Source organism: Megasphaera sp. UBA4382, assembly GCF_002391155.1.
Lineage (GTDB): Bacteria > Bacillota > Negativicutes > Veillonellales > Megasphaeraceae > Megasphaera > Megasphaera hexanoica.
Genome location: NZ_DGRS01000061.1, coordinates 1 through 47,294 on the forward strand (window position 1 = coordinate 1; position 47,294 = coordinate 47,294).

39 protein-coding genes and 1 riboswitch are annotated in these 47,294 nt (G+C 47.8%); of the genes, 7 read left to right on the forward strand and 32 right to left on the reverse strand.

The genetic code is table 11. The features are described from left to right. From rpoB to uxaC, 7 genes are all read right to left on the reverse strand, one after another. On the reverse strand, window positions 1-3,234 hold a 3,234-nt coding region (rpoB, locus tag B4H10_RS07125), incomplete at its 3' end, for a DNA-directed RNA polymerase subunit beta (protein ID WP_292018535.1). A 231-nt stretch (window positions 3,235-3,465) separates the two neighbouring features. Further along, window positions 3,466-4,722 (reverse strand): tyrosine--tRNA ligase, encoded by a 1,257-nt coding sequence (gene tyrS, locus B4H10_RS07130; RefSeq protein ID WP_059075687.1) that lies wholly within the window; start codon window positions 4,720-4,722, stop codon window positions 3,466-3,468. 157 nt (window positions 4,723-4,879) lie between these two features. After that, window positions 4,880-5,860 (reverse strand): bifunctional 4-hydroxy-2-oxoglutarate aldolase/2-dehydro-3-deoxy-phosphogluconate aldolase, encoded by a 981-nt coding sequence (eda, locus tag B4H10_RS07135; RefSeq protein ID WP_236699625.1) that lies wholly within the window; start codon window positions 5,858-5,860, stop codon window positions 4,880-4,882. 12 nt (window positions 5,861-5,872) lie between these two features. After that, a complete protein-coding gene (locus B4H10_RS07140) occupies window positions 5,873-6,817 on the reverse strand; it encodes a sugar kinase (RefSeq protein ID WP_059075686.1) in 945 nt (314 codons plus the stop codon). A 164-nt stretch (window positions 6,818-6,981) separates the two neighbouring features. After that, window positions 6,982-8,448, reverse strand: a complete 1,467-nt coding sequence (locus B4H10_RS07145; RefSeq protein WP_292018536.1) for a tagaturonate reductase — start codon at window positions 8,446-8,448, stop codon at window positions 6,982-6,984. A gap of 73 nt (window positions 8,449-8,521) precedes the next feature. Next, window positions 8,522-9,856 carry a gluconate:H+ symporter gene (locus tag B4H10_RS07150; protein ID WP_059075685.1) on the reverse strand — a complete coding sequence of 445 codons (1,335 nt, stop codon included), beginning with the start codon at window positions 9,854-9,856 and terminating at the stop codon, window positions 8,522-8,524. Between the two features lie 108 nt (window positions 9,857-9,964). Next, the gene (uxaC, locus tag B4H10_RS07155; protein ID WP_113856263.1) at window positions 9,965-11,377 is read right to left on the reverse strand and encodes a glucuronate isomerase; all 1,413 of its coding nucleotides are present in this window, start codon (window positions 11,375-11,377) and stop codon (window positions 9,965-9,967) included. Between the two features lie 355 nt (window positions 11,378-11,732). Here uxaC and B4H10_RS07160 point away from each other — a divergent pair, with 355 nt between their 5' ends. Then, the gene (locus tag B4H10_RS07160) at window positions 11,733-12,746 is read left to right on the forward strand and encodes a LacI family DNA-binding transcriptional regulator (protein ID WP_234995333.1); all 1,014 of its coding nucleotides are present in this window, start codon (window positions 11,733-11,735) and stop codon (window positions 12,744-12,746) included. A gap of 113 nt (window positions 12,747-12,859) precedes the next feature. Here B4H10_RS07160 and B4H10_RS07165 read toward each other — a convergent pair whose 3' ends face one another. The 5 genes from B4H10_RS07165 to B4H10_RS07185 form a co-directional block, all read right to left on the reverse strand. Next, window positions 12,860-13,660, reverse strand: coding sequence for a gluconate 5-dehydrogenase (locus B4H10_RS07165; RefSeq protein ID WP_075581507.1), 801 nt, complete (start codon window positions 13,658-13,660; stop codon window positions 12,860-12,862). Window positions 13,661-13,673: 13 nt separating this feature from the next. Then, window positions 13,674-14,315 carry a bifunctional 4-hydroxy-2-oxoglutarate aldolase/2-dehydro-3-deoxy-phosphogluconate aldolase gene (locus tag B4H10_RS07170; protein ID WP_059075682.1) on the reverse strand — a complete coding sequence of 214 codons (642 nt, stop codon included), beginning with the start codon at window positions 14,313-14,315 and terminating at the stop codon, window positions 13,674-13,676. Between the two features lie 17 nt (window positions 14,316-14,332). After that, the gene (locus B4H10_RS07175) at window positions 14,333-15,322 is read right to left on the reverse strand and encodes a 2-dehydro-3-deoxygalactonokinase (RefSeq protein ID WP_059075681.1); all 990 of its coding nucleotides are present in this window, start codon (window positions 15,320-15,322) and stop codon (window positions 14,333-14,335) included. A gap of 142 nt (window positions 15,323-15,464) precedes the next feature. After that, entirely contained in the window at window positions 15,465-16,685 is a 1,221-nt protein-coding gene (locus B4H10_RS07180) for a dicarboxylate/amino acid:cation symporter (protein ID WP_059075680.1), read from the reverse strand. Next, window positions 16,682-17,848, reverse strand: a complete 1,167-nt coding sequence (locus B4H10_RS07185) for a pyridoxal phosphate-dependent aminotransferase (RefSeq protein ID WP_292018537.1) — start codon at window positions 17,846-17,848, stop codon at window positions 16,682-16,684. The genes B4H10_RS07180 and B4H10_RS07185 overlap by 4 nt, the downstream gene beginning before the upstream one ends. 238 nt (window positions 17,849-18,086) lie before the next feature. Here B4H10_RS07185 and B4H10_RS07190 point away from each other — a divergent pair, with 238 nt between their 5' ends. Further along, entirely contained in the window at window positions 18,087-19,271 is a 1,185-nt protein-coding gene (locus B4H10_RS07190; protein ID WP_059075678.1) for a PucR family transcriptional regulator, read from the forward strand. 96 nt (window positions 19,272-19,367) lie between these two features. On the opposite strand, the gene B4H10_RS07195 is transcribed toward B4H10_RS07190, so the two are convergent. The 4 genes from B4H10_RS07195 to B4H10_RS07210 are packed head-to-tail and all read right to left on the reverse strand — an operon-like array spanning window position 19,368 to window position 22,926. After that, a complete protein-coding gene (locus B4H10_RS07195; protein ID WP_292018538.1) occupies window positions 19,368-19,997 on the reverse strand; it encodes a GDSL-type esterase/lipase family protein in 630 nt (209 codons plus the stop codon). Further along, the gene (locus B4H10_RS07200) at window positions 19,928-21,418 is read right to left on the reverse strand and encodes a tryptophan transporter (protein WP_292018539.1); all 1,491 of its coding nucleotides are present in this window, start codon (window positions 21,416-21,418) and stop codon (window positions 19,928-19,930) included. The genes B4H10_RS07195 and B4H10_RS07200 overlap by 70 nt, the downstream gene beginning before the upstream one ends. A gap of 13 nt (window positions 21,419-21,431) precedes the next feature. After that, window positions 21,432-22,115, reverse strand: a complete 684-nt coding sequence (locus B4H10_RS07205) for an energy-coupling factor transporter transmembrane component T (protein WP_075581510.1) — start codon at window positions 22,113-22,115, stop codon at window positions 21,432-21,434. 1 nt (window position 22,116) lies between these two features. Further along, complete coding sequence (locus tag B4H10_RS07210) at window positions 22,117-22,926, reverse strand: energy-coupling factor ABC transporter ATP-binding protein (protein WP_059075674.1); 810 nt, start codon at window positions 22,924-22,926, stop codon at window positions 22,117-22,119. 447 nt (window positions 22,927-23,373) lie between these two features. Further along, window positions 23,374-23,468, forward strand: a riboswitch (SAM riboswitch). 78 nt (window positions 23,469-23,546) lie between these two features. Between B4H10_RS07210 and B4H10_RS07215 the strand changes: the two genes are divergently transcribed. The 3 genes from B4H10_RS07215 (at window position 23,547) to B4H10_RS07225 (ending at window position 25,645) form a co-directional block, all read left to right on the forward strand. Next, window positions 23,547-24,380 carry a MetQ/NlpA family ABC transporter substrate-binding protein gene (locus B4H10_RS07215; protein ID WP_292018540.1) on the forward strand — a complete coding sequence of 278 codons (834 nt, stop codon included), beginning with the start codon at window positions 23,547-23,549 and terminating at the stop codon, window positions 24,378-24,380. Between the two features lie 30 nt (window positions 24,381-24,410). Beyond that, complete coding sequence (metF, locus tag B4H10_RS07220) at window positions 24,411-25,268, forward strand: methylenetetrahydrofolate reductase [NAD(P)H] (protein ID WP_075581513.1); 858 nt, start codon at window positions 24,411-24,413, stop codon at window positions 25,266-25,268. Between the two features lie 113 nt (window positions 25,269-25,381). After that, the gene (locus B4H10_RS07225) at window positions 25,382-25,645 is read left to right on the forward strand and encodes a heavy-metal-associated domain-containing protein (RefSeq protein ID WP_059075671.1); all 264 of its coding nucleotides are present in this window, start codon (window positions 25,382-25,384) and stop codon (window positions 25,643-25,645) included. Between the two features lie 137 nt (window positions 25,646-25,782). On the opposite strand, the gene B4H10_RS07230 is transcribed toward B4H10_RS07225, so the two are convergent. From B4H10_RS07230 to argC, 6 genes are all read right to left on the reverse strand, one after another. Beyond that, complete coding sequence (locus B4H10_RS07230) at window positions 25,783-28,434, reverse strand: YadA C-terminal domain-containing protein (RefSeq protein WP_292018541.1); 2,652 nt, start codon at window positions 28,432-28,434, stop codon at window positions 25,783-25,785. 584 nt (window positions 28,435-29,018) lie between these two features. Beyond that, the gene (gene speC, locus B4H10_RS07235) at window positions 29,019-31,175 is read right to left on the reverse strand and encodes an ornithine decarboxylase (protein ID WP_059075669.1); all 2,157 of its coding nucleotides are present in this window, start codon (window positions 31,173-31,175) and stop codon (window positions 29,019-29,021) included. Window positions 31,176-31,281: 106 nt separating this feature from the next. Next, on the reverse strand, window positions 31,282-32,520 hold the full coding sequence (locus B4H10_RS07240; protein WP_170087950.1) for a Zn-dependent hydrolase: 1,239 nt from the start codon (window positions 32,518-32,520) through the stop codon (window positions 31,282-31,284). Window positions 32,521-32,650: 130 nt separating this feature from the next. Then, window positions 32,651-33,835, reverse strand: a complete 1,185-nt coding sequence (locus B4H10_RS07245; protein WP_292018542.1) for an aspartate aminotransferase family protein — start codon at window positions 33,833-33,835, stop codon at window positions 32,651-32,653. A gap of 98 nt (window positions 33,836-33,933) precedes the next feature. Then, window positions 33,934-34,794 carry an acetylglutamate kinase gene (argB, locus tag B4H10_RS07250; protein ID WP_113856578.1) on the reverse strand — a complete coding sequence of 287 codons (861 nt, stop codon included), beginning with the start codon at window positions 34,792-34,794 and terminating at the stop codon, window positions 33,934-33,936. A 46-nt stretch (window positions 34,795-34,840) separates the two neighbouring features. Then, on the reverse strand, window positions 34,841-35,785 hold the full coding sequence (argC, locus tag B4H10_RS07255; protein WP_150824466.1) for an N-acetyl-gamma-glutamyl-phosphate reductase: 945 nt from the start codon (window positions 35,783-35,785) through the stop codon (window positions 34,841-34,843). A 244-nt stretch (window positions 35,786-36,029) separates the two neighbouring features. Here argC and aroD point away from each other — a divergent pair, with 244 nt between their 5' ends. Then, window positions 36,030-36,779 carry a type I 3-dehydroquinate dehydratase gene (gene aroD / locus B4H10_RS07260; RefSeq protein ID WP_292018543.1) on the forward strand — a complete coding sequence of 250 codons (750 nt, stop codon included), beginning with the start codon at window positions 36,030-36,032 and terminating at the stop codon, window positions 36,777-36,779. Window positions 36,780-36,871: 92 nt separating this feature from the next. Here aroD and B4H10_RS07265 read toward each other — a convergent pair whose 3' ends face one another. From B4H10_RS07265 to B4H10_RS07310, 10 genes are all read right to left on the reverse strand, one after another. Then, window positions 36,872-37,378: a shikimate kinase gene (locus B4H10_RS07265; protein WP_292018544.1), complete on the reverse strand. Its 507-nt coding sequence runs from the start codon at window positions 37,376-37,378 to the stop codon at window positions 36,872-36,874. After that, on the reverse strand, window positions 37,371-38,195 hold the full coding sequence (gene aroE / locus B4H10_RS07270) for a shikimate dehydrogenase (protein ID WP_059075663.1): 825 nt from the start codon (window positions 38,193-38,195) through the stop codon (window positions 37,371-37,373). Before aroE ends, B4H10_RS07265 begins: the two co-directional genes overlap by 8 nt. Beyond that, a complete protein-coding gene (gene pheA, locus B4H10_RS07275) occupies window positions 38,192-39,043 on the reverse strand; it encodes a prephenate dehydratase (RefSeq protein ID WP_059075662.1) in 852 nt (283 codons plus the stop codon). The genes aroE and pheA overlap by 4 nt, the downstream gene beginning before the upstream one ends. After that, entirely contained in the window at window positions 39,036-40,139 is a 1,104-nt protein-coding gene (aroC, locus tag B4H10_RS07280) for a chorismate synthase (protein WP_059075661.1), read from the reverse strand. Before aroC ends, pheA begins: the two co-directional genes overlap by 8 nt. After that, window positions 40,132-41,433: a 3-phosphoshikimate 1-carboxyvinyltransferase gene (gene aroA, locus B4H10_RS07285; RefSeq protein WP_113856276.1), complete on the reverse strand. Its 1,302-nt coding sequence runs from the start codon at window positions 41,431-41,433 to the stop codon at window positions 40,132-40,134. Before aroA ends, aroC begins: the two co-directional genes overlap by 8 nt. Next, window positions 41,430-42,503, reverse strand: coding sequence for a 3-dehydroquinate synthase (gene aroB / locus B4H10_RS07290; RefSeq protein ID WP_292018545.1), 1,074 nt, complete (start codon window positions 42,501-42,503; stop codon window positions 41,430-41,432). The genes aroA and aroB overlap by 4 nt, the downstream gene beginning before the upstream one ends. Next, window positions 42,484-43,371, reverse strand: a complete 888-nt coding sequence (locus tag B4H10_RS07295; RefSeq protein WP_113856278.1) for a prephenate dehydrogenase — start codon at window positions 43,369-43,371, stop codon at window positions 42,484-42,486. The genes aroB and B4H10_RS07295 overlap by 20 nt, the downstream gene beginning before the upstream one ends. 443 nt (window positions 43,372-43,814) lie before the next feature. Then, window positions 43,815-44,693, reverse strand: coding sequence for a polysaccharide deacetylase family protein (locus B4H10_RS07300; RefSeq protein WP_292018546.1), 879 nt, complete (start codon window positions 44,691-44,693; stop codon window positions 43,815-43,817). A gap of 32 nt (window positions 44,694-44,725) precedes the next feature. After that, complete coding sequence (locus tag B4H10_RS07305) at window positions 44,726-45,556, reverse strand: FAD binding domain-containing protein (RefSeq protein WP_059075656.1); 831 nt, start codon at window positions 45,554-45,556, stop codon at window positions 44,726-44,728. Window positions 45,557-45,590: 34 nt separating this feature from the next. Continuing rightward, window positions 45,591-46,319, reverse strand: a complete 729-nt coding sequence (locus tag B4H10_RS07310) for a suppressor of fused domain protein (RefSeq protein WP_159897750.1) — start codon at window positions 46,317-46,319, stop codon at window positions 45,591-45,593. 520 nt (window positions 46,320-46,839) lie between these two features. On the opposite strand from B4H10_RS07310, the gene B4H10_RS07315 reads away from it, so the two are divergent. Beyond that, on the forward strand, window positions 46,840-47,294 hold a 455-nt coding region (locus B4H10_RS07315), incomplete at its 3' end, for a Glu/Leu/Phe/Val dehydrogenase dimerization domain-containing protein (RefSeq protein WP_292018547.1).

Sequence of the window (47,294 nt, forward strand, 5' to 3'; positions counted from 1 at the left end):
CTGGCCGCCGAACTGGGCTTTACCACCGAGCGGCTGCTGTGTAACCAGAGAGTACGGGCCGGTCGAACGGGCATGGATTTTATCATCGACGAGGTGATGCAGTTTGAGGAAGTATGTGTACCCGACCGTGACACGGCGGTCCATCGGTTCCCCTGTACGGCCATCATAGAGGATGGATTTCCCATCTTCCGGAAGACCGGTCAATTTCAGAGCTTCAAAGACATCTTCTGCATGGGCACCATCAAATACCGGCGTAGCAATGTGGATACCGGCTTTATCCGGTTTCGGCATGCCATATTTATCATAATCATATCCAACAGCCCGGAGTTTGCTTTCCAGTGTCGGATCCATTGCTTTAATCTGTAATCCCAGTTCATGCATAGCCCAGCCCAGATGAGTTTCCAATACCTGACCGATATTCATTCGGGACGGTACGCCCAACGGATTCAACACAATCTGTACCGGCGTACCATCCGGCAGGAACGGCATATCTTCCTGGCGCATAACGCGGGAAACGACACCTTTATTACCATGACGGCCGGACATCTTATCCCCTTCATGGATTTTACGTTTCTGGGCAATGTATACACGGACGAGACGGTTGACGCCCGGCGGCAGTTCATCATTATTTTCACGGGAGAAAATACGGACATCGACAATTTTACCGGATTCACCATGAGGCACACGCAGCGATGTATCACGGACTTCCCGTTCTTTATCACCGAAAATAGCGCGCAGGAGCCGTTCTTCCGGAGTCAGTTCCGTTTCTCCCTTTGGCGTGACCTTGCCTACCAGGACATCCCCGGGGAATACGTCGGCACCGACCATGATGATGCCGTCTTCGTCAAGGTTCTTCGTGCTGTCTTCGCTGACATTCGGTATTTCGCGGGTAATTTCTTCAGATCCCAGTTTCGTATCGCGGGCATCGCATTCGTATTCTTCGATGTGGATGGATGTATATAAATCGTTTTTCGGTAAATCTTCACTCAATAGGACAGCATCTTCGTAGTTATAGCCTTCCCAAGGCATGTATGCGACGAGGATGTTATAGCCGAGGGCCAGTTCGCCACCATCGGTAGCCATGCCATCAGCCAGCACCTGGCCTTCTTCCACATGTTCGCCTTTATACACAAGAGGACGCTGGTTGATACATGTACTCTGGTTGGAACGGACAAACTTGATCAGGCGGTATGTATCTTCTGTACCGCTGTCAGTGCTGACGATAATTTCATCACCTGTAACACGTTTGATGACGCCGGCATGTTTAGCCAGGATGCAGACGCCGGAGTCGCAGGCCGCCTTATATTCCATGCCGGTGCCGACAAGCGGAGCCTGGGTTCGGAGAAGAGGCACAGCCTGACGCTGCATGTTAGCACCCATGAGGGCACGGTTGGCATCGTCGTTTTCCAGGAATGGAATCATAGAGGTACCGACAGATACGACTTCCTTAGGTGATACGTCCATGAAATCGACCCGTTCAGCACGGAATTCACGGGTATCTTCCCCATGACGGCAGGCGACACGTTCGTGTACGAAATGACCGTCTTCTGTCAGCGGTTCGTTAGCCTGGGCAATGATATATTGTTCTTCTTCATCAGCCGTGATGTAGTGTACATCGTTGGTAACGACGTGGGTTTCCTTATCCACGCGGCGGTACGGTGCTTCGATAAAGCCGAATTCATTGACCTTGCCAAAGCAGGCCAAAGAAGAAATCAGACCGATATTCGGACCTTCAGGCGTTTCTACCGGACACATACGGCCGTAATGGGAATGATGAACGTCGCGGACTTCAAACCCGGCGCGTTCACGGGATAAACCACCAGGGCCAAGGGCACTAAGACGGCGTTTATGTGTCAGTTCGGCCAGAGGATTGGTCTGGTCCATGAACTGGGATAACTGGCTGGAACCAAAGAATTCTTTAATAGCAGCTACGACAGGCCGGATATTGATTAATACCTGCGGCGTGATCTGTTCCGAATCCTGGATAGTCATACGTTCACGGACAACCCGTTCCATACGGGTCAGGCCGATGCGGAACTGATTCTGCAGTAATTCTCCGACGCAGCGCAGGCGACGGTTGCCCAGATGGTCAATATCATCGACGTTGCCAAAGCCATCCATCAGATTGAGGAGATAATCGATGTTGGCAATAATGTCTTCCTTCGTAATCGTGCGGTGTTCATATGGCAAGTTGCTGTTATTGCAGATAATCTTGTAGACAGAACCATCCGCTTTTTCAACAAAAGCGATGGCCAGTCCGTCTCCGGAAAATACACCGCTTTCCTTGATTTTCTGTACTTCAGCGTCGCCAATTTCCGTTTTTGCCGGTATGACGACTTCCCCTGTTTCCGGATTGACAATCGGTTCATGCAGAGTCAGTCCGAACAGGCGGCGCTGCCATCCCAGTTTCTTGCCAGCCTTATAGCGGCCTACGCGGGCCATATCATAGCGGCGGGAATCAAAGAAGAGTCCTTCAAAAAGATTGCGGGCGCTTTCTACCGTAGGTGGTTCACCAGGACGCAGTTTTTTATAAATTTCTACAAGGGCTTCATCCTGTGATTCGGTCGTATCCTTTTCGAAAGTGGCTTTGAGGCGCTTATCATCATAGAAAAGGTCGAGAATATCCGCATTGGTAGACCAGCCCAGGGCCCGGATAAGTACCGTCACAGGGATTTTCCGGTTGCGGTCGATACGGGCATAGACAATATCATTGGCGTCCGTTTCCAGTTCAATCCAGGCACCGCGGTTCGGGATAACCGTCGAATTGTACAGACGGATACCCATGGGGTCGATTTCACGGCCATAATACACACCTGGTGAGCGGACGAGCTGGCTGACTATAACACGTTCTGCACCGTTAATAATAAACGTACCTGTATCAGTAATCAGCGGGAAGTCTCCCATGAATACTTCCTGGTCTTTGATTTCGCCGGTCACATGGTTGACGAGACGGATCTGGACGCGGAGCGGTGCGGCATAGGTCGTATCCCGTTCCTTGCATTCACGGATATCGTACTTCGGTTCCCCTAATTTAAAATCTTCAAAAGATAAGGATAAATTCCCCGCAGCGTCTTCAATCGGCGAAATATCCCTGAATATGTCTTTGAGTCCCTTTTCTAAAAACCATTCGTAGGATTTAATCTGTAAATCCAGCAAATGCGGCATCTTCAAGACTTCGTTGATTTTCGCATACGTATAGCGGGTCCTTTTCCCAACTTGTACAGGTTTGAACATGCTGTTACTTCACCCCTTATAAAAACTAAATCACCAATGAATGTGTGTGAAACTTGCGAAAAGCGACAAAAAAGCAAGGCTCCATATCAAGAATAGATTGAACCTTGCTTAATTTTTGTTAACCGGAAGCAGTTCCTCCATGTATCTCACAAATAGCATACTCGCAAATTGAACATTTTGCAATGAGTTATTATAGCACATGGAGTCGCTTCCGTCAATATATAATTTTATTTATTTACTGATTTTAGCCAGTGTATATTTTTTCTTGCCTTTACGGACGACGACATATTTACCATTGGAATTCTTATGTGGCCGTACGATTTCGTCAAGGCTGGTCACTTTGATACCGTTGATTGTTACAGCACCATTAGTGATATCTTCACGGGCCTGCCGTTTGGACGAATAAATAGTAGAATCGACCAGCCAGTTAACCACATCTTTTTCTTCATCCGTCACATCGACGGTCGGCATTTTACCAAAGGCCTGTTCCAGTTCATGTTCTGTAAGGTCAGCAATGCTGCCGTGATACAAGGCTTCTGTGATGTTCTGTGCTTCTTTGAGAGCCTGTTCACTATGTACGAACCGGGTGACTTCTTCTGCCAGACGGCGCTGGGCCAGGCGTTTTTCCGGTTCCTTTTCAACAGCTTCCGCCAAGGCATCGATTTCTTCCTTGCTGAGGAATGTAAAGTATTTGAGATACTTAACGACATCGGCATCGTCCTGATTGAGCCAGAACTGATAGAATTCAAAGGGAGATGTCTTTTCCGGATCCAGCCAGATAGCTCCACCGGCGGTCTTGCCAAATTTTGTTCCATCCGATTTGAGCATGAGAGGAATCGTCAGCGCATATACCGGCGTATTGCCGCCATGCATCTTGCGGATCATATCAATGCCGCCGGTGATATTGCCCCACTGGTCAGCACCGCCGACCTGGAGCTGCACGTCATATTTGCTGTACAGGTGTTCATAATCGACAGCCTGAAGAATCTGATAGGTAAATTCCGTAAACGAGATGCCCGCTTCCAGACGGCTGGCTACGACTTCCTTGGCAAGCATGACATTAATAGGGAATAACTTACCATAATCACGCAGGAAATCAAGGAGGCTGATCTGGGAAAGCCAATCGAAATTATTGACGAACGTAATATTTTCATCATCGCCAAAAAGATGAGTAAACTGTGCTTTCAACTTTTCCGCATTGTCATGGATTTTTTCCATGGTCTGCAGTTTGCGTTCCGTCTTACGGCCGCTGGGATCACCGATAGCACCGGTACCGCCGCCGATGACGATATAAGGATGATGCCCCTGAAGGGCAAACCGTTTCAGCATCATAAAAGGAATAAGATGTCCTATATGGAGACTATCGCCCGTAGGATCGACGCCGCAATACAGAGAGATTTTCTTTTCATCAGTCAATTTGCGGAGATTTTCTTCTTCTGTCATCTGATTGATGGCTCCACGCCAGGTCAGTTCGTCAATAATATTCATGAAATCGGCTCCTTATCTTCATAGGATTGTGTTCTAATTATTCATTATAGCCTACCCGGCCCGGTCCGTCAAACCCATTCCAATAGAAAAAGAAGGCGCCGCACAAAGATTCGTTTTATGCAGCAGCCTTCTTTATTCTCTGTTGACAGACAATCAATTATTTTGCCACGGGCTTCCGGCGAAGATGAACGGAAAAACCATGATACAATTCCTTGAAATATGCCAGGCGGACCCGTCCCTGGTCATCATAAAACAGACCATTATCAGCATATTCTACGCCACGGTGTTTGTAATATGCCATAGCCCGTTCCATATCGCGCGTGTCAATCCCGATATGCCCTTTTTCCCCAGGAAGAGTCTGATAGCATACTTCGACAACCGTACCGACAAAATAAGACACCCCGGGAATAGTGATTTTTTCCTGGTCCAGGAGTGCGCACAGACGATCCGTTACGTCTTCTGCCTCCGCCTGTGTCTTACAATGGATACCTGTATGACAAATTTCAAACCCCAGCAGATTATGTACAGCCTGACGGCAGGTCGCCGTAATGCCAGCCCAGTCTTTGTTCCGGACCATATCAGACGGTGTCATGAAACTGCCACCGACGGCGGCAACATTGGAAAGGTCAAGATATTCGGTCATATTTTCGAGATTGACTCCTCCCGTAGGCAGGAACTTCATATCACGAAATGGACCGGCCAGCGCCTTCAGCGTCTTCACGCCACCATATGCAGCAGCCGGGAAGAACTTGCAAACTTCAATTCCCATGCCATTTGCCGCTTCGATATCGGCTGGGCTGACCGTACCCGGAACGATATCTACGTGATTGTCGATACACCACTGGGTAACAGCCGGATTAAAGGCCGGTGTAACGATAAACTCTGCACCAGCTTTGACAGCGGCATCGGCCTGGGCAACGTTGTGCACCGTACCGGCACCGACGAGGAGTCCCGGCACATGCTGGCGCATAGCCCGGATTGCATCAAGGCAGGCATCAGTGCGGAATGTAACTTCAGCCACGGGCACTCCGCCATCGACCAGGGCCTGTCCAAACGAAACGGCATCTGCCGCATCGTCAATGACGACGAGTGGAACAAGTCCAATATCAAACATCATTTTCATGTTTTCACTAATCATATTATTTCCTCCTTATTTCGCACGTTCCTGAAATTCCTGCAACTGGCTGCGCGTAGGAAGGCCTTCATTATCACCGGCTACCTGAATTTGCAGAGCACCGATGGCCGCACCACGCCGTGCCGCATCATACAAAGACAACCCGTCCAGCAGGCCGCTTGTAAATCCTGCGGCAAATCCATCACCAGCCCCAACGGTATCGACAATATGATCGACGTGATAGCTGGGCACATAATGTGTTTCTTCTGCCGTGCAGACATAGACACCGTCACTGCCGCCAAGTTTGATGGCAACAGTTTTTACACCATGATCAAGATAGAACTGGCCGATAGACTTTTCATCAGCAAGTCCTGTAATCCGCAGTGCTTCACTCAGGCCGGGCAGTACGATATCGGCTTTGAGCGAAAACTTGCATACCGTATCACACATCGTCTGTTCATCCGGCCAGAGCATGGGCCGGAGATTCGTATCAAAGGATACGGGCACGCCATTTTGATGAGCTTCTTCCATGAGAAAAGCGATGGCTTGACGACAATTATCGGACAATGCCAGAGGAATTCCGGTCACGTGCAGAAGCTGCACGCCCTGCCAGTCGATACCGGCAAAATCCGCTGCAGTCAAATGAGTGAATGCCGTATTACGCCGGATATTGGCAACTTTCGGATCACCACAGGATACTTTCTCCTTCATCTGGAACCCCGTCATATACGCATCATCGACCTGTACGTACGTATCATGAATATGATTTTCCCGGAGGAAATTGCAGATACATGTCCCAAAAGGATCGTTTCCCACACGGGATACATAATAGGCATCAAACCCCAGGCGTGCCATGCCGACAATATAATTTAATTCCGCGCCGCAGACATGGCGTTCAAAATGTTTCACCTGGTCCAGCGGACCTTCACTTTCTGCAACGAGAAGCCCCATCGCTTCCCCGATGGTCAGGACTTTACCCATCCTAACAGCCTCCTTCATAACGGATATACTATTTATTTTTACTATAAATTCCTCTATTTATACTACCATGGCGACAGGGAAACATCAATTCTCCTGCCGCCATCAAAAACCAATATTTTTCTAACATACTAGAATTTATGTTATATTTTTGTTAGGAAGAAAAATTATTTTTTCAGCATTTCCCGGATATGAGCACGGACGCCAATCGTATCTATACGGCTCAGATGATCGGTCACAGCCTGAGAAAAGCCGGGAATCTCTGTCAAATCTTCGCCCCACCAGTCCATCTGCTTCAGGACTGCCGCAACATACGCTACATCAGGAAGTGCCGCATGAGAAGCGATAAATGCCAGTCTGTCCGCATCGTCACGGATAGGATATGTATCCCCACCGCGGTGTCCGATGAGACAATCATTTCCTTTGTCCTGCGAACGGTAAAAAGCCAGCAGAGCTGCCATGGAATAGGTCAGCCACTGCGGCAGTTGTCCCGTAGCACGCAGACTGTCTTTCAAAGATGGAAGAATGCGGGCTCTCCATTTTGCCGTCGAATTAAGGGAAATCGCCAGAAGTTCATGGTGGACAAAGGGATTTTCAAACCGTTCAAATACAGCATTGGCAAACGACCGCACATCATTCTGATTCATAGGAACCGTCGGAAGGATTTCGTTATAGACCGTCTGTTCCAGCGATAGGCGGATATCTTCGTCTGCCATACACTGGCCTACATAATCCAGACCAGCCAGATAGGCGCCAAGGACCATCGACGTATGTGCTCCGTTCAGGATTCGCACTTTCCGTTCCTTATACACCGTAATATCCGTCGTGAAAACTGCCTGAAAATAGGTCGAAGTAAAGGGCAGCCGTCTTTCCAGTCCCGGACTTTCAATAGCCCAGAGCGCAAAAGGTTCAGCTATATCCAGGAGTTCATCCGTGTAGCCCAGTTCTTTTTGAACCGCCTGTGCTGTTTGTTCGTCAGGATATCCTGTGACAATACGGTCTACGAGAGTATCCGTAAACTGGCAGGCCTTGTCTAGCCATTGCGAAAATGCAGACGGCAGATTCCAGAGTGCAGCATACTGATTGACACAGGCACGCAGGGTCCGGCCATTATGATCAATTAGTTCGACCGGCAGAATGACCAGTCCCTTATCTTCTGCTCCATTAAAATAGCGATAACGCGCATAAAGGAACTGAGTCAGCTTGGCCGGATACGTCCGGGGCGGCCGGTCTTCCAGCTTATCTCCGGGAGAAAAAACGATACCCCCATCGGTCGTATTGGACGTTATATATGCAAGCGTATCGAGTCTGGCCAACGCCATATAGGCATCATAATCAGCAATAGGGGACAGGACATCGTCAATGCAGGTGATGACCCGGTCGGATACGACTTTCCGGCCATTCTGCATTCCCTGGAGGCGTACTGTATAGAGATTCTGCTGCCGGGCAAACGATTCCGGCCGTCTGGCAGCCCGCGGCGTCACAATTACCACATTGCCATCAAAGCCCTGTTCTTCATTAGCTACATCAATGGCATAATCGACAAACGCCCGCATAAACCGTCCTTCCCCGAATTGCAGGACCCGGACCGGATGCCGGCTATGGGTAAAACAGGATTCAATAGATTTCATCATCTTCACCTTTCCTTCCCGATAAGAGAAAAACCCGGATACCGCCGGCAGGCAGCATCCGGATTTGTGTTTTGCATCAAATGACCAGTGATAATACGAGGACAATTGCCAGACCAACGACGGAGTTGGTAAGTTCCAGGAGCCCCCAGGTCTTGAATGTCTGTCCCATAGAAAGATTGAACGTTTCTTTCATCATCCAGAACGCTGCATCATTCGGCATCGTAATGGTATTGCTGCCCGCAGCCGTAGCCAGCATGAGCAGCGTCGGATCCACATGGAATACGGGGATCAGTGGAGCTACAATGCCGGCTGCAGTAATGGCTGAAACGGCGCCCTGCCCTGTAGCCCAGCGGATAATGACCGTAATGATCCAGGCCAGGATAAGCGGGGAAATAGAAAGTCCTGTAACAGCGGCAGCAATATGCTGTCCAACACCGGCATCGACAATGACCTGTTTGAATACGCCGCCGGCACCAATGATGAGGACCACCGTAGAAATACCTTTGATTGCATTAGTAATAGACGTAGACGTTTCATCTACCGTGCGGCCTGCACGGATACCGAATACATAAATAGCGACCAAAACTGCCGTAAGCAGGCTGACATTCGGGCTGCCAAAGAAGCCAAAAGCCGTAGCAAGGGCCGTTCCCTTGCCAGCCGTAGCTTCGACGATCGTATTGCCAATCATAAAAATAGCTGGCAGGAGGGGAATAATCAGGCAGACCAGAAACGGTGGCAGCTTGTATTGGCCGACAGCCACTTCGCTGAGATTCCCCAGTTTAGGTTCTGCATAGGTGTCGATTCCCTTGAGGAATTTTGGTAAAACAATACCAGCACAGATAATAGACGGAATAACGACGACCAGTCCCAGAAGATAGACCATGCCGCTGTCAGCACCAAAGGCGTCCACCAGGGCAACCGGGCCCGGTTGAGGTGGGAAAATGCTGTGTGCCTGGGCAACTGCTGCCAGAACCGGAATAATCAGGAACATATATGGAACCTTGGCTTCCTTGGCAATACTGACGACCAGCGGCACTACGACCATAAAAGCCACTTCAAAGAACATGGAAATACCAAAGATGACACCAACGATAAGGACGCCCCATTTCAACGTGCGGACACCACAATGCTTGACGATGGTATCGGCAATTTTTTTGGACGCCCCGCAGTCGGTCATGAGCTGGCCCAGAGCTGCCCCCAGGACGACGATAAGGCCGACGCCGCCAAGCGTACTGCCAGCCCCTTTACTAATCGTCTTGACCAGTGTACCGGCATCCATCCCTTCCATAAACGCAACAAAAATAGCCATTAAGAGCAACGTAATCATGCTGTGCAGCTTGACCTTTACGGTCAGGAACAACAGCATGGCAATGGCTACGACTACCCATAGCACAGGTAACCAGTGTTCCATAATAACCTCCTTTGGACAAGCCTGTCATTTTTCTTGTCCGTCTGCATAATAATGATAAATAAATACTAAAACTAAAATAGTAAAAGTATAACAGGCAAAAGCAACCCCTTACTGACAGGGAAACTGGAAAAACGATATGGCATTTCCATAACAGAGCCGGTGGATGAGCGACGCCAGCTGTGCTTCGTCATCAGGAAATTCCCCGCATTCCACTAGATTCCCCAGCCAGTCACAAAGAATACGCCGGAAATACTCATGACGCGGATACGATAAGAACGACCGGGAATCGGTCAGCATCCCCACCATATTACCTAATACGGTTTCTTCCGATACAATCGTCAGATAGTCGAGGAGCCCCTGTTTCGTATCGTTGAACCACCAGGGAACGCCCGGCTGGATACGGGACGCAATCCCTTCTTTGGGAAAAGATGCTCCCAGAACCGTAAGAGCCATCAAATCATACGGTGACGCTGAAAATAAAATAGTCTTCGGCAAACTGCCTTCCCGTTCCAGGTGATCCAGGAAGCGGGCTAATTTTTCAATATTGCAGCACCGGCCAATCGCATCGTACCCGGTATCAGCCCCGAAACGCCGGTACATATCGGTATAGACGTTGCGAAGAGCCCCCATATGGAGTTCCATGACCCATCCCCGGTGCCGGTATTCACCAGCCAGGAATAGGAGAAGGCCTGTAAGATACTGTTCCCGTTCATCTGAAGAGATAGTTTTATGACTCAGTCCTTTTTGGAAAATACGTTCCAGCGAAGCCGCCGGCACAGGCTGATAGACGACTTCATCCAGAGCGTGGTCGGCTGCCCGGCAGCCCATTTCAGCAAATACATCCATCCGCCGCTTCAATGCATCGCACATATCGGCAAACGTATGAATCGTCATATCTGCCGATTCCCCCAGCTGTTCCACATAAGAAGAAAAATCATCTCCTTCAATGTGCATCAGCCTGTCAGGGCGCATCGCCGGTACGACCCGGGCAGAATGGAACTGGCTATCGTGAAGCACCTGATGCCAATGAAGATCATCAGCCGGATCGTCTGTCGTGCACAGGACCCGTACCCGGGATTTTTGGAGAAGCCCCTGCACGCGCAGACTATCATCACATTCCAGTATTTCCTGACAATGATGGAAGATATCCGGAGCCGTCTGCTCTGATAATACCTGCCGGCAGCCAAAATAGCGCCGTAATTCCAGGTGACTCCAATGATACAGTGGATTGCCCGGCGCACGAGAAAGCGCTTTCGCATAAGCTGTGAATTTTTCTAAATCACTTTCCTCACCGGTCACATCCCGCTCAGGTATCCCGCAGGCCCTCATGAGCCGCCATTTGTAATGATCACCACCCAGCCAGGCTTCGGTAATACTGGAAAAGCGGTGATTTTCAGCGATATCCCGGGGAGAAATATGACAATGATAATCTACAATAGGTTCCGTTTCGGCATATCCATGATAGAGCTGCCGCGCCGTACGGGAATGGAGCAGGAAATCTTCCGTCATAAATTCTGTCATCGTCGTGCCACACCCTCTCTATTTTTGTGTAAGCGCTTACAATAATTTATTACATAGAGAAATGTAACATGCCTCCACCGGTCTGTCAATGTTCATGCGAAATAGATATAATTTATGTTTTTTATTAACTTAAACTCATCAAAACATCACTTTTTCACCAATTATATCCTGAAAAATCCGGTAGCAAAGCTTATTTCTTATGATACATGCACGCATTTTCCATCTAGTTAGTATAATGCAATGCTTCTGTATTTTTTGTGTAACCACTTTCACGATATGTATTTACTCTCTTTCTCATTTTATGCTATACTCAATGTAAATATAGGATTTTTCATGATGATAGAGAGGTTCTCCTATGTCGGATATGAACGTAACCATCTATGATATAGCAAAAAAATGTCATGTATCTATTGCCACCGTGTCGCGGGTCCTTAATGGCAACAGCCGGGTCAGCGAAAAAACGCGCCGCATCGTGCTGGATGCCATAAAGGACATGGGTTATACACCTAATCCGTTTGCCCGTGGTCTGGGTCTGGACTCTATGAAAATCGTCGGTGTTCTCTGTACCAGTCTGACCGATGCTTTTTTTGCCCGTGCCGTATCCCTCATCGAAGACGGAATGAGGCAGCACCACTTCGATATCATGCTCTCCTGCACAGGCCCCAATACAGGTCATAACAGCCCATATATCACCGGTCTGGTCAATAAGCATGTCGACGGCCTGATTACAGTAGGCACCGTCTTTTCTTCAGAGCCTGATATTGCAGCCCTTACTGCAGCTGCCGGCAAAATTCCGGTTCTCACCATCAACTGCGATTACCACCAGCCTGGCATTTATAGCATCGTTTGTAACGAAGCAGAAGGCATGCGGCGTCTTGTCCACACGCTTGCCAGACAACACTGCCGGCACATCGCCTATCTGTACGATGTCCGCACCTACAGCGGCCGTCATAAACTGCAGGGCCTGCGTCAGGGATTGAAAGAACTGGGCATAAAAGAAAATCCGGCACTCATCCAGCAAGTTTCTCTCAACCTGGAAGGTGCTGAAAAAGCGATTGAAAACCTTGTCTCCCGCAATGTTCCTTTCGATGCGATTGTCACATCAGAAGACATTCTTGCCGTCGGAGCACAAAGAGCTGCCCTGGAAAACGGCCGGTATGTACCAGTCATCGGCTGGAACAATTCCATCCTTGCCACCTGCGCCACTCCTACCCTGAGCAGTATCGACAACAGGCTGGACAGCCTGTGTGCCAGCGCCGTCCAGTCCATGACCCAGCTTCTCTCCGGACAGGATCAGCCTGTCCCTGTCCGCACAGAATTCAGTGCTATCCTTGTAGAACGGGAAAGCTTCCAGACAAAAAAAGAGTGAAACACTTCATTTTAAACGTGTCTCACTCTCTTAGCCTTTATATACCGGGGATGTAACAAAATGCTCTGTCAAAATCATTTTGTCACATCCTCGTTTTTCTATGCAGCCACACCTTATGGCTGTTTGCCAATATAGGCAAGGATTCCCCCATCAACATAAAGAATATGCCCATTTACAAAGTCGGAAGCATGCGAGGCCAGGAAAATAGCCGGTCCTTCCAAATCTTCCGTAGTCCCCCACCGGCCTGCCGGCGTCTTGGAAACAATGAAGGCATCAAAAGGGTGACGGGAACCATCAGACTGCCGCTGCCGGAGTGGGGCAGTCTGGGGCGTTGCAATATATCCCGGGCCAATGCCGTTGCACTGGATATTGGCTCCGCCAAATTCCGAACAGATATTACGGGTCAGCATCTTGAGACCGCCTTTGGCAGCCGCATAAGCCGATACCGTTTCCCGGCCCAGTTCGCTCATCATAGAGCAGATATTGATGATTTTTCCTTCACCTTTGGCAATCATGCCGGGGATAACCGCTTTGGATACGATGAACGGTGCGACGAGGTCGATATCGATGACCTGACGGAAATCCGCTTCATCCATATCACACATAGGAATCCGCTTGATGATGCCGGCATTATTGACGAGGATATCAATGGTCCCCAGGCTGGCGTCAATATCTGCTACCATATCCCGGACTTTCTCTGTATCTGTCACGTCACAAATATACCCCTGGGCCTCAATTCCTTCTTTTTCATAGGCAGTCATGGCCATGTCCAGATGTTCCTGGCTGCGGCAATTAAAGGCGATGCGGGCTCCAGCCCGGGCATAGGCTCTGGCAATGGCAAACCCTATGCCATATGACCCGCCAGTAACGAGAGCGACTTTTCCTTTCAGGGAAAACATATCCATATAACTCATGTCTATTTCCTCCTTATCGTACAGCATTTGTATAAAAGGCGGCAGCTTTCTCAATTTCGTCAAAATCTCTGCGGCGCACCCGGTCAGCACTGACCAGATTGCTGCCAATACCAAAGGAATCTACGCCAGCCGCCAGAAAATCTCCAATATTATGTTCCGATACGCCGCCAACAGCCGATAAGCGCAATTGGGATAAAGACGCTTTGACGGCTTTGAAATACGAAGGTCCCAGATTACCGGCCGGGAAAATTTTGACAATATCGGCCCCGGCTTCCCAGGCCGTTTCGGCTTCTGTCGGCGTATAAGCTCCAGGCAGTGAAATCAGGCCTTTCTGCTTAGTATACCGGATGACATCCGTATTCGTATTCGGTGAAATGATGAATTCGGCTCCGGCCTGTGCCGCATCTTCTACCTGCTCTACAGAAAGGACGGTACCGGCACCAATATGCATCCGGCCGCCAAACTGTTTTTGCAGGATAGCAATACTCCGCAGCGTATCCTTGCAGGCTTCTTCATCACCAGGCCGGTAGGTCACTTCGACAAAGCGCACGCCCCCGTGCTGCAGAGCTTCTACAGCTGGCACAATATCCTGACTGGCAACGCCGCGGATAATAGAAATAATTTTAGCATCCAGCATGTCTTGCAATAAACTCATGTCCATTCTCCTTTCCCTTAAAGCAGTCCGCGCAAACCTGCCAGATAAAGGGCGCCCCGGCCAGATAAGGCCTGTTGCTGTTCTTCTGCGGCCAGCACGACCTGATAACCATCTTTTTTCAGGATTGCCTCGTAGGCTTTTTGCATGACCGTATTACCGGCTACGACAAAGATGGCTTTTTCCAATCCGGCAAAAATCCGGCTTCTCTTCAGTGCCGTCATATCATCCGCCATGAGCAGCCCAAGGAGATAATTCTGCGCTTCCTGTGCCGTATAATGACAGAACATCCCAAGGATCCGCGTCATAAAAGCACCATGTAAAAGTCCCATCTGATAATAATCACTGACGCCCTTCCGGAATGGTCCTGCCAGAAATTCTGATGCAAATGACCGGTTCAGTGTATCGGCCAGTATGGTATCAAATGTCAGGGAATGAAGCAGTTCGCCATATAACGTTGTCAGGCATCCCTGTATACGCTGCTGTTCATCAATCATAACATATTTATTATGTGAGCCCGGCAGGACGAATACGGCTTTTCCCTCAGGAGCCGCTTGTGCCAATAGACCGGCCGCTTCTACTTCTTCGCCACGCATCATATCCATATCGATACTCTGATCCGGAGTGAGCGTTGCCGGATCACAGTTCCGTACACCGGGGACAAACCATAGTGGCTGCTGGCATATAGCAGGCAATTCTTTGACTACCATGGCCTGAGCCAGCCCTTCGAGACTGACTGGCGCTGTCACATGAGGAATATCGCACAGTCCCACATTACTCGTCAGCATTCCCGCTGCCAATACGATCGATATATCACCAGTTGCAACACCCGCCATGCGGGCCGCCTCAGCCAAAGTATCCCGGACAGCTTCCTGCAATCTCTGATTCGTCCCATCCATAGCCGTATTACGCACACCAACAGCCGCCTTTGCCTGTCCGGCAATGATGCCATCATGCCAGACAAAAACGCGGGTATTACTCGTCCCTCCATCAATCGTTGCAATATACATATCATCACCCTTTCTGCACCATACCACTACTTGCATTGTAGCATGGTACAACCAGACTTGTCCATGAAAGAAACGCATTTCTATCATATCTGATTTTCAAAAGAGCCGGCACAGGCATGTACCGGCTCTTTACAATCAAAACTTAAGAATTCATTTTATCCCAATCAATTTTACCCTCTTTGCTTGCTACAATAGCCGTGCAAACTGCATCTCCCCATATATTCATAGGCGTTCCTGTAATGTCCAGATAGAAGAATACTGCTGCAATCCAGGCAACAACTTCTGTCGGCAATCCGAACGCATTAACCAGAATGACGGCAATGGCCAGTCCACCACCTGGAACACCGGCACAACCTATCGAAAAGGCTATCCCCATGATAACAAAAAGGAAAAGCTGCCCAATAGTAGGTGCAGTTCCTACAGCATACATCCCTAACATGATATATAGAGGGATTTCAATCCCCATTGAATCCATATTAAATGTAACTCCCAGGGGAAGGCCAAAGTCTGTCATTTCCTTATCGACTCCCATTTCTTTGACACAACGGAGGTTTACAGGCAGAGTAGCCGCCGAACTGGTCGTTGTAAAAGCGGTAATCAGCGCAGGAAACATTTTTCTGGTAAAGCGGAATGGATTAATTTTGCCAATAACATACAAAAGCAGGAAATATACGATAGCTACCTGCAGAACAAAGGCAATGCTGTAAGCCGCCAGAAAACTACCCATCTGAGAAACAAACGAACCTTTTAATTCTCCTATAGACGTAGCCATTAAAGCCGCCACCCCAATAGGCGCATAATACATGATTCCTTTTACAATCTGCAAGATCAAATCCTGACTTGACGAAAGAATATTAGTCAGGAATGTCTTAGATTTTCCTTCAGGCATCATGACCACAGCTATTCCTACAAAAATGGACAAGAACACAATCTGGATAGTATTTCCTTCTGCAATGCAGCCAACAAAATTCTTAGGAAGCCAGTTAATAAACATATCAACTGTAATTTCTGTCACTTTAAAATCAGCAGAATGCAATTCAATGCCCAGACCTGGTTTAAAAATAAGCCCCATAGCAATGCCTAAAAACGTGGCTATCAGCATCGAAAGAACAAACCATCCAATAATTTTTCCAGCCCACCGTTTCATCCGGGTAGCATCGCCGATGTTCGCAAAGGAAGACGCAATAGAAAAAAATACCAATACAGGTACGATCATAACCAGAAGTCTGGTAAAAATAGTACCCAGAGGCTTCAACAATACGACCTGCTCTCCCATGACAAAAGAAAGAACAATACCAACAATGACCGCTCCAAACAAACACAGTGCAAAATGTTGATTCATGTACCTGAATACACTACTCATATCTGATTCCCCCTTATGGTTTCACAAAAGCGTTTTATCCGTTGCAATCCTTCCACTAACTCATCCTCACTGCACGTATAGGCCATGCGCATGTACCCTTCCCCCGCCTGTCCAAATGCACTGCCAGGAATACAGACTACATGTTCTTCTTCCAGCAGGCGATTGCAGAATTCAGAACTCGTCATTCCGAAAGATTGGATATCGGGAAATACATAAAAGGCTCCAGCAGGTTCATCATAGGAAATCCCCGGTATCGCATTCAGACCGTCCGTGATAATCTTACGCCTTTGCCTGAATATCGTGCACAATGTTTCCGATAATTCAGGATGATGTAAAGCATACACCGCTGCTGCCTGGGCTGGCGCATTAGCACAAGCACTGATATTTTCCTGGGCAGGTACCATTTTGCTAATGATTTCCGCAGGTCCGGCAGCAAAACCAATCCGCCATCCAGTCATTGCAAATGCTTTAGACAGGCTATTGATGACAACGGTCCTTTCTTTCATTCCAGGTAAAGTACTGATAGAAACGGGTTTATCCTTATAATACAGCGTATCATATACTTCATCGGAAATTACGAGAAGATCGTGGCGGATAGCCACTTCTGCAATTTTTCCAAGTTCTTCTTCTGGAATGACAGCTCCCGTCGGATTATTAGGTGAATTCAGCATAAGAGCTTTGGTTTTTTCCGTAATTTTGTGCTCTATATCTTCCGCCTGAATGACGAACCCTCGTTCTGCACACGTAGAAACAGAAACTGGAATGCCTCCAAAAAATTGAACCTGACTGGCATAATTCAACCATTGAGGATCCTGAATCAGTATTTCAACACCATCTTCCACAATAACGGACAAGAGCAAAGATAATGCTCCCATTCCTCCAGGCGTGATAATAATCTCCGTTTGAGGATCATAATGAAGTTCTTTTATACTGCCCCATTCAGAAACAGCCCGCCGGCATTCTAATGTCCCTGCATTCGGCGTATAGTGTGTCTGACCATTCCGCAGTGCCATAGCTGCAGCTTCGCAGATGGGCATAGGTGTTGCCATATCGGGCTCTCCAATGCCCATACTGATAACACGATCCATAGTTGCTGCTTTATCGAACATGGCCCGGATAGCCCCTTGATGAAGGTTTTGGGCTCTTTTGCTTAAAACAACCATATTACTCCTCCCTTCAGTCCTTTTATTTACTATTGTATTCTAAATAAATTTTATATAAAACACCCAATGCATTCAATGTATAATCATTGTATTATTTCCTAATTATTACTTATTATTTTATTTATTTATACAATTTATTAGGAGGCATTTATTCATATTTTCGCCTTGCAAATTTCTTTTTATGCAGATATACTAAATTTATCTTATTTTTTTATACAAAATACACGGGGTGGTTTTATTGAAATTAACAATCGCTGAGATTCTGCATTATCCTGAGTTCTCTGGTTTTACTCTCATTGCTGGTGCCACAGGTGTTTCCAATCAAATAACCTCATGCGGAATTTTGGATTATGAATATGACCGGACATTAAAAAATAAATACACGAAATTAAGTTTCATCCCCAACCAGCTTATCTTATCCAGTCTGCAATATGCTAAAGAAGATCCCGGCTGTCTAATTGATGCTATACGACTTTTGCATCACCGCAATTGTAGCGGTCTTGTTATAAAAAATGTGTATAGTCTGCCTTTATCTCCCCATGTATTACGATTCGCCGACTCGGCTGGTTTTCCCATTATTCTTATAAAAAACTCCGAACAATATTTTGAAAAAATAATTATCAATATTTACAAACGGCTACAGTCTCTTTATGATTTCGACAAATTTGAGCACATTATTTCCCGTATTATTACTTTACCCGAACATGACAAACAACAAAAAGAACTACAACTGGAAATTAACCCCTGTTTGCAGCCTGATATCTTTTGCATGTATTTCCGCTCTGATACACCACTAACTACCAATGACTATATGAAGATGGAATCTGCGGCCAAATACGCAGGATTGTTGACCTCGTATAATACCCTTTTACGATACAAAAACGGACTTTTATACATTTATTCTTCCCATAACTTTAAAAATGCCCGGCCAGACGAATTAGCCCAGCAAATTCTGGATACACCAGTTGGCTCACTGGCCGTTTCGTATCATATGGGTGTTAGTTCTATCCACTACCGGGAACGAAAAATAAAACTCTGTATAGAAGAAGCTATCTACAGCAGTTATTTCCACACAGATTTGTCACACCCTTATCAAATGTATGATACGTTAGGCATCCATAGCATTCTGCTTCCCTATTGTCACGAACCCGCTATGCAGCACTTTACTTCTTCTATTTTAAACCCTATCCGCGATTATGACTCAGAAAATCATACCGCCCTGATGACAACGGCTATATCATTCGTACGATGTGGTGGCAATATCGACAAAACGGCTGACGAGCTAGGCCAGCACAAAAATACAATCCGGTATCGTCTGAAACAGATTAGCCACCTCTTATCATGCAATCTCTTGCAACCAGAATCATATGAAAAACTATCCTTAGCTATAAAGATAGAAGAATGCAGCAATATCGAACTATAAAAAATCGCCAATGCAATCAAAAGGGAATCATTGCATTGGCGATTCATTTTTCTTAACAATATGTGTGTCGGTATAATCGGTGTTATACCACACGTTTCAATATCCCAGCTTCATGACCGATATGGCTGCATCTGCCAGAAGCCGATAGCCGGTTTCATCAGGGTGAACACCGTCTGCGTAATGCGGTGATTTCTGCAGGACTGTATAGAAGTCGATGGGATGGAGGTCTTCTGTCTGGCACTGTTGAAGAAGCCATATCCGGTAATCTGATAAAATATCATTATGCCTATCTACATCTTCCCGGGCCTGCCAGCCATAGTCTGCGCTTTCCTGCCGTGTGCAGGGCGGAATGCCCAGATAAACGGGTTTATGTTGTTTTTGCAAAAGCCGTATCATAGCCGTTATATTAGCCTGTATCTCCCGCACCGGAATATCTTCCAGTATATCATTAGATCCGCCCATGAGGAAAAAAGCGTCGTACCCGGACAAGGCAAGCCGGCGCAGCCGTGTCAGCATTCCCCAGGTTGTATCTCCGCACAATCCGCGATTATCGACTTCCCATTTCAGGGAATCCGACAGGAGATTCACCCAGCCCTTTTCCGGAGGTACATCGTATCCATAAGTCAGACTGTCACCGAGACAAAGAAGGTGCATGGCTACACCGCCCGTTCCAGTGCCGGTGCCGCATCCTGCAATGACCGGACTGCCGCTTCTACAGAAAGCCATGGCTGATCAAACTGATATCCCGCCTTTTCCAGATCCATCTGGCAGGCAAACACTTTCGGTACAGCCGTCGCATAGATATCATGGTCATACATGTAGCGGAGTGTCGTTTCTACATCTCCATCCGACCGGAGCTGGCCATGGTCGAGAAGCACCAGCCGGTTGGCATAAGGAAGGGCCGCTTCCAGATTATGTTCAATAACCACGATAGTATGTCCGTAACGAACATTCAATTCGTGAACCAGTTCATAGAAATCATGGGTTCCTTCCGGATCGAGAGCCGATGTCGGTTCATCGAATACGAGGATTTCCGGATTGGTCGCCAGCACTCCGGCAATAACCAGACGCTGACGCTGTCCGCCGGATAAATTGGTCAGCTGCCGTGTACGGTACGGCGTCAGTTTAACCTTTTCCAATACCTCCGTAATAGCCGTTTCAATCTTATCCGGTGCTACACCCTGATTTTCCAGGCTGAAGGCGATTTCTTCTTCCACCGTCATAGCCACGAGCTGACTGTCATAATCGTCAAGCATAGCACCGACACGGCTGGCCAGACGGGAAATGGTTGTCTGCGTCGTAGCCTTTCCGTCCACATACACCATGCCTTTCATGACACCGCCAAAGTAATGAGGAATGGCACCGGTCATAGCCATACAGAGGGAACTCTTGCCACTGCCGCTTTCGCCGGTAATGACAAGGAAATCTCCCTTATGCACAGCCAGGCTCACATCGTCGAGGACCGGCGTCGTCTGTTTGTTGTAAGTGTAAGACAGATGTTCAATGGAAATAAGTCCCGGGACAGACGGCTTCAAATCATACTGGCTGTGATCCGAAGTGACACTCTGTTCTTCCAGAGAATCGAGGATTCCCCGCGATACGAAGAGGCGAAGAGCCGGAAAATACATAAGTGGTGTTACTACAGCATTGAGTGCACCGACGATAACAACCAGCGGCAGCATGCCCGTAAAATAAACATTATTTGGCAGGCCTAAGGCAAATTTCAAAATCGTGACGAAAGCACCGCCACTCATACAGGTAGCCGCGAAGCCCGTCAGGACAGGCAGGCACGAATGGCCGCGGAATTTCAGTAAAGCGAGATTTTTAACCAGAAAAGCACAAGTCAGAGCTCCTATGGGTTCACTGATGAGATTGCCATAAGGAAAGCCTGATTTAGAGGTAAGGACGTTGATCAGTGCTGCTACCAGGCCAATGCCCAGAGCCTGCCGATAGGTCGGTTTGGTCAGGCAGATAGCCACACAGTACGTTGCAATGGTCCAGTTTGGCGTGACACCGCCAACGCTTGGCGATACGAGATGCAAGATAGTACCAATAGCCAGCATCAGCGTCGTAATGGTAATCCAGCGGAATTGTCCACCCTGACGGTGATGAAATTCTAATGTGCTGATATCTTCAATATGTTTCATTTCCCGTTCCCCCTCAGACTATGCCAAAAATACGCATATACACGACAAGTACACTCACTCCCACGAATAAAGCCATAACGGCATAGTCACAGCCGGCTGGCCGTACATTTGCCATAAAGCTATGTTCATTATTGCCAAACCCCCGTAATTCCAAGCTCAGCGCCATCGTTTCTGAACGCCCCAGGGATTTAAGCATCAACGGCTGAATGACACCCATGTAATGAATGCATTTCTTAAAGACATTACCTTTTGTTGAAAGCCCCCGGCAGGCCTGTGCCTCCTGAACCGTTTTGCTTTCGGCAATGAAATCGGGGACAAACCGCAGTGCTGCTGTAAACATGAACGCATATTCATATGGAATATGGATTTGTTTGACCAGCGCCGCTGTCAAATCCTGCAGCCGCGTTGTCGTGAGAAGGATGATAAATACGATGGTCATCGCCAGCATCCGAAGTCCCGTAACGTAAGCCGATTCGAGAGAACCGCCTCCCAGAAGTTGTACCACTGCCAGGAAAACAGCAAAGACAGCCAGGCTCATGGCAGCCTTAAAGTTGCGAGCTATATTGCCGGTAAAGCCCAAAAGGACTAGTTCGATGACGACCAGGGCTGCCAGAGGGCCTGGCGTGTGCAGCACGAGAGCCCAGAACGAAAAAGCAACAGTGCCTAATAATTTTGTTACTGGTACAAAATGTTTCATCTTATTTCCCTCCCAGACGCTGCAGCATGGCTGCCGTAAATTCATCAACGGACTTGCAATATGGAAGTCCCGCTACAGCCTGAGACAACGTCACGGCATCAGGCCGGTTCAATCCTAATTCATACAAGTCTTCTCTTTTCGTAAACAAATCCTGTGGTGTCCCGTCAAAGGCTTTCGTATGATGTCCGATAACGATGACCCGCTGACAGTATTCGGCAAATATATCCATATCGTGGCTGATGATAAGAATGGTAAGTCCATCCCGATGAAGCCGGGATAAAAGTGCCATGAGCGATTTTTTATCGGCACTGTCCTGGCCACTCGTCGGTTCATCGAGGATAAGGTACTGTGTGTGCATGGCAATGGCCGACGCAATGGCAACGCGTTGTTTTTCTCCCCGGTTAAGATTGGGTGGATAAGCTTCTGCCAGATGTTCCAGCCCTGTAGCCTGCAGCGCTGCTGTAACAGCCGATGCAACCTCTTCACGGCTGCGGCCCAGCTGTTCCGGTCCATAAGCTACTTCCTGCCGCACAGTCGGTCGGAACATCTGCCGTTCTGGCCGCTGGAATACATATCCGATATAGGGACTGCGGGCTGCCGCTTCTTCATCGTTGATTCTTTTCCCATCGAGGAAAATATCTCCCGATACGGGTTTTTCAAGACCCATGAGCAAGCGGGTTACCGTCGTCTTCCCACAGCCGTTGCGGCCGCCCAGGCCGATAAATTCACCGGTACCAATCGTCAGGTTCATATGTTCCAATACAGGTGTACCGTCTGTGTAGTGGAACGTCACATCTCTCATTTCCAGCATTCCTGTTCATCCTCTCTTAAACAATAAAAAAACCTTTCATCCCTCTAAAGGGACGAAAGGTCTGATTCTTCCGCGGTACCACCCACATTGGCTTATAAAGCCCATCTCACTATGTACGGCCCTCAAAAAGAGCGATACACGTTTCTTTGATAGCGGTGGAACTACACCGTCGAACCCTACTTGGTCACCGTTCAGGCCGCATCTCCCGAATCCATTCCCTGTACGGACCGGCGCCGAACTCTCACTGCCATCGGCTCGCTGTAGCTGTCGCTGTACACGTACTCGTTTCGTTCATCGACAATACTATGTAGATTACTTGTAATTATACGGCTTTTTTTCTTAAAGTCAAGAGAAATCAGCCAATCTTTTTTCTTCCTTGACAAATTCTGCAATCATGGTAAAATAACTTCAACAATTTCATTACGTACTGTCTTATGACGGTATATACATTTATCCAGAGTGGCGGAGGGACGGGCCCTATGAAACCCGGCAACCGATAATACGGTGCCAATTCCTGCGGAAGAAATTCCGGGAGATAAAGAAAATCACTGTACTCTTTCTCTTTCGGGAAAGAGTCTTTTTTATGCCCTCTGGAGGCTTTAGATTACAGGAGGGATAGTATGAAACAATGGAAAGTCTGGATAACCGCTGCTGCCATCGCTATAGGAGCTGCAGCTGTTCTCATGACCGGCTGCGGAGGACAGAAACCGGCCGGTGGCCGGGAAGTATCTCAGAATGTCAAAATTACTGTCGGTGCATCACCGGTACCACATGGGGAAATCCTGAAAGAAATCAAGCCCATGCTCATCGCCGAAGGAGTAGACCTGAACATTATCGAATTCACAGATTATGTCAAACCGAATCTGGCCTTGCAGGATAAAGAACTAGACGCCAATTTCTATCAGCATGAACCGTATATGGAAAAATTCAACAACGAACACGGTACGGACCTGGTTGCCTTGTGCAAGGTCCACGTTGAACCTATGGGCATTTATTCCCATAAAATCAAGGAACTGGCCCAGCTTGGACAAAATGCCAAAGTCGCCATCCCCAATGATCCTACAAACGGTGGCCGTGCACTTCTCGTACTCCAGACAGCCGGCCTGATCAGCCTGAAGAACGGAGGCAGTATCGCATCTACCGTGCAGGATGTTGAAAAAAATGACAAAAACCTCCAGTTCATCGAACTCGATGCCGCCCAGATTCCCCGTTCCCTGGATGATGTAGATATCGCACTTATCAACACCAATTACGCTCTCGAAGCCGGACTCAATCCGCTACAGGATGCCTTATTCACCGAATCCAAGGATTCGCCTTATGCCAACGTTCTGGTCGTACGCCGCGGTGATGAAAATCGTCCGGAAATCCAGAAACTGGCAAAAGCACTGCAATCACCGGAAGTAAAGAAATTTATTGAAGAAAAATATAACGGAGCTATTATTCCCAGCTTCTGATAACACTATTTCATGACGAGGGGTATGTAGATGAAAACTTGTGATTTATTTTCTAAGAAAACTGTTTTTTCCTTTGAAGTCTTTCCGCCCAAAAAAGAAATTCCCGTTGAAACGGTCTATCCGACACTGGAAAAACTGAGCGGTCTCCATCCGGATTTTATCAGCGTCACCTGCGGTGCCGGCGGCAAAGGAGGAAATCTCACCGTAGAAGTCGCTTCCAAAATCAAAAGCCTGAACTGCGAAACGGCAGCCCATCTGCCCTGCATCAACCTGGACAAAGATGAAGTACTGGATACATTGCAGAAATTACGGGAACACCGTATCGAAAATATTCTGGCCCTGCGCGGAGATAAAACGCCCGGCATCGAACCGAAATGCGTATTTCCCCATGCCAGTGACCTCATCGCCTTCATCCGTCAACAGACAGGTGATGAATTCAATATCATCGGCGCATGCTATCCCGAAGGCCATCCCAATTCTAAAACACTGGCAGAAGACATAGACCATCTGAAGATCAAAGTCGATGCCGGTGCCAGCGAACTCATCACCCAGCTTTTCTTCGATAATCACGATTTTTACAACTTCCTCGACAAATCGACCCAGGCTGGAATCCGCGTTCCTATCGAAGCGGGTATCATGCCCGTAACCAACAAGAAACAAATAGAACGGATGGTCACTCTTTGCGGAGCTACTCTTCCACTGAAATTCCAGAAGATCCTGACCCGGTATGGTCATGACAATATCGCCCTGCGCGATGCCGGAATCGCCTATGCCATCGATCAAATTGTAGATCTCCTGGCCAACGGCGTAGACGGCATCCACATCTACACCATGAACAATCCATACGTGGCCACCCGCATTGCCAACGCTATCCGCACACTGCTGTAGCACTCATAAGACAAACACCGGATTGCATTGACTTGTATTTTTGCCATTTCTTCCGTATAATAGATGTATATAATAAAATTCATTCTCATATACGAGATGTGGAGGGGATATACATGGGATTCTTCAGTAACCTTTTCGGTTCCAGTCAGGAAGGAAAAGAAAAATATATCTATATCAGCGGCATGATGTGCGACCATTGCGCGGCCCACGTAAAAGAAGCGTTGGAAGCCGTACCTGGCGTCGTGAAAGCCAAAGTCAGCCTTATGGATAAACGGGCTACCGTCCATGTAACCGATGAGGCGGATGAAAAAGCCATGTTTAAAGCCGTCGTCAATGCCGGCTATTCCGTAGACAAGATTACCGATACAAAAGAATAAAAAGCGTCGTCACTACCATTCTGATGCATGTGTACTTACGATGCCGCATACAAAGAACTAGAGCCTGTCAGATGACAGGCTCTAGTTCTTTGTAGTGTATTCTATTTTACTTCCACTGTTGTTTCTGCTACGACAGGTTATTTGGCAGCTTTTTCTGCTTTGAGCTGTTCAATTTCTTTCTGCTGAGCCGCTAACTGATCCTGTAACTGACCAACAACTTTGTACAGTTCTTCCGCATCGGGCGAAGTGGTCTTTGTCTTAGCCGAGGACGGGCCAATCTTAAAGCTCAGTCCAAAGGTATACGCATTGTCGGAATCACCCATAGTGCTGGCAGCACTGAACATGACATTTTCGTTCGGGCGATAGAATGCGCCGAGAGCAACGCTGTTTTCGCCTTTAAACGAACCGGAAGCAACAGCAAAGTTGAGTTTATTAGCCGGATCAAAGTCGAGAGGATGAAGACCAGCCAATGCAGCCGAACGAGCACCGACTTTATTGATGTCTGTCTTCATGGAGCTGTAATCGCTGAACAACTGATTGATATTAGCACTATTCTGACCTACTTGGGCATCCAGGGCATTCAGATTCTGGCCAACGCTATTATTGCTCTTGACATAGTTACCATCTTTCGTCGTGCCGATAGCCTGTGCATTGTTTGCAATCTGATTCTGCAGCGTCTGGTCTGCTGCTGCACGGGTCTGGGCTTCCTGCAAATCTACGGCACTCAGTGCATTAAATCCATCAGCTACGTTCTTGTTAATCGTGTTGACAGAGCTTACCAGATTGTCATTGACCTGTTTGATGACTTTATCCTGTGCGGCATCAGCGCCCTTGCGTTCAGCTCGTTCCTGTGCAACGGCCTGATCACGGGCAGTAGCTTCTGCATCGATATTATCTTGCAGCGTCTTATCTGCAGCTGCACGAGTCTGAGCTTCAGCAAGATCGTTTTTATTCAGCTGATCGGTAATCGTACCGATGTTTTTGTTAATCGTATCGACAGAACTTACCAGATTGTCATTGACCTGTTTGATGACTTTATCCTGTGCGGCATCAGCGCCCTTGCGTTCAGCTCGTTCCTGTGCAACGGCCTGATCACGGGCAGTAGCTTCTGCATCGATATTATCTTGTAACGTCTTATCTGCAGCTGCACGAGTCTGAGCTTCAGCAAGATCGTTTTTATTCAGCTGATCGGTAATCGTACCGATGTTCTTGTTAATCGTGTTGACAGAACTTACCAGATTTTCATTGACCTGTTTGATAACCTTATCCTGTGCGGCATCGGCACCGATACGGTCTGCAATTTCCTTATGAAGAGCCGTATCTACATTAGTGAGATTCTGACCGACAGACTGATCTTTCTTAATCAAATCGCTTTCCGATGTGACATTCTGGTTATTAGAAATCAAATCGACCCGATCTTTCAATCCATTCGCAACGTTATTGGCATTTTCAGCAGCTGCCGTAGCATCACTAGCTGCCTGCGTAGCAGCTTTAGTCGCATCGGCAGATGCAAAGGCATTTGCACCTTTCAAGGTATTCTGAATATCAGCAATATCCTGTTTATTCTGGGCAATGTTGCCTGCATTTGTATGGATTTCAGCATTTGCCTTATCTACCCGGCCATCGGTGTCAGAAAGATGTTTTTCCAAATTCTTTGCACTATCAACGATAGCCTTAGAGTTATTCTGAACGGCTGTAGTCAACGTTTCATTAATCTTACCCTGGTTAGTTAAAGAGTCGGTAATATTTTTCTGAAGGTTGGCAACATCGGTCTGGCGAGCTGTTGTTTCTGCATCGATATTTTTCTGTAAGGTCTGGTCTGCAGCATCACGGGCCTGAGCTTCAGCAAGATCGTTTTTATTGAGCTGATTGGTAATCGTTCCAATGTTTTTGTTAATCGTATCGACAGAACTTACCAGATTATCATTGACCTGTTTGATAACTTTATCCTGCGCAGCATCGGCACCAATACGGGCTGCCGTTTCTTTGGCCAAGGCGCCGTCCAGTTTGGTTACGTTTTCACCAATGGTCTTATCAGCTTTAACAACAGCACCATCTTGTACCGCTGCGTCGCTCTTGCTGACGTAATTGGCTGCTGTCTGATTTTCCAAATATTCCTTTACGTTGGTAATCCGGGTATCCAGCTGCGTATCGGCATCCGCACGGGCAGTAGCTTCTGCATTGATATTATCCTGCAGCGTCTTATCTGCAGCTGCACGGGTCTGGGCTTCCTGCAAATCCACGGCACTCAGTGCATTGAACCCATCAGCCACGTTCTTGTTAATCGTGTTGACAGAATTTACCAGATTATCATTGACCTGTTTGATAACCTTATCCTGCGCAGCATCAGCACCAATGCGGGCTGCTGTTTCTTGGGCCAAGGCGCCATCCAGATTAGTTACATTTTCGCCAATGGTATTGCCAGCTTTAGCAACAGCACCATCTTGTACCGCTGCATCGGTCTTGCTGACGTAATTGGCTGCTGTCTGATTTTCCAAATATTCCTTTACGTTGGTAATCCGGGTATCCAGCTGCGTATCGGCATCCGTACGGGCAGTAGCTTCATCAGCAATAGCCGTCTTATTAGCAGCAATATCCGTGGAGTAATCCTTTGCCGCCGATTGAGCATTTTCCAATTGTGAAATTCTTTGTGTATTTGAATTAACGCCTTGTCTTACTTCGTTAAATTCCTGATCCGAAACTTCAGCAAATACACTGCCACCGAACATGGTGGCACCCATCAAGCCTGCTAAAATAGCTGTCGTCAATTTTTTCCCTGATAAATTCATGATTCTCTCCTCCTGTTACATGAAATACACTTATGAATTTTTATTTCACGAACTAAATTCCCTTGTTCCTGACCGGCATGTCAGGTTACCCAAGGAAAGGAGCAGAGAATATAAAACAGGCAGCATGCTGTAATAGCTGTATCTTTTTTTATATTTATAGTAATGATTTCTTATATTAATAGTTATATTAATAGAAAATAGTGTCGAACAAATACCCCCCCCGGTATATTTGAGGCGCAAAAATTTTCTTCTTTTCATATATTGTATTGCACATCATCGGCACAAATATACACTGGTCAGGAGCCATATTGCCACCTCCTTCCTATAAAATAATAAACAAAAAAATAAATCTTTTTGCTTGACCCTATTGTATCAAATTTACATATATTTGTCACGAAATGGATATATTATTATCCTATTGATGTAATGTGCTATCTTTTCCATGTCAATTTTGTTTTAAAATATATGCAAATATTCATTAGCATCGTATACGTAAGCAATAATTTTGACACTGTAGACAAAAAGTCTGCCGCACCTGGCATGCGACAGACTTTTATTTTATAATACACAGCAACATTCCTGTTCTATTCTTTTAATACATATCCATATGCACGGATGCGGTCACCTTCGTGTTCCAGGTATACGCCCTGGATTTCCAGTGCAAAGCCGGGCAGTTCATTCAGGCTTTCTTCCAATGCCTTGAAATATTGGACAGCCGTATGGGACCAGCGTTCACCTGGTACGACGCAAAGGACACCCGGAGGATATGGCAGCGCTCCTTCCAGAGCAATGCGGCCTTCGATTTCATCGAGAGGCACCAGTTCCCGTTCACCCCGGATAAAGGCATAATGAGCTTCCTGGGGACGCATGACGTATTCCGGGAAAAATTCTTTGCGAAATAGTTTTTTCTGCAAATCCTTAACATTCCGGTCTTTGAAGAAGTCGTGCATTTCCTGACAAAGCTGCCGCAGCGTATATCCCGTATAGCGGCCGGGGTACTTATTGTATACGCCCAACAGGACTTCCTGCATAGGGACGTTGTTATCCACAAACCGTTCAAAGCGGACAAGCTGGCTCGTGAGAAAACGGAGTTTATTCTTATTTTCTGCCGGCGTCAGCAAAAACAGGATAGAATTGAGATCGCATTTTTCCGGAATGACTCCATTTCCCCGCAGATACGTAGCCAGAATATTGGCATGGATACCGAAGTTTTCATACTCTCCCGTTTCGGCATCGATTCCCGGCGTCGTCAGCAGCAGTTTACAGGGATCGACGCGATACTGATTGGGACCATACCCTTCAAAGGCATGCCATCTGGCACCGGGTTCAAAAGTGAAGTAATCAATATCATCGGCCATAGCTTCCGTATTTCCCTTCTGCCACGGCCGGTCATGCACTACAGGTGCCACAAAGGGACGGATATAGTGACAGCGGCGAAGAATATCTTTGCGGGCTTCTATTCCCATTTTTACACAGTCCCGCCACATCTTGCGCCCGGCGTCACCGGCATGGATTTTGGCATTGACATCGAGAGTAGCAAAGAGCGGATAAAACGGGCTCGTCGTCGCCTGAGCCATGAATGCGTTATTAATAGTCTTGTGATTCACATAGCGCGGCTGGTCGTGAATATGACTATCCTTTTTGTGAATCTGTGACGTTTGGGAAAAACCGGCCTGTTGTTTGTGTACAGACTGGACGACAAAGATGCCCGGGTCGTCTTTTCCCAGGTCCAGGAGCAGCGGGCTGCTATCTTTGAGCATGGGAATGAATTGTTCATATCCGGCCCAGGCTGAATCAAAGAGGATGTAATCACAGAGATGACCAATGCGGTCTACTACGTAGCGGGCATTATACAGAGTCCCATCATACGTATCCAGCTGAATGACTGCCAGACGGAACGGGCGGGGCTGCTTCGCCTTTTCCGGGTCCCGTTCAGCAGCAAGCTGCCGCAGATACGTTTCATCAAAGCAATGAGCATCAATGCCGCCAATAAACCCATAGGGATTGCGGGCCGTTTCCAGGTATACCGGCGTAGCCCCGGCCTGTATGAGCGCCCCGATGGCTACTGATTTATGATTATTCCGATCATAGAGTACCAGGTCACCCGGCGTAAGAAGCGCATTAGTCACGACACGATTGGATGCCGATGACCCATTGAGGACGAAGTAGGTCTTGTCTGCATGAAAGACCTTGGCCGCAAAATCCTGCGAATCGAGAGCCGGTCCCTCATGAATGAGCAGATCCCCCAGAGTAACGTCGGCATTACAGATGTCTGACTGAAAAATATGAGAACCAAAGAAATCGTACAGATACCGGCCTGCCGGATGCTTCTTGAAAAAGGCGCCATCCTGATGGCCCGGGCAGTCGAATGGGTTGTTCTTTTCGCTGACGTATTCGACAAGCTCCCCGAAAAACGGAGGTAATACAGTCTGTTCATAATTACTGGCCAGACGTTCCGCCGTTTCAATGCAACGGCTCTTATTGACCATTTCTTCCGAAAGGACCATGTCTACCTTATCCAGATAATGAGACGGCAGCTTTTCTCCACTTGGCATGATGACCATGATAGGGATGCCAAACCCGGTAGCATCGATGGTATCAATGTAGTCATAATCCTGATCTGATAAGACGGCGACAGCCACATCGGTAAAATCCGTCTGTTCTACAGGCACGATTTCCCGGTCGCTGTCCACAAAATAATACTGCACGTCAAAACTGTACGCAATCTTTAAATGTTTCATATGTTTTCTCTCCTATCCTCTTCCTTTCAATTTGATAGCCCTATTTTAGTCTTAATATATAAGAATAACAAGACTTGACAGGTAATTTAATAAGATATATTCATTCCTATTGTGCCGTAAGCTGTCGAAGTGTCTGATAGAGGACTTCGGCCCCCTGTTGGATATACCTGTAATCGGTCCATTCTTCCGGCACATGGCTTCTTCCATCCCGGCTGGGTACGAAAATCATAGCAGTCGGCATCAAATGATTGAAAACCATTGTGTCATGACCGGCTCCAGAACACATGCGTTTGTATGGAATATGAAGCATCTGTGTCTGAGTTTCCAGAAGGTTCTGCAAAGACTGATCCATTTCGACAGGATCGGCATGTAACCGCTCTTCTATAGCATAGGAAAGGCCGGGATTCTGTTTCTTACTCGTTTCCAATGAGGCCTTTACAGCCTTCATGACCGTTTCAATACTATTCATGTTCCGGCTCCGGCAATCAATGGAAAACACCGTCTTATCCGGGATAATATTACCTGCCCCGGGATGAGTCTGGATTATTCCGGTGGTAAAGACCGTACCGTCTCCCAATGTCAACGCTGTATCAGCGCCGGCCGATACAGCGTTTGCCATAGCTAATACAGTATCAGCCCGCATTGTCATCGGTGTGGCACCTGCATGGTTAGAAATTCCTTTAATAGTAACAAAATAATATTTCAATCCTACAATTGCTTCAACGATTCCCAGTTCAAGATGTTCCCGGTCAAGGACAGGCCCTTGTTCGATATGCAATTCTAAAAAAGCAGCCCAGTCTCCTGTATGTATCGTCTCACTGGCAATTTTTTCAGGATTCTTACCATAGGCCGTAAGGACCTCTGCAATCGATTGCCCCTGAGCATTGCGGAAACGATGAATTTCATCGTCATAAAGTTGCCCGCACATAGCCCGGCTTCCAAACAGGCCAGAGCCAAACTGAGGTCCTTCTTCTTCCGGAATAGCTATACAGCAAAAAGGCCGGCGGGGCCGGATTCCTGCATCGTGAAAAGCCCTCGCCGCTTCCAGTGCGGTACAGATACCTGCAATCCCATCGAAATTGCCTCCTTCTGGCACAGAATCGAGGTGGCTGCCTGAAACAACAGGGGCGAGTTCCGGTTGTTCTCCCTGCAAGGTCCCTAATATGGCACCTACGGCATTTTCCCGTACGGTAAGTCCGGCTTTTTTCATTTCTTCTGCGATATAATCAGCAGCTTGCCGGAATGCCGGTGTATAGGAAAAACGGTTACATCCCCGTCCTTTCTTCGACTGAAACTGGGCAATCGTCGTTATATCTTTCTTTATTCGTTCTGCTTTTGTTATCATAGAAACTTTCCTTTCTTTATATACTATGACATATCATAGCATGAACAGCATAAAAACAAAAGCGGCCATGAGAGCCCGTTTATCGGGGATTGGGTTCTGTCTCTCACAGCAGCTTCTGTTTTAGATTGTATCAGCCATCAATGACGGCTTTAATTTTTTCTATACCTTTCTGCAGTACGTCCATGGGAATATTCAACGGAGGCAGCAGGCGCAGGAGTCCATTGGCTGTCAGGACCAGGACGCCGGCATCGACGCATCCGTTGACGACTTCCATAAGATCTTTTTTCAGTTTGACGCCCAGCATGAGACCCAAGCCGGATACCCATTCTACATTCTGGCAGCTTTCCAGTTCTTTTTTGATATATTCGCCTTTTTTACGGACATCAGCCATAAGGTCATCATCGAGACGGTCAATAATGGAAATGGCTCCGGCAGCGCAGATAGGATTGCCGCCAAAAGTCGAGCCGTGGGTATGATCCGTCAGGGCGTGCTGACAGGAGTCAGCAAACATCGTCACGGCAAATGGCAGCCCGCCACCGATGGCCTTGGCCGTCGTTACAATATCTGGCTGTATGCCATATCTCATATAAGCATAGAGGGCGCCCGTACGGCCGTTACCTGTCTGCACTTCATCGATAATGAGCAGGATGTCATGAGCTTTGGCATAATCCGCAACCTGATGGACGAAATCCGGATTCAGCGGATGAACACCGCCTTCACCTTGTACCAGTTCCATCATGATGGCACAAGTCTTATTTTCTTCAGCCAGCTTTTTGACCGATTCGAAATTATCCGGTTCGGCATAAACAAATCCCGGCAGGAAGGGGCCGAAATCCTGATGGAGTGATTCCTGGCCGCAGGCAGTGAGGGTAGCCATCGTCCGGCCGTGGAAGCTATTTTTCAGAGTAATGATAGTATAGCGGCCATCGCCATATTTATCGTGGGAATATTTACGGGCTGCTTTAATGGCGCATTCATTTGTTTCAGCACCGGAATTGGAGAAAAAGACTTTCTTCATGCCTGTTTTTTCGCAGATTTTTTTTGCCAGGACAATCTGTGGTTCTGTATAGAAAACGTTGGACATATGACTGAGTTTGCCCAGCTGATTGATGACAGCCTTCTGCCATACGTCATCACAGACGCCAAATACATTGACGGCAATACCGGCACTGAGGTCGATATATTCCTTGCCATTGACATCGTATACCAGAGAGCCTTTGCCATGATCGAGAACGGCATCGAGGCGGTTATATACATTAACAATATATTCTTTATCTAATTTTTCAAATTCTTTCTTTTCTGTTTCTGCAGACATATTTATTTCCTCCTTTAAAACAACCCTGTATACATATAGCAGATGCCCGGATACGTATAGTAATTCCAATGGCTGCTGAAACAACAGTCATCGAGGCATTATTGTTTAACAAACATAGTTCCCAGCCCTTCTTCGGTCAGCATTTCGATGAGAATAGCGTGAGGTACTGTACCATTGATGATGAATACCCGCTTTACACCACAGTCGATAGCGTCAGTACAGCATTTGACTTTGGGGATCATGCCACCGGCAATGATTCCTTCGTCAGTAAGCTTCTGCACCTCCTGCATAGTCAGGCTATGGAACAAGGTGGACGGATCTTCAGGATTGCGGAGCACACCGTCGATATTGGTCAGGGAAATCATGCACTCTGCCTGGAGAGCACCGGCAATTTCAGCCGCCGCCGTATCGGCATTGATATTATAGGAAACGCCTTTGCCATCGGTTCCAATAGACGAAATGACGGGAATGTATCCATTGGCCAGACTGTCATGGATGAGTTCCGGATTGATATGAGTGATTTCCCCGACCAGTCCCAGTTCATCACTTTGTTTTTTTACCTGGATCATATCGTCGTCGATACCGCATAAACCAATGGCTTTGCCTCCCAATGATCCCAGGAGGTTGACCAGATCCTTATTGACCTGACCGGCCAGTACCATCTGAACGATTTTCATCGTCGCTTCATCAGTTACACGCAGGCCGTTCAGGAATTTCGATTCCAACCCCACCTGATTGAGCATATCCTTGATATGCGGTCCGCCGCCGTGGACCAGGACAACTTTGACACCAATGAGGTGCAAAAGCACAATATCTGCCAGTACGGCTTTGCGGAGTTCTTCATTGACCATCGCATTGCCGCCATATTTGACGACTACGACTTTGCCGTAATACTCCCGGATATAAGGAAGGGCATCGCGCAAAATGCGTGCCTTCTGGGCATTGCTCACTTCCTGTATGTCGTGATCCATAAAAGTTGTCGTTGTCATAACTGTACGATTCTCCTTAATCTCCCAGATTCAGACCCGTTTTCGGATCTATGCCAAGCATAATATTCATATTCTCGATAGCGGCTCCCGATGCACCCTTCCCCAGATTGTCAAAAATGGAAGTAAGGAGAATCCGCTGATCATTTCCTGTGACGAAAATTTCCATGTCATCGCGGCCGCTCATGTCATTGGCCGCCAGAAAACCACCTTTATCTTCCCCCAGGGGGCGTACATGTATAAAGTCACAGCCATCATAATGGGCCGCCAATGTCTCCCATACATCCTGTATGCCCGGCGCGCCCTTCAGCAGTTTCGTAAAGACCGGGACGGTCACTTCCATGCCACTGTAATAATCATCTACAATCGGCGAAAACATCGGTTTATCCGCCAGATGACAGATGGTAACAATTTCTGGCAGATGTTTATGCGTCTGTCCCAGTCCGTACTGGCGGGGTGACAGGAGGTCTGTCGTCTTTTCTCCTTCATAGGCAGCTATCATCTTTTTGCCACCACCACTGTACCCCGTAAGGGAAAAAGCGGTAACGGGATAGTCAGCAGGCATCATACCGGCAGCGGTCAAAGGCTGGACAAGGGAAATGACGCCGCTGGCATGACAGCCGGGGTTGCCGACACGACTGCTATGAGCAATCTTTCCGCTCTGTTCCTTTGATAATTCAGGGAATCCATAGACCCATCCCGGTGCAATGCGGTGAGCCGTAGATGTATCAATGATTTTGACGCCGGTTCCTTCAGCCAGACCGGCCGCTTCGACGGCCGCTGCGTCAGGCAGGCAGAGAAATGCAATATCTGCCGCTTTCATATATTTTTTTACTTCATCCGGATTTTTTCGCAATTCTTCAGAAATCTGTAATAACTCAATATCCTGACGCGCTGCCAGCCGTTCATGGATGCGCAGTCCTGTCGTACCTGAATGACCGTCAATAAATACTTTCGTTTTCATGGTGCCACTCCTTAGATGCTGTATGTACAGCTTGATTTATTTTAATGAATATTTATTGAATTTTTATTCATTATAGTTAATGTCATCCCATTTGTCAAGAAAAAAGTACCGTATGACCCAAAATCTGTATCGTCCTCCCTGTCATCCGGCTATATTCTGATAGTCTTTCATTGCCTGCATCAGCTGCGTACGTTATAATATTGTCAAAAGAGAAAAATCTGCTGCATTAGGAGGAATATATATTATGGTAAAAATTGGCAACGTGCCTCTCGATAACGGCATGCCGAAAATTTGTGTTCCCATTGTCGGCCGTTCCCTAGACGAACTCGTCCAGGAATGCCGCTATCTAAAGGATAAGATATATGATGTCGTCGAATTGCGCATCGACTTTCTAAAGGATGTCCTGTCCCTGGATGCCGTCGGCCAGGCCCTGACAGCCGTCCGGCAGGAATTACCGGACGAAGCCATCCTGTTCACGTTCCGCACGAAAGAAGAAGGCGGCGAAACGGACGTTCCCGAAAGCTACTACTTCTCTCTCCTGGACTATACTATCAAAAGCGGTACCATCGATGCTGTGGACATTGAATACTTCCGTGACCGCGAGGACATCAAAAAGACTTTGACAGTTGCCAAAGAATATGGCATCACGGTCATCATGAGCAGCCACGATTTTCATAAGACGCCATCCTTCGACGAAATCACAGGCCGTCTCATCGGCATGAAAAAGCTGGGAGCTGATGTTGCAAAACTGGCCTGCATGCCCAAATCAGCGAAGGACGTATTGACTCTCTTATCGGCGACGGAAGCTATCAAATCCCAGTATCCTGATGAACCGCTCATCACCATGTCTATGGGACGCCTCGGTGCTATCAGCCGCATCAGCGGAGAATGTTTCGGATCTTCTCTGACCTTTGGTTCAGCCAAAAAGGCCTCTGCCCCGGGCCAGCTGGAAGTAACGACACTGCACCAGATTTTACAGGCGCTCCATGGCTGAATCACACTGCTCATTTTCTTTTTCCCAGCATACGACAAAAACCGGCTGCCGCATGAAGCAATTTCTGCTCCACACGGCAGTCGGTTTTTATATTACGGGATATTTCCAATCAGTGTTTCAAATTCGTCGAGGACCGATTCCATAGGCTTATCGTTGCGGATACAGTAATCGGCAGCCTCCCGGTACAGACCGATGCGTTCTTCATAGAGATCATACACTTTTTGCCTGCCATCTTTCAAGAGGGGCCGTACGGAGACATCAACATCGCTGACGATATCTTCGGGAGAACGATCCAGGAAAAAGACCGTACCCGTTTTCTTGAATATAGAGATATTTTCCAGCCGTTTAATGACGCCTCCCCCACAGGCGACGACAATCCCTTCTTTAGACGCCAGAAACCGGCTGGCCCGGACTTCGGCATCGCGGAAACAGTCTTCACTGATGGCAAAGAGTTCCGGAATGGATTTTCCTTCCTGCCAGACAATGACATCATCGGCATCATAAAAGGGGCGGTTCAGCCGGCTGGCAAGAGCTTTTCCCAACGTACTTTTCCCACAGCCGGGCATGCCAATAATGATAATATTCCGTTTATCATTCATAGAGGTGCTCCATTTCCTTAGCAATCTGTTCAACTATGGATGAAGCAATTTTCTGCCCCGTCCATAGTTCTTCTGCCCCCACTGCCTGAGCCACGAGCATGTACATGCCGTTCCGTGTCCGGGCACCATGGCGGCGTGCCGTTTTCAAAAGTTCTGTATCTTTGGGATTATAAATGAGATCTACGACAGCCGGAAAGGCCGCAATGCATGCTTCAGAAACAGGGCATCCGTCCATGCGGGGAAACATGCCTACAGGCGTGCAGTTGACCAGTACATCCCCGCCGCGAGACATTTCAAGCGATTGGTAATCTATCTCCGATGCTCCGATTTTCTTCGTGAATGCATCAAATTCTATCTTGGAATGAGGCTGGCGGGAAACAATTGTAATCGACCTGGCGTTCTTGTCTGCCAGATATTGGATGATGGCTCTGGCGGCTCCTCCGGTCCCCAGGACGACGCAGTCCTGTCCGGCAACTCCTATACCAGCCTGTTCCAGAGACCTGCCAAATCCGCCATAATCGGTATTATATCCGAATGCTCCTTCATCGGTGAAATGAATCGTATTGACGGCCCCGATGATCCGTGCTTCCCGGGATATATCCGTCAGATAGGGCATGACATCCCTTTTATAGGGAATGGTAACATTACAGCCTGTATATCCATCCTGTGCCAGGCGTTTTAAATTTTCTGCCAGACTGTCCGGGGGCATTTCCAGTACATCATAGGTTCCGGACACACCCATAGCCTGAAAAATTTTTTCATGAATAGCCGGAGAAGCCGTGTGCCCCAGTTTTTTTCCTATTAGTCCTGCTTTCATCGAATATTGCCCCCTTTGTCAGATGGATAATTTCCAAGGATTTTAAAATAATTACAATGTTCTTCCAGATTGTGCAGTACGATAGCTGTTGCTGGATTCCGTATATTACCCATGACATCAATATGGAAAAAATACTCGAACGGACGCCCCTTGATAGGCCGCGATTCCAGATGAGTCATATTCATGGCATTATAGAAGAAATGGCCTAACACATGATACAGCGCACCGGGCTTGTGTTTGGTCGTCAATACCAGCGTAATCTTGTCCATATCATCGCTTTCTTCCATTTCTGCAGAAATAATGAAAAACCGGGTATAGTTCATGGTGTTGTCGTTGATATGGCGGGCCAGTATGGTAAGCCCGTACATATCGGCCGATATGGTATTGGCAATGGCTCCGATGTGGACATCGCCCGTCTTATGCACCATTTCGGCACTCTGGGACGTACTGAAATAGGGATGAAGCAGCCAGTCTTCATGTCCTTTCAGGAAATCCCGGCACTGGGCAATGCCCTGGGGATGGGAATAGACTTCGTGTATATCGGCCAGAGTCGCTCCGGGCACTCCCAGCAGATTATGTTCGATACGCACATACTTTTCTCCGGCAATGTGGCAATCATAGCGGTGAATCAGATCGTACACATCAGTAATACCGCCCGTTGAGGAATTTTCAATGGGCAGGACCCCGTAACGCACCTGTCGCCGCGCCACGGCCTGGACGACATCTTCAAACTGTGAGGCATACTGAGGTTCTATATCTTTCCCGTCAAAATAGGACATCATCGCTTCATACGTATAAGACCCGGGCAAGCCAAAACAAGCGATGGCCATTGGCTTCGTCTTAGTCATGAGCGCCACCTGTCTTCCTGCTGCCGAGGAAAATATCCAGTATGGTCCAGGCCGTGGCCGCTTCTACGACAGGTACGGCCCGTTGGACAATGCAGGGATCATGTCTCCCTTTAATGACCAGTTTACAATCCGCCTGTGTATCCGTATCGATGGTATCCTGTTCTTTCGAAATGGATGCCGTCGGCTTGATGACCAGGTGGAAATTGACCGGCATCCCATTAGTGATACCGCCATTGATTCCCCCATTGTGATTGGTGCGCGTCCTGACCACTGTCCCGTCATAATAAAAGGAGTCATTGATTTCAGAGCCATGATGCGATGCCATGTCAAATCCATCACCAAAGGCTACCCCTTTGACGGCAGGAATAGAGAAAAACATATGAGACAGCCGGCTTTCGACCGAATCGAAGAACGGATCACCCAGGCCTGCCGGCAGTCCCAATATCTGCCCTTCTATCAAGCCACCTACCGAATCGAGCTGGCTTTTGGCTGTCAGGATTTCCTGTTCCATCAAAGCCGCCTTAGTTCCATCAAGGACAGGCAGCGTCTGCTGTTTCAATTGCTGAAACAGGGATGGCGACTCACCGCAGGGAGCAAAATGGCGGTCAGCAACCTGTCCGATGCGCAGGATATGGGCCCCTATGCAGATACTTTCCCTGGCCAGGATTTGGGAAGCTATGGCACCGGCAAAGACGAGTGGTGCTGTAATACGGCCGGAAAAATGACCGCCCCCGCGGTAATCATTGTATCCGTCATACCGTACCTTACCGCTGTAATCGGCATGACCGGGCCGCATCATATGGCGCAGCTGGTCATAATCCCGGCTGTGCTGATCATTATTGCGTATCAGGACACACAGCGGTGTTCCTGTCGTGTGGTCGTTGAAATAACCGCTTTCGATTTCAAAGGCATCGGCTTCCTGTCGTGCCGTAGACATAGCATTCCTTCCGGGAGCACGACGGGCCATTTCCTGCCGTACGGCATCCCAGTCGATAGAAATACCGGCAGGAAGTCCGTCCAGGACGGCCCCGATGGCCTTTCCATGAGATTCTCCAAAAATTGTCAGTCCTGCATGATATCCAAAGGTATTATTCATCACTGCCAGCCTCCTCTGTATATGTTCCGCCCATAGCCGCCACATCCTGCCAGAACCGGGGATAGGATTTCCTGACACATTCTGCCCCATCGATCTGTACCGGCCCTTCAGCAATCTGGGAAGCCACTGCCAGAGACATAGCAATGCGATGATCGTTCCAGGCCTGTACGCATCCACCATGAACCTGGCCGGTACCTTCAATGATGAGGCCGTCTGGTTCTTCTGTTATCCTGCCGCCTAATTTATTCAATTCTTCTGCCATGGCGTGGAGCCGGTCACATTCCTTGAGGCGGACACGGGCGGCATTGACGATATGAGTCGTGCCGCTGGCAGCCGTCGCCAAAACCGTCAACACCGGGACCAGATCCGGGCAGTCGCCGGCATCAATCGTCGTCCCTTTTAAAGCAGACGGACTGGCCATGAGGCCGTCTGGTTCTTCTGTTATCCTGCCACCCATGCGGCGGATAATATCGACGATGACTTCATCTCCCTGGGCGCTGTGGCGGCGGAGGCCGGTCAGTTTCACATCATGGCCCAGACAGCCTGCGGCCAGCCAGAATGCAGCCTGGGAATAATCTCCTTCTACCTCGTACCGGCCCGGCTGGTACGACTGACCGCCAGCAATCTGATACACACCTGGTTTTTCTTCTTCAACCTGCACGCCATGGCGGGCCATCGTATCCAGGGTAAGGCCGACATAACTGGCTGATTCCAGTGTCGTCGAGCTATAGAGAGCCGAATCTCCCGTAAGGAGTGGCAGTGTCAGGAGCAGCCCTGTAAAGAACTGGGAACTGACATTGCCCGGCAGAGTATACGCGCCGGGAGAGAGTGTCCCCGTCACCGTCAGAGGAAGACCGCCGTCGTCAGCTGTCTGATAGGCAATATGGCGGGACTGGAAGATAGCATAATATGGCTGGAGAGGCCGTGAAACAAGGCGTCCCCGGCCCGTGTACGTGACAGTGCGGCCGGTCAAAAGTCCCAACGGGATAAGGAAACGCAGTGTCGAACCCGATTCACCACAATCAACCGTCACAGGATTGCGACCCTGGCGGATACCGCCTTGTATTCGATAGGAAACGCGGCCTGGAAGTGTATCGGAAATTTCTTCTATTTGAGCACCAAAATGGCGGAGAACCCGGCAAGTCGCTTCGATATCTTCCGATGGGGAAATATGTTCGACCACGCTTTCTCCTTCTGCCAGAGCGGCACAGATAAGATCGCGGTGTCCCAGGCTTTTCGATGATGGGACGGCCAGTACGCCCCCGAACGGATGGGGTGTCATGCAGATATTCATGATGGTGTGCCTCCTGTGATATAAGTCGAAAGATCAGCCAGTTCCACTGGCAGCAGCCGGCAGGAACCAATCCGATTGAGGATGATGAGTGTCATATGAGAACCGCGCTTTTTCTTATCATGTCCGATATAAGGTAACAAGTCGTCAGCCGATGCGTCCACCGTATACGGAAGGTGATATCGTTTCAGGATGTCCACCAGACGTCGGGCCGTCCCCGCTTCGGTCAGTCCCAGTGCCTCAGTCCGTGCCGTGAGAAGAGCCATTCCTATGGCAACGCCTTCCCCATGAGTATAGTGACCAAACCCATACAAGCGTTCAATCGCATGCCCGATTGTATGGCCGAAATTCAGGATCATTCGTTCCCCCATATCATACACATCGTGTTCCACCACATCCGCCTTAATCCGGCAGCAAGTTTCTATAATTTCATCCCAATGAGAAGTAATGCTATGTTCATCCAGTGTTTCCATAAGGGAAAACAGGCCCGCATCACGGATACAACCGTATTTGATGACTTCTCCCAATCCATCGCGGACAAACCGTTCCGGCAGTGTCTGCAATAAATCCGGGTCAATTAATACGGCTTTAGGCTGATAAAAAGCACCGGCCTGATTCTTGCCGCTCGGCAGATCAATCGCCACTTTACCACCGACACTGCTGTCCACCTGGGCGATGATAGAGGTAGCAATCTGAACAAACGGCACGCCCCGCAGGAACGTAGCTGCCGCAAAACCTCCCAGATCTCCGACGACGCCGCCACCGAAGGTAATAATCATATCCGACCGGGTAATACCCAGGTCCGACAGCTTCTGATAGATGTCTAACAGCTGATTGGCATTTTTGTACGCTTCTCCTGCGGGAATGACAATGCATCCGGTCCGGAATCCTGCCTGCTGCAGGCTCCGTTCCAGGCGTTTACCATAGAGTGGTTCCAATGTGCTGTCCGTAATGATGGCAACTGTTTCTGCTTTTGTCAGACTGCAGATATAGTTGCCGGCCCGGTCGAGAAGGCCATTTTCAATATAGATTTCATACGAATCGTTTCCTAATTCAACGTGGATTTGTTTCATGAACTAATTCCCTTCTCCGCAAAGCGGCCTGCTGTAAAAATTGGGTCATGCCCTTGGTATCCTCATCAGAAAGCAGTTCGGCAAACGCTTTCAACGATGCACTGAACCGGTCAATTTCTTTCAAAAGGTTATCCTTATTAGAAAGGAACAGTTTGGTCCAGAGCGGGGCATTAATATCTGCAACGCGTGTCCCGTCACGGAAACTGCCGGCAACAAAATACCGCGTCATCGTATCCATCGATTCACTATTTATGAGAGATATGGCCAAAACATGGGGCAGACTGCTCGTATAAGCAATAAGTTTATCGTGTTCTGCTGCTCCTACGCGTACCACGTGGGCACAGCCAAGGGCACGTGCCATCCGTTCAATCACATCGACATGTTCCGGCTTATTGCCTTCCATAGGTACGAGTATATAATTGGCGCCATCAAAAATTTCAGCCCGGGACATGCCATAGCCACTGCCTTCCCTTCCTGCCATTGGATGTCCCGGGACAAAATCCAGATCATTCCGGAGCAGTGACCTGATCCGGTCAGCCGAATCTCCTTTGATGCCAGCGACATCTGTCAGCAGAGCCCCTTGTTTAAAATCCTGACGGTGCTGTCCAATAAACGCCATCATAGCATCTGCAGCCATGCAGAAAATGACTATATCGGCCTCCCCTAGAAGCTGACTGCCATCATTCGATGCTTCATCAATGGAACCATCGGCCAGTGCCTCTGCCAGAGCCGCCTGATTAACGTCAATCCCAATGATAGACCTGACATGTAATTTTCGTAATCCCTTGGCATACGAACCGCCAATAAGTCCCAGCCCGACAATCGCGATGACATAATCCGTAAAAAAACCACTGTCTGTATTTTCCATTGCGTTCCCCCCAAAATATTCGCTGCCTGATAGCTGTTGGCAACGTTTCCTCTTTAGTATACTAAATGACGTACACTAGAAAAAGAGGTTCCCCTGATTTTCTTTTATACCGTACAGTCAATAACAGGAATCAGATAGCATACCATAAAAAAAGCAGGCTCCCATGAGCCTGCCTTATGCTGCATCCGCCGCTGCCGTCTTATACAGTGATATTTTCCCACTGATTCAAACAACCCATGTCTTTGTCTCGTCTATGCATTTATCACAGCAAAAATAGCCAGTGCCCAAATACAGGTAGGCCTGGCTGTTTCTAAAGCTATATGCAACTGCCGTGAAAGACATAGCGTTATTCATGGTACGGCTCCTTGCAGAACTGAAATTTAAAATAAGATAAACATATACTATACCGAAATTGTTTCCTTGTCAAGGACTTTTGTATACCATCACCAGCTTGGCGGAATAGCCGTTGTGACGACGCGGAATGTATAGCCCTGGCTCTTGAGCAGTTTAATGAGTCCCGGCAAAGCTTCTACCGTCGCCTGATGGCCACTGGCATCATGCATGAGAATGACCAGGTGGCTGTGGAGATATGGCCGCAATGCCAGCTGCTTCTTAATATTTTCTATTTCTTTTCCAGCTGTTTTACCCGTCCCATCGGCATCTCCCGTCAGGGCATTCCAGCCTACTTCGATATACCCTTCCTGGTTGAGAGCCTGCCAGAACGCCTTGGTAAAATGTCCCGATGTGCCACCCGGCGCACGGCTGATAATAGGACGCACGTGGATGACATCATAAATCAGACCGGCCGTCTGATCGACTTCATCCATATAGGCTTTAGGCGACGCATACAGTTTCTTATAATCATGGCTGTAGGAATGGATGCCGATGGCATTGCCCGATTCATAAATAGCCTTCACGACGTCGGGATACCGTTCTACATTATTACCGGTCAGAAAAAACGTAGCATGAATCTGTTCGTCTTTCAGGATTTTCAGTATTTTTGTCGTATTTTCTTTATTCGGCCCATCATCAAAGGTTAGATAGGCCACATGATCCCCATAATAATAATCCCTGGTCGTACCGTATGTCAGAGGAAGACCTTTGTCCCTGCGCTGCTGTACCGTATAATGATCATACACAGGCAGGTCATTATCGACAGCTGGCAGAGTAAAATCATCTCCCACAAATGCCACATCGGGGTGAGATATGGCAGCAGCCTGTTGTACCTCCGGTGCTATATGTCCGTGATGATTATACAAAAACCATCCACTACCTGCTAACACACATATGGCCAATAAACCAGTTATTATTCTTCCCTTCACGTTCTCTACTCCTTACCTTTTGATTCCATTCCTTACCTTTTAACAGATTTCATCGTCAGGCTGTTCTGACGGCTGAATCCCTTCCACGCTTTTTTAATCAATATGCGCATCATATCTATAGTCAGCTCCCGGCGTTCCTGCTCAGAACAAGGGCCGAAATTTTCAAAATCCAGTTCTTCGCTGACCATGTGAGCCACATTTTCTCTGGCCTGCAGTCCTTTGGCAGACAATTCCTCACTAGCCTTTTCTGCAATAGCTGCTGCACCGGGACGACCGCCGACGACAATCCGCCACTGATCTTCTCCCATAGTGACAGCGCCAGTCAGATATGGCTGCTGGCCCGTCTCACTTCTGTAGGCCATATACGCGGTATAGACGAACTCCCGGGCAATCACGATTTCTGTGATTAATTCCCCCATAGGAGGACACGAAAGATAATCCCGCAATTCCATACGCCCTTTGTCTTCCAGGACCACATCGACAGTCAGGGACAAGAGAATAGGAAGCAGCATGGAAAAAGGCTGTTTGGAAGCAATCAGGCCACCCAGCGTTGCCCTCTGTTTCAGTTCCCGGTCCGGTACCTCTCTCAAAGATGCACATATGGCCCCTCCTGCCAGGCCCTTCAACAGTGGCGATTTCTCTATTTCTGCCATCGTCGTCATCGCGCCGACAGCGATTTCTTCTCCTCCGTCCCGGATATAGGAAAGCCCGGCATGATCCAATTCGATGGCCAGTTTATAATGAGTATCTTTACGTTTCAACTCCTGCGCACCGGCTACAAGAACTGACGATGCGACAGTCCGGTAAGCACTATACGCTTCAGCCGATGTATGGGGAGCAATGACACTATCACTCGATACCACTTGGCGCACCTCCTTTCACAACAGTTTTATTCTATTACTTTAATAGTCCTTGTGCAACATGACTGCGATGCAAATCCAAAAGAAACGACTCATGAGTACAATCCAGGATCCGCTCAATCAGTGCATCCGGCCCCAGCCTATCATAGGCTTCCAGTTCATCGGCATACAACAGGACTGGCATTAGTAATTGGATAATTATGCCATCGTCCAAAGTCAGTTCTCCCAATTCACCATCAAACTGTACCATAAGGACTCCACAAAGATCACTTTCCGTAGTGAATGGTTCGTTTGACTCTGAATTGGGAAGGATGAACCCGTAAGACATCCACAGATGATGAGCATGCGGAAATTTAGCCAGATCACGGATCATCCGAAGCGGCCAGGCAGCCTGTTCCCCCATAGAAAGAATTCGGTCATGGGCAAACGGCCAGTCAGATGGCAGCATCAGACACAGTTCACTATATGATTCCCGCACTTCGCTACTTTCCGTTCCTTCGGGATAGGTCATCGGTGTGGCACTCATCCCCAGAGTATGAATAACATAAAACGGCTCTTCTGTCGTAGGATATAAAACCTCTATATCAACAGGCAGCGGAACCGGTTCCGTATCAGCCAGGACCGTCCGTTTCCGGTTGGGAAACAACGTATGGAAGTATTGTTCCACTGCTCCGGTATATTCACGATGCAATACGGGCACCGGTTTCATTACCAGATCATTCATAGAAAAAAAATGTGTGATTTTAGGAATCGGACAACGGTCCATCGGTATCACTCCCTTATGTTCTATCTTACTATAACATAGACCGGCCATTTGTTGAACCCATCAGACGCCCTTTCCTTTTTTAGTCAGGTCTCTAATGCCGGTTTATATGGGAAAACAGATATCCGGAAGACTGCATTATCTGTACCGGTAAGTATATGCTATATATACATTATATGATGTGATATGATGTACAGATATTCATCATATCACATATACCATCTATATCGCATTACGCATTTTGTCCTTATATAGCAAACAAATATAGTCTATTTATAATACATTACAAATTATCATTTATAAAATAATATTAAGGCATGATACAGCCGTTCATTTATTTTTTAATATAAATTAAGTTTTTTCATTATATTTTATTTGCATTTATTTATATTTTTAGTATTTTCCTGAAAATGTTATAATTTATTTTCACATTATGGTATTTGCAAACGAAAAAAAAAGTGTTATGATAAGGCCGTAGAGAGAAGTTCGGGGTAAACTAATTTTTCAAATGAGGTGAAGCTTTATGAACAAGTATCTTGCATCTGTAATCGAAAACGTCAAAACGAAACACGCTAATGAACCGGAATTTGTCCAGACCGTAGAAGAAGTATTCTCGTCCCTGGATCCTGTCGTAGAACGTCATCCGGAATACGAAAAATACGATCTCCTGAATCGCATGGTCGAACCGGAACGGATGTTTACATTCCGCGTTGTCTGGGAAGATGATAACGGTAAAATCCATACCAATACAGGTTATCGCTGCCAGTTCAACGGCGCAATCGGGCCATATAAAGGTGGTCTCCGTTTCCAGAAAAACGTATATCCCGGTATCATTAAATTCCTCGGTTTCGAACAGATTTTCAAGAACTCTCTGACGGGTCTTCCTATCGGTGGCGCCAAAGGTGGGGCAGACTTTGATCCCGATGGCAAATCCGATGCAGAAATTATGCGTTTCTGCCAGAGCTTCATGCAGGCCCT

Coding starts and splice junctions, on each gene's coding strand:
- tyrS (WP_059075687.1), bottom strand. CDS start 4,722: ATGAATATTATTGACGAACTGACCTGGCGTGGAGCCATCAATCAGATG.
- eda (WP_236699625.1), bottom strand. CDS start 5,860: ATGATTAGTGAAAACATGAAAATGATGTTTGATATTGGACTTGTTCCA.
- B4H10_RS07140 (WP_059075686.1), bottom strand. CDS start 6,817: ATGGGTAAAGTCCTGACCATCGGGGAAGCGATGGGGCTTCTCGTTGCA.
- B4H10_RS07145 (WP_292018536.1), bottom strand. CDS start 8,448: ATGATGAAATCTATTGAATCCTGTTTTACCCATAGCCGGCATCCGGTC.
- B4H10_RS07150 (WP_059075685.1), bottom strand. CDS start 9,856: ATGGAACACTGGTTACCTGTGCTATGGGTAGTCGTAGCCATTGCCATG.
- uxaC (WP_113856263.1), bottom strand. CDS start 11,377: ATGACAGAATTTATGACGGAAGATTTCCTGCTCCATTCCCGTACGGCG.
- B4H10_RS07160 (WP_234995333.1), top strand. CDS start 11,733: ATGTCGGATATGAACGTAACCATCTATGATATAGCAAAAAAATGTCAT.
- B4H10_RS07165 (WP_075581507.1), bottom strand. CDS start 13,660: ATGAGTTATATGGATATGTTTTCCCTGAAAGGAAAAGTCGCTCTCGTT.
- B4H10_RS07170 (WP_059075682.1), bottom strand. CDS start 14,315: ATGAGTTTATTGCAAGACATGCTGGATGCTAAAATTATTTCTATTATC.
- B4H10_RS07175 (WP_059075681.1), bottom strand. CDS start 15,322: ATGTATATTGCAACGATTGATGGAGGGACGAGTAATACCCGCGTTTTT.
- B4H10_RS07180 (WP_059075680.1), bottom strand. CDS start 16,685: ATGAGTAGTGTATTCAGGTACATGAATCAACATTTTGCACTGTGTTTG.
- B4H10_RS07185 (WP_292018537.1), bottom strand. CDS start 17,848: ATGGTTGTTTTAAGCAAAAGAGCCCAAAACCTTCATCAAGGGGCTATC.
- B4H10_RS07195 (WP_292018538.1), bottom strand. CDS start 19,997: ATGGCTTTCTGTAGAAGCGGCAGTCCGGTCATTGCAGGATGCGGCACC.
- B4H10_RS07200 (WP_292018539.1), bottom strand. CDS start 21,418: ATGAAACATATTGAAGATATCAGCACATTAGAATTTCATCACCGTCAG.
- B4H10_RS07205 (WP_075581510.1), bottom strand. CDS start 22,115: ATGAAACATTTTGTACCAGTAACAAAATTATTAGGCACTGTTGCTTTT.
- B4H10_RS07210 (WP_059075674.1), bottom strand. CDS start 22,926: ATGCTGGAAATGAGAGATGTGACGTTCCACTACACAGACGGTACACCT.
- B4H10_RS07215 (WP_292018540.1), top strand. CDS start 23,547: ATGAAACAATGGAAAGTCTGGATAACCGCTGCTGCCATCGCTATAGGA.
- metF (WP_075581513.1), top strand. CDS start 24,411: ATGAAAACTTGTGATTTATTTTCTAAGAAAACTGTTTTTTCCTTTGAA.
- B4H10_RS07225 (WP_059075671.1), top strand. CDS start 25,382: ATGGGATTCTTCAGTAACCTTTTCGGTTCCAGTCAGGAAGGAAAAGAA.
- B4H10_RS07230 (WP_292018541.1), bottom strand. CDS start 28,434: ATGAATTTATCAGGGAAAAAATTGACGACAGCTATTTTAGCAGGCTTG.
- speC (WP_059075669.1), bottom strand. CDS start 31,175: ATGAAACATTTAAAGATTGCGTACAGTTTTGACGTGCAGTATTATTTT.
- B4H10_RS07240 (WP_170087950.1), bottom strand. CDS start 32,520: ATGATAACAAAAGCAGAACGAATAAAGAAAGATATAACGACGATTGCC.
- B4H10_RS07245 (WP_292018542.1), bottom strand. CDS start 33,835: ATGTCTGCAGAAACAGAAAAGAAAGAATTTGAAAAATTAGATAAAGAA.
- argC (WP_150824466.1), bottom strand. CDS start 35,785: ATGAAAACGAAAGTATTTATTGACGGTCATTCAGGTACGACAGGACTG.
- aroD (WP_292018543.1), top strand. CDS start 36,030: ATGGTAAAAATTGGCAACGTGCCTCTCGATAACGGCATGCCGAAAATT.
- B4H10_RS07265 (WP_292018544.1), bottom strand. CDS start 37,378: ATGAATGATAAACGGAATATTATCATTATTGGCATGCCCGGCTGTGGG.
- aroE (WP_059075663.1), bottom strand. CDS start 38,195: ATGAAAGCAGGACTAATAGGAAAAAAACTGGGGCACACGGCTTCTCCG.
- pheA (WP_059075662.1), bottom strand. CDS start 39,043: ATGACTAAGACGAAGCCAATGGCCATCGCTTGTTTTGGCTTGCCCGGG.
- aroC (WP_059075661.1), bottom strand. CDS start 40,139: ATGAATAATACCTTTGGATATCATGCAGGACTGACAATTTTTGGAGAA.
- aroA (WP_113856276.1), bottom strand. CDS start 41,433: ATGAATATCTGCATGACACCCCATCCGTTCGGGGGCGTACTGGCCGTC.
- aroB (WP_292018545.1), bottom strand. CDS start 42,503: ATGAAACAAATCCACGTTGAATTAGGAAACGATTCGTATGAAATCTAT.
- B4H10_RS07295 (WP_113856278.1), bottom strand. CDS start 43,371: ATGGAAAATACAGACAGTGGTTTTTTTACGGATTATGTCATCGCGATT.
- B4H10_RS07310 (WP_159897750.1), bottom strand. CDS start 46,319: ATGGACCGTTGTCCGATTCCTAAAATCACACATTTTTTTTCTATGAAT.